Origin of the sequence: Delftia sp. UME58 (assembly GCF_014170385.1) — a bacterium.
GTDB lineage: Bacteria > Pseudomonadota > Gammaproteobacteria > Burkholderiales > Burkholderiaceae_C > Comamonas > Comamonas acidovorans.
Genome location: NZ_LZZV01000047.1, coordinates 1 through 53,836 on the forward strand (window position 1 = coordinate 1; position 53,836 = coordinate 53,836).

53 protein-coding genes and 1 pseudogene are annotated in these 53,836 nt (G+C 67.6%); 30 read left to right on the forward strand and 24 right to left on the reverse strand.

From position 1 onward, the window contains the following. The 3 genes and pseudogenes from A9976_RS12305 to A9976_RS12315 all read left to right on the forward strand — a co-directional run. Positions 1–160, forward strand: a pseudogene (locus A9976_RS12305) (NAD(P)(+) transhydrogenase (Re/Si-specific) subunit alpha); the annotation flags it as partial. A gap of 1 nt (position 161) precedes the next feature. Next, entirely contained in the window at positions 162–506 is a 345-nt protein-coding gene (locus A9976_RS12310) for an NAD(P) transhydrogenase subunit alpha (protein ID WP_183018330.1), read from the forward strand. Continuing rightward, complete coding sequence (locus A9976_RS12315) at positions 503–1,927, forward strand: NAD(P)(+) transhydrogenase (Re/Si-specific) subunit beta (RefSeq protein WP_183019252.1); 1,425 nt, start codon at positions 503–505, stop codon at positions 1,925–1,927. The genes A9976_RS12310 and A9976_RS12315 overlap by 4 nt, the downstream gene beginning before the upstream one ends. Positions 1,928–1,997: 70 nt before the next feature. Here the strand turns inward: A9976_RS12315 and A9976_RS12320 are convergent, their stop codons facing one another. The 3 genes from A9976_RS12320 to A9976_RS12330 form a co-directional block, all read right to left on the reverse strand. Further along, positions 1,998–2,327, reverse strand: a complete 330-nt coding sequence (locus tag A9976_RS12320) for a CcdB family protein (RefSeq protein WP_043791081.1) — start codon at positions 2,325–2,327, stop codon at positions 1,998–2,000. Continuing rightward, complete coding sequence (locus A9976_RS12325; RefSeq protein ID WP_043791083.1) at positions 2,327–2,575, reverse strand: type II toxin-antitoxin system CcdA family antitoxin; 249 nt, start codon at positions 2,573–2,575, stop codon at positions 2,327–2,329. The genes A9976_RS12320 and A9976_RS12325 overlap by 1 nt, the downstream gene beginning before the upstream one ends. Positions 2,576–2,667: 92 nt before the next feature. After that, positions 2,668–3,471 (reverse strand): exodeoxyribonuclease III, encoded by an 804-nt coding sequence (locus A9976_RS12330; protein WP_183019253.1) that lies wholly within the window; start codon positions 3,469–3,471, stop codon positions 2,668–2,670. A gap of 10 nt (positions 3,472–3,481) precedes the next feature. Here A9976_RS12330 and pyrE point away from each other — a divergent pair, with 10 nt between their 5' ends. The 3 genes from pyrE to A9976_RS12345 all read left to right on the forward strand — a co-directional run bounded on the left by pyrE (position 3,482) and on the right by A9976_RS12345 (position 7,683). Further along, complete coding sequence (gene pyrE / locus A9976_RS12335; RefSeq protein WP_183019254.1) at positions 3,482–4,183, forward strand: orotate phosphoribosyltransferase; 702 nt, start codon at positions 3,482–3,484, stop codon at positions 4,181–4,183. 7 nt (positions 4,184–4,190) lie between these two features. After that, on the forward strand, positions 4,191–4,859 hold the full coding sequence (locus A9976_RS12340) for a DUF4124 domain-containing protein (RefSeq protein WP_183019255.1): 669 nt from the start codon (positions 4,191–4,193) through the stop codon (positions 4,857–4,859). Positions 4,860–5,070: 211 nt separating this feature from the next. Continuing rightward, the gene (locus A9976_RS12345) at positions 5,071–7,683 is read left to right on the forward strand and encodes a membrane-bound PQQ-dependent dehydrogenase, glucose/quinate/shikimate family (protein WP_183019256.1); all 2,613 of its coding nucleotides are present in this window, start codon (positions 5,071–5,073) and stop codon (positions 7,681–7,683) included. A 30-nt stretch (positions 7,684–7,713) separates the two neighbouring features. Here A9976_RS12345 and A9976_RS12350 read toward each other — a convergent pair whose 3' ends face one another. The 4 genes from A9976_RS12350 to A9976_RS12365 form a co-directional block, all read right to left on the reverse strand. After that, positions 7,714–8,067, reverse strand: coding sequence for a hypothetical protein (locus A9976_RS12350; RefSeq protein ID WP_183019257.1), 354 nt, complete (start codon positions 8,065–8,067; stop codon positions 7,714–7,716). 76 nt (positions 8,068–8,143) lie between these two features. Beyond that, on the reverse strand, positions 8,144–8,380 hold the full coding sequence (locus tag A9976_RS12355; protein WP_013800215.1) for a hypothetical protein: 237 nt from the start codon (positions 8,378–8,380) through the stop codon (positions 8,144–8,146). Positions 8,381–8,503: 123 nt separating this feature from the next. Then, positions 8,504–9,067, reverse strand: a complete 564-nt coding sequence (locus tag A9976_RS12360; protein WP_183019258.1) for a nitroreductase family protein — start codon at positions 9,065–9,067, stop codon at positions 8,504–8,506. 49 nt (positions 9,068–9,116) lie between these two features. Further along, positions 9,117–10,079: a hypothetical protein gene (locus tag A9976_RS12365; RefSeq protein WP_183019259.1), complete on the reverse strand. Its 963-nt coding sequence runs from the start codon at positions 10,077–10,079 to the stop codon at positions 9,117–9,119. Positions 10,080–10,437: 358 nt separating this feature from the next. Between A9976_RS12365 and serA the strand changes: the two genes are divergently transcribed. After that, complete coding sequence (gene serA, locus A9976_RS12370; protein WP_012202286.1) at positions 10,438–11,667, forward strand: phosphoglycerate dehydrogenase; 1,230 nt, start codon at positions 10,438–10,440, stop codon at positions 11,665–11,667. A 64-nt stretch (positions 11,668–11,731) separates the two neighbouring features. Here the strand turns inward: serA and A9976_RS12375 are convergent, their stop codons facing one another. From A9976_RS12375 to gatC, 5 genes are all read right to left on the reverse strand, one after another. After that, positions 11,732–12,868 (reverse strand): HPP family protein, encoded by a 1,137-nt coding sequence (locus tag A9976_RS12375; protein ID WP_310889388.1) that lies wholly within the window; start codon positions 12,866–12,868, stop codon positions 11,732–11,734. A 161-nt stretch (positions 12,869–13,029) separates the two neighbouring features. Further along, positions 13,030–14,253, reverse strand: a complete 1,224-nt coding sequence (locus A9976_RS12380) for a serine hydrolase (RefSeq protein WP_183019261.1) — start codon at positions 14,251–14,253, stop codon at positions 13,030–13,032. A gap of 138 nt (positions 14,254–14,391) precedes the next feature. Then, positions 14,392–15,837 carry an Asp-tRNA(Asn)/Glu-tRNA(Gln) amidotransferase subunit GatB gene (gene gatB / locus A9976_RS12385; RefSeq protein WP_183019262.1) on the reverse strand — a complete coding sequence of 482 codons (1,446 nt, stop codon included), beginning with the start codon at positions 15,835–15,837 and terminating at the stop codon, positions 14,392–14,394. A gap of 6 nt (positions 15,838–15,843) precedes the next feature. Then, entirely contained in the window at positions 15,844–17,340 is a 1,497-nt protein-coding gene (gene gatA / locus A9976_RS12390) for an Asp-tRNA(Asn)/Glu-tRNA(Gln) amidotransferase subunit GatA (protein ID WP_183019263.1), read from the reverse strand. Positions 17,341–17,392: 52 nt separating this feature from the next. Further along, positions 17,393–17,692 carry an Asp-tRNA(Asn)/Glu-tRNA(Gln) amidotransferase subunit GatC gene (gene gatC / locus A9976_RS12395; protein WP_016448550.1) on the reverse strand — a complete coding sequence of 100 codons (300 nt, stop codon included), beginning with the start codon at positions 17,690–17,692 and terminating at the stop codon, positions 17,393–17,395. A 212-nt stretch (positions 17,693–17,904) separates the two neighbouring features. Between gatC and A9976_RS12400 the strand changes: the two genes are divergently transcribed. From A9976_RS12400 to mrdA, 4 genes are all read left to right on the forward strand, one after another. Then, positions 17,905–18,948 (forward strand): rod shape-determining protein, encoded by a 1,044-nt coding sequence (locus tag A9976_RS12400; protein ID WP_012202293.1) that lies wholly within the window; start codon positions 17,905–17,907, stop codon positions 18,946–18,948. Positions 18,949–19,132: 184 nt separating this feature from the next. After that, positions 19,133–20,188 carry a rod shape-determining protein MreC gene (gene mreC, locus A9976_RS12405; RefSeq protein ID WP_183019264.1) on the forward strand — a complete coding sequence of 352 codons (1,056 nt, stop codon included), beginning with the start codon at positions 19,133–19,135 and terminating at the stop codon, positions 20,186–20,188. Next, positions 20,185–20,703: a rod shape-determining protein MreD gene (mreD, locus tag A9976_RS12410; protein ID WP_183019265.1), complete on the forward strand. Its 519-nt coding sequence runs from the start codon at positions 20,185–20,187 to the stop codon at positions 20,701–20,703. Before mreC ends, mreD begins: the two co-directional genes overlap by 4 nt. A 13-nt stretch (positions 20,704–20,716) precedes the next feature. Next, positions 20,717–22,762 (forward strand): penicillin-binding protein 2, encoded by a 2,046-nt coding sequence (gene mrdA, locus A9976_RS12415; RefSeq protein ID WP_183019266.1) that lies wholly within the window; start codon positions 20,717–20,719, stop codon positions 22,760–22,762. 68 nt (positions 22,763–22,830) lie between these two features. Here the strand turns inward: mrdA and A9976_RS12420 are convergent, their stop codons facing one another. The 5 genes from A9976_RS12420 to A9976_RS12440 form a co-directional block, all read right to left on the reverse strand. Beyond that, the gene (locus A9976_RS12420; protein ID WP_012202297.1) at positions 22,831–23,589 is read right to left on the reverse strand and encodes an amino acid ABC transporter ATP-binding protein; all 759 of its coding nucleotides are present in this window, start codon (positions 23,587–23,589) and stop codon (positions 22,831–22,833) included. Then, the gene (locus tag A9976_RS12425; RefSeq protein WP_183019267.1) at positions 23,586–24,368 is read right to left on the reverse strand and encodes an amino acid ABC transporter permease; all 783 of its coding nucleotides are present in this window, start codon (positions 24,366–24,368) and stop codon (positions 23,586–23,588) included. Before A9976_RS12425 ends, A9976_RS12420 begins: the two co-directional genes overlap by 4 nt. 65 nt (positions 24,369–24,433) lie before the next feature. Next, on the reverse strand, positions 24,434–25,204 hold the full coding sequence (locus A9976_RS12430; RefSeq protein WP_183019268.1) for a transporter substrate-binding domain-containing protein: 771 nt from the start codon (positions 25,202–25,204) through the stop codon (positions 24,434–24,436). 255 nt (positions 25,205–25,459) lie between these two features. After that, the gene (locus A9976_RS12435) at positions 25,460–26,218 is read right to left on the reverse strand and encodes a TSUP family transporter (RefSeq protein WP_013800226.1); all 759 of its coding nucleotides are present in this window, start codon (positions 26,216–26,218) and stop codon (positions 25,460–25,462) included. A 371-nt stretch (positions 26,219–26,589) separates the two neighbouring features. After that, positions 26,590–28,329, reverse strand: a complete 1,740-nt coding sequence (locus tag A9976_RS12440) for a GMC family oxidoreductase (protein ID WP_197954576.1) — start codon at positions 28,327–28,329, stop codon at positions 26,590–26,592. Positions 28,330–28,650: 321 nt separating this feature from the next. On the opposite strand from A9976_RS12440, the gene A9976_RS12445 reads away from it, so the two are divergent. The 4 genes from A9976_RS12445 (at position 28,651) to A9976_RS12460 (ending at position 32,428) form a co-directional block, all read left to right on the forward strand. Beyond that, positions 28,651–29,781 carry an ABC transporter permease gene (locus tag A9976_RS12445; protein WP_183019269.1) on the forward strand — a complete coding sequence of 377 codons (1,131 nt, stop codon included), beginning with the start codon at positions 28,651–28,653 and terminating at the stop codon, positions 29,779–29,781. Continuing rightward, positions 29,781–30,584: an ABC transporter ATP-binding protein gene (locus tag A9976_RS12450; protein WP_063327701.1), complete on the forward strand. Its 804-nt coding sequence runs from the start codon at positions 29,781–29,783 to the stop codon at positions 30,582–30,584. The genes A9976_RS12445 and A9976_RS12450 overlap by 1 nt, the downstream gene beginning before the upstream one ends. A 198-nt stretch (positions 30,585–30,782) precedes the next feature. After that, positions 30,783–31,745: an MlaD family protein gene (locus tag A9976_RS12455; protein ID WP_183019270.1), complete on the forward strand. Its 963-nt coding sequence runs from the start codon at positions 30,783–30,785 to the stop codon at positions 31,743–31,745. 14 nt (positions 31,746–31,759) lie between these two features. Beyond that, positions 31,760–32,428, forward strand: coding sequence for an ABC-type transport auxiliary lipoprotein family protein (locus A9976_RS12460; RefSeq protein ID WP_183019271.1), 669 nt, complete (start codon positions 31,760–31,762; stop codon positions 32,426–32,428). Positions 32,429–32,720: 292 nt separating this feature from the next. Here the strand turns inward: A9976_RS12460 and A9976_RS12465 are convergent, their stop codons facing one another. Continuing rightward, positions 32,721–33,359 (reverse strand): hypothetical protein, encoded by a 639-nt coding sequence (locus A9976_RS12465; protein ID WP_183019272.1) that lies wholly within the window; start codon positions 33,357–33,359, stop codon positions 32,721–32,723. A 382-nt stretch (positions 33,360–33,741) separates the two neighbouring features. On the opposite strand from A9976_RS12465, the gene A9976_RS12470 reads away from it, so the two are divergent. The 3 genes from A9976_RS12470 to A9976_RS12480 all read left to right on the forward strand — a co-directional run bounded on the left by A9976_RS12470 (position 33,742) and on the right by A9976_RS12480 (position 35,449). After that, a complete protein-coding gene (locus tag A9976_RS12470; RefSeq protein ID WP_012202308.1) occupies positions 33,742–33,960 on the forward strand; it encodes a CsbD family protein in 219 nt (72 codons plus the stop codon). A gap of 146 nt (positions 33,961–34,106) precedes the next feature. Further along, entirely contained in the window at positions 34,107–34,694 is a 588-nt protein-coding gene (locus A9976_RS12475; RefSeq protein WP_183019273.1) for a hypothetical protein, read from the forward strand. 254 nt (positions 34,695–34,948) lie between these two features. Then, on the forward strand, positions 34,949–35,449 hold the full coding sequence (locus tag A9976_RS12480) for a hemerythrin domain-containing protein (protein ID WP_183019274.1): 501 nt from the start codon (positions 34,949–34,951) through the stop codon (positions 35,447–35,449). A gap of 45 nt (positions 35,450–35,494) precedes the next feature. Here the strand turns inward: A9976_RS12480 and A9976_RS12485 are convergent, their stop codons facing one another. Then, positions 35,495–36,142 carry a MarC family protein gene (locus A9976_RS12485; protein WP_183019275.1) on the reverse strand — a complete coding sequence of 216 codons (648 nt, stop codon included), beginning with the start codon at positions 36,140–36,142 and terminating at the stop codon, positions 35,495–35,497. A gap of 189 nt (positions 36,143–36,331) precedes the next feature. On the opposite strand from A9976_RS12485, the gene A9976_RS12490 reads away from it, so the two are divergent. Next, the gene (locus A9976_RS12490) at positions 36,332–37,024 is read left to right on the forward strand and encodes a dienelactone hydrolase family protein (protein WP_183019276.1); all 693 of its coding nucleotides are present in this window, start codon (positions 36,332–36,334) and stop codon (positions 37,022–37,024) included. On the opposite strand, the gene A9976_RS12495 is transcribed toward A9976_RS12490, so the two are convergent. The 3 genes from A9976_RS12495 to A9976_RS12505 form a co-directional block, all read right to left on the reverse strand. Next, a complete protein-coding gene (locus A9976_RS12495; RefSeq protein WP_259649195.1) occupies positions 37,025–37,282 on the reverse strand; it encodes a hypothetical protein in 258 nt (85 codons plus the stop codon). A 352-nt stretch (positions 37,283–37,634) separates the two neighbouring features. After that, a complete protein-coding gene (locus A9976_RS12500; protein WP_183019277.1) occupies positions 37,635–38,279 on the reverse strand; it encodes a molybdopterin-dependent oxidoreductase in 645 nt (214 codons plus the stop codon). Beyond that, positions 38,276–40,666 (reverse strand): choice-of-anchor Q domain-containing protein, encoded by a 2,391-nt coding sequence (locus A9976_RS12505; protein ID WP_183019278.1) that lies wholly within the window; start codon positions 40,664–40,666, stop codon positions 38,276–38,278. The genes A9976_RS12500 and A9976_RS12505 overlap by 4 nt, the downstream gene beginning before the upstream one ends. Before the next feature lie 164 nt (positions 40,667–40,830). On the opposite strand from A9976_RS12505, the gene A9976_RS12510 reads away from it, so the two are divergent. Together A9976_RS12510 and A9976_RS12515 are read left to right on the forward strand one after the other, a co-directional pair. Continuing rightward, complete coding sequence (locus tag A9976_RS12510; RefSeq protein ID WP_220808626.1) at positions 40,831–41,580, forward strand: response regulator transcription factor; 750 nt, start codon at positions 40,831–40,833, stop codon at positions 41,578–41,580. Next, positions 41,577–43,568 carry an ATP-binding protein gene (locus A9976_RS12515; RefSeq protein WP_220808629.1) on the forward strand — a complete coding sequence of 664 codons (1,992 nt, stop codon included), beginning with the start codon at positions 41,577–41,579 and terminating at the stop codon, positions 43,566–43,568. The genes A9976_RS12510 and A9976_RS12515 overlap by 4 nt, the downstream gene beginning before the upstream one ends. Positions 43,569–43,596: 28 nt before the next feature. On the opposite strand, the gene A9976_RS12520 is transcribed toward A9976_RS12515, so the two are convergent. Continuing rightward, positions 43,597–44,799: a magnesium transporter CorA family protein gene (locus tag A9976_RS12520; protein WP_183019279.1), complete on the reverse strand. Its 1,203-nt coding sequence runs from the start codon at positions 44,797–44,799 to the stop codon at positions 43,597–43,599. 4 nt (positions 44,800–44,803) lie between these two features. Next, positions 44,804–45,811 (reverse strand): porphobilinogen synthase, encoded by a 1,008-nt coding sequence (gene hemB / locus A9976_RS12525; RefSeq protein ID WP_183019280.1) that lies wholly within the window; start codon positions 45,809–45,811, stop codon positions 44,804–44,806. A gap of 123 nt (positions 45,812–45,934) precedes the next feature. On the opposite strand from hemB, the gene A9976_RS12530 reads away from it, so the two are divergent. The 9 genes from A9976_RS12530 to A9976_RS12570 all read left to right on the forward strand — a co-directional run. Next, positions 45,935–46,363, forward strand: coding sequence for a CopD family protein (locus tag A9976_RS12530; protein WP_183019281.1), 429 nt, complete (start codon positions 45,935–45,937; stop codon positions 46,361–46,363). 31 nt (positions 46,364–46,394) lie between these two features. Next, positions 46,395–47,549, forward strand: coding sequence for a VanZ family protein (locus A9976_RS12535; RefSeq protein ID WP_183019282.1), 1,155 nt, complete (start codon positions 46,395–46,397; stop codon positions 47,547–47,549). Between the two features lie 10 nt (positions 47,550–47,559). Then, the gene (locus A9976_RS12540; protein ID WP_013800245.1) at positions 47,560–47,934 is read left to right on the forward strand and encodes a ferredoxin; all 375 of its coding nucleotides are present in this window, start codon (positions 47,560–47,562) and stop codon (positions 47,932–47,934) included. Between the two features lie 80 nt (positions 47,935–48,014). Beyond that, complete coding sequence (locus tag A9976_RS12545) at positions 48,015–48,650, forward strand: alpha/beta hydrolase (RefSeq protein ID WP_183019283.1); 636 nt, start codon at positions 48,015–48,017, stop codon at positions 48,648–48,650. A gap of 92 nt (positions 48,651–48,742) precedes the next feature. Continuing rightward, positions 48,743–49,912 (forward strand): D-alanyl-D-alanine carboxypeptidase family protein, encoded by a 1,170-nt coding sequence (locus tag A9976_RS12550; RefSeq protein WP_013800247.1) that lies wholly within the window; start codon positions 48,743–48,745, stop codon positions 49,910–49,912. Positions 49,913–50,070: 158 nt separating this feature from the next. Continuing rightward, positions 50,071–50,448: a 30S ribosomal protein S12 gene (rpsL, locus tag A9976_RS12555; protein WP_012202325.1), complete on the forward strand. Its 378-nt coding sequence runs from the start codon at positions 50,071–50,073 to the stop codon at positions 50,446–50,448. 160 nt (positions 50,449–50,608) lie between these two features. Further along, positions 50,609–51,082: a 30S ribosomal protein S7 gene (gene rpsG, locus A9976_RS12560; protein ID WP_012202326.1), complete on the forward strand. Its 474-nt coding sequence runs from the start codon at positions 50,609–50,611 to the stop codon at positions 51,080–51,082. 148 nt (positions 51,083–51,230) lie between these two features. Next, on the forward strand, positions 51,231–53,339 hold the full coding sequence (gene fusA / locus A9976_RS12565) for an elongation factor G (protein ID WP_183019284.1): 2,109 nt from the start codon (positions 51,231–51,233) through the stop codon (positions 53,337–53,339). Between the two features lie 174 nt (positions 53,340–53,513). Then, the coding region (locus A9976_RS12570) for a GTP-binding protein (RefSeq protein ID WP_259649196.1) at positions 53,514–53,836 on the forward strand (323 nt) is incomplete at its 3' end.

The following is a 53,836-nucleotide window of genomic DNA, read 5'->3' on the forward strand; positions in this document are numbered from 1 at the left end:
CGCCCTGGTGGCGGCCGATGCCTCGGCCCTGTATGCACGCAACGTGCTCGATTTTCTCAAGCTCATCATCAACAAGGATGGCGCCCTGCATGTGGACATGGAGGACGACATCGTGGCCGCGTGCCTGATGGCCCATGAAGGCCAGCTGCGGAGGAAATGACATGGAAGCCGTATCCCCCACCATCATCCATCTCATCATCTTCGTGCTGGCCATCTACGTGGGCTACCACGTGGTGTGGACCGTCACGCCCGCGCTGCACACGCCGCTGATGGCAGTGACCAATGCCATCTCGGCCATCGTCATCGTCGGCGCCATGCTGGCGGCGGCGCTCACGGAAACGGGCCTGGGCAAGACCATGGGCGTGCTGGCCGTGGCGCTGGCCGCGGTCAACGTCTTCGGCGGCTTCCTGGTCACGCGGCGCATGCTGGAGATGTTCCGCAAGAAGGAGCGCAAGAGCGCTCCGGCCAAGGACGGCAAGGACGCCAAGGCGGAGGGCCGGTCATGAGCATGAACCTCGTCACATTGCTCTACCTGGTGGCCAGCGTCTGCTTCATCCAGGCGCTCAAGGGGCTGTCGCATCCCACCACCTCCATACGCGGCAACCTGTTCGGCATGGCCGGCATGGTGATCGCCGTGCTGACCACGGCGGCGCTCATCGTGCAGCTGGCCGGCGGCAACGCCCTGGGCCTGGGCTGGGTGCTGCTGGGCCTGCTGGTCGGCGGCACGGCCGGCGCCGTCATGGCCCAGCGCGTGGAGATGACCAAGATGCCCGAATTGGTCGCCTTCATGCACAGCATGATCGGCCTGGCGGCGGTGTTCATCGCCGTGGCCGCCGTGGCCGAGCCCTGGGCCTTTGCCATCACGGCCAAGGGCGGCGCCATCCCGGGCGGCAACCGCGTGGAGCTGGCGCTGGGCGCCTTCATCGGCGCCGTGACCTTCACGGGCTCGGTGATCGCCTTCGGCAAGCTCAGCGGCAAGTACAGGTTCCGCCTGTTCCAGGGCGCGCCCGTGCAGTTCAAGGGCCAGCATGCGCTCAACGCCGTGCTGGGGCTGGCAGCGGCCTTCTTCGTCTTCGGCTTCTGGCACAGCCAAAGCTGGATGGACATCGTGCTGGTCATCGCCCTGGGACTGCTGCTGGGCGTGCTGCTGATCATTCCCATCGGCGGCGCGGACATGCCGGTGGTCGTGTCCATGCTCAACAGCTACTCGGGCTGGGCGGCGGCGGGCATCGGCTTCTCGCTGAACAACAGCATGCTGATCATTGCGGGTTCGCTGGTGGGCAGCTCGGGCGCCATCCTGAGCTACATCATGTGCAAGGCCATGAACCGCTCGTTCTTCAGCGTGATCCTGGGCGGCTTCGGCGGCGAGGCCACCAGCGCGGCGGCAGGCTCCCAGCAGCAGCGCAACGTGAAAAGCGGCAGCGCCGACGATGCGGCCTTCGTCCTGGGCAATGCCGAGACCGTGGTCATCGTGCCCGGCTACGGCCTGGCCGTGGCGCGTGCCCAGCACGCGGTCAAGGAGCTGGCCGACAAGCTCACCGAACGCGGCGTGACGGTGAAGTACGCCATCCACCCGGTGGCGGGCCGCATGCCGGGCCACATGAACGTGCTGCTGGCCGAGGCCGAGGTGCCCTACGACCAGGTCTTCGAGATGGAGGACATCAACAGCGAGTTCGGCCAGGCCGACGTGGCCATCATCCTGGGCGCCAACGACGTGGTGAACCCTGCAGCCCACGTGAAGGGCAGCCCCATCTACGGCATGCCCATCCTGGAGGCCTACAAGGCCAAGACGGTGATCGTGAACAAGCGCTCCATGGCGGCCGGCTATGCGGGCCTGGACAACGAGCTGTTCTACATGGACAAGACCATGATGGTCTTCGGGGACGCCAAGAAGGTGGTGGAGGACATGGGCAAGGCGCTGGAGTGAGGCGTGCGCCCGGGCTGAAGTCCGAGGAGGGCAGGGCCCAAGCCCTGGCCTCCTTGAAAACGATCTTGGGTCAGCCCCCGGACCGGGTCAGCAATTCGTCCAGCGCATCGGCGATGGCTTGGCCTTCATGCTCCAGTGAGGCCACCACTTCACCCAATTGATCCAGGGCGACTGAAACCATGTCCAGGGCATGCAGGACGACCGGCACGCCTTCAATGACAAACACAGGATTCATCCTCGCACCCACGGTTGGAGTGCCGCGCGGCAGCAGATTCTGCCGAACCAGTGGAACCACGACGCGACGGCGGTAGCGGTCAAACAGCGAGGACTGGACCACGACGACGTAGGGAATCGAGTCGCGCAAGGCTCCCTTGTTGCGATGAACGTCGAATTGCGCCACTAGAGCGTCGAGTGCTCGTCTGCGAACGAACCCACCGCGATGTTGACCGCGTTCCAGTCGCTGGCGCAGGCGTCGGCAAGCCGTTGGCGCTCACGCTGTGCGCCCTCCTGCCTGGCAACGTATTCGGCCAGCAGGGATTCCATGGTGGCCGAGAGATTGTCGGTATAGGCCTTGGCCTGCGTCACCAGATCTGCATTGATCGTGAGATGGATTGGCCGCTTGGCGCTGGAGACAGCAATGGATTTCATCTCGGAACCCTCAGATAAAGATCATGCGCACAGTGTCTGTATGAGAGCGCGACGAGTCAAACCGCCGCGACCCAAGGCCCTGCTTGAACGTCTCACACCTTCATGTCATAGCCGATGGTGACCGGCGCATGGTCCGAGAACTTCACATCCTTGTAGATGTGCTCGGTGCGCGCCAGTGCGGCGGTGGCCGGGGTGGCCAGGTGGTAGTCCAGGCGCCATCCCACGTTGTTGGCATAGGCCTGGCCGCGGTTGCTCCACCATGTGTAGCAGGCATCCGTGGTGTCGGGCTGGAGCAGGCGATAAACGTCCACAAGACCGCCCGTGGGATCAGTTTTGTGTAACAACTTTGTCATCCACTCGCGCTCTTCGGGCGTGAAACCGCTGTTTTTCTGGTTGCTGCGCCAGTTCTTGAGGTCGATCTGCTGGTGGGCGATGTTGATGTCGCCGCACAGGATGAACTCGCGCTCGCCCTTCATGCGCATCAGGTGCTCGTGCATTTCGGCCAGGAAGCGGAACTTGGCCGTCTGGCGCAGTTCGCCCGAGCTGCCGCTGGGAAAGTAGGCGCTGATGATGGACAGCTTGCGCGCGGGCGTGTCGAAGCGCGCCTCCACGTAGCGGCCCTCGGCGTCGAACTCGTGCGAGCCGAAGCCGACCACGACATCGCTGGGCTCGTGGCGGCTGTAGACGCCCACGCCCGAGTAGCCCTTCTTCTCGGCGTAGTGGAAGTGGCCGCGCAGGCCGGCCAGCAGCTCGAAGCGTCCGGTCATGTCGGCGGCCTGGGCCTTGATTTCCTGCACGCAAATACAATCCGGCGCAGTGGCCTCGATCCAGGCTTCGACGCCCTTGGTCGAGGCCGAGCGGATGCCGTTGAGGTTGAGGCTGGTCAATTTGAACAAGGATGAATCCATGGTGGTGAGTAATCTGCAGGCCGATGACACAGGCCGTCTGGCGCAGGAATTTGTGCAATTCGCCGTTGACGCAGGGGTGCTGCGTTTCGGCGAGTTCAAGACCAAGGCCGGGCGCATGAGCCCGTACTTCTTCAATGCCGGCCTGTTCGATGACGGCGGCAAGATGGGCCGTCTCGCCGAATTCTATGCAAAAGCCATCGCAGCCAGCGGCATCGAGTTCGACATGATCTTCGGCCCCGCCTACAAGGGCATCCCGCTGGCCGCCACCGTGGCCGTGGAGCTGGCCCGCATGGGCCTGAACAAGCCCTTTGCGTACAACCGCAAGGAAGCCAAGGACCACGGCGAGGGCGGCACCCTGGTGGGCGCGCCCCTCAAGGGCCGCGTGCTGATCGTGGACGACGTGATGAGCGCCGGCACGGCAGCGCGCGAGTCCATCGCCATCATCCGCGCCGCAGGCGCCACGCCGCATGCCGTGGCGATCGCGCTGGACCGCCAGGAAATGGCCACCGAGAATGGACAGGACGTGCCCCACAGCGCCGTGCAGTACGTACGCAATCAGCTCGGCATGCAGGTCTGCACCATTGCGAAGCTGGCAGACTTATTGCTTTATCTTGAGATTCAAGGTGGCAGCGCGGGCAGCGGCCACCATGAGCGCGTGCTGGCCTACCGCCAGCGTTACGGAGTCAACGACAAGGAATAAGGGCTTGATGAACAAGGCGTTGCATGCACGGTTCCTGTGGTGCGCCCTGGCTGTTGCCACGGCTGGCCCTGCCTGCGCCCTGGATGCCGGCGTGCCGGCCGGCATCTATGCATGCACCGACGCCAAGGGCCGGCGCCTGACGGCAGACCGCCCGATTGCCGAATGCGTGGACCGCGACCAGCGTGTGCTAGGCAGCTCCGGAGTGGAGCTTCGCCGCGTCGGCCCCACGCTGACCGACAACGAGCGCGCCGAGCTCGATGCCCAGCGCCGCCGCGAGCAGGCCGAACAGCGCCGTGTGCGCGAGGAGCGCTCGCGCGAGCGCGCGCTGATTGCGCGCTATCCCAACCAGGCCACGCACGACGCCGAACGCGCCGAGGCCCTGTCGCAGACCGACCAGGTCGCCAACCTGGCGCGCCAGCGCATACAGGAGCTGCAGGCCCAGCGCGTCAAGATCGATGGCGAGATGGAGTTCTACCGCAAGGACCCGTCCAAGGCCCCCGCTTCCCTGCGCCGCCAGCTCGATGAAAACCGCAGCAGCCAGGAAGAGCAGCAGCGCTTCATCCAGCAGCAGGAGCAGGAAAAAAGCCGCATCAACCAGCGCTTCGATGCCGAGCTCGTGCCGCTGCGTGCGCTGTGGAGCGCGGCCGCCGCCGCTGCGGCTACCACGGGCCGCTGAGCGGCCCTTGCCCCCTGTCTTTACTGTCTGGCGCGAACGGCCTGCCGCAGGCCCGGTGCGCGTGAATCGGATTCGTCCTGCAAGCGCTGCCATTGCGGCGGTCTAGGCTGTCACTACATTCCCGGCCACGGATTTTCCCGGGCCCTCAGGGCCTGGCTGCTGGTGTGCGCTGCAGCCACAGGTGCCGGGCCGCCGCGAGAAGGGAGCATGCATGACGGCATGGCGATGGTTGACGGTGCTGTGGCTGTGGGCCGCCGGTGCCTGGCTGGCCTGGGGAGGCGCCCAGCTGCTGTGGGCCGGGGGCAGCGGCTACTACGTGGTGGCAGGTGTGCTGCTGTTGGCCGTGGGGCTGGGCGTGGCGCGCCGTTCGGCCATGGCGCTGTGGCTGTTTGCGCTGTGGCTGCTGGGCACCGCGCTGTGGGCGGTCTGGGAGATAGGGCTGGACTGGTGGCCGCTGGCGGGTCGCCTGGGCGTTCCCTGGTTGATGGGCCTGCTGCTGGTGCTGCCCTGGTCGGTGCGTGCGCTGCGCCATGAGCCCGACATGGGCCAGAACCGGGGCCTGGCACCGGCCCATGCGGCGCTGGCTCTGGTGGTGCTGGGCACGGCCATTCTTGCGGGCCTGTCATTCGGGCGGCAGCGCGATGCCCATGAAACCCAGGGCCAGTTTGCGGGCGCGGCCGCCGCCGCGTCGGACCTGCCGGCCGACGGCCAGGTCACGGCCGTGCAGAACATGTCCATGGTGGCCTCCGATGCGGGTGGCCTGCGCAGCCCGCCGGTGCTGCAGGGCGATGCCACCGATGCCGTGCCCGATGGCGAATGGCACGCCTATGGCCGCACCGGAGCGGGCCAGCGCTATTCGCCGCTGCGCCAGATCGGCCCGCACAACGTGAGGCTGCTGCAATTGGCCTGGGAGTTCCGCACGGGCGATGTGCGCGGCAAACCCGGCGATCCCGAAGAAACCACGTTCGAGGTCACGCCGCTGAAGATCGGCGAGCGCCTGTTCCTGTGCACGCCCCACCAGTCGGTGATTGCACTCGATGCCACCACGGGCAAGCAGCTGTGGCGGCGCGACCTGCCCATGCCCAAGGGGCTGGCGCTGCAGCATCTGACCTGCCGGGGCCTGTCCTACCAGTCGGCGCAGGCGGCCGCGCAGTTCGATGCGGCGGCAGGGCAGACGCATTCGGCGGTGGCGCCGGCTGCAAGGAAGTCCGGTGCGCAGGCCATGCCTGCACCCACCGCCGCATCCACGGCTTCGGCTTCTGCTTCTGCAGCCCCTGGCGATGACGGCCGCTGCACCGCCAAGCTGTTCATGGCCACGGCCGACGGCAAGGTGGTCGCGCTCAATCCCGCAGATGGCCAGACCTGCAGCAATGTGGCGGGCGGGCAGGGCCAGATCGACCTCTGGCAGGGCATGCCCGAGCGCAAGCCGGGCTCGTACTACTCGACCTCGCCGGTGGTGGTGGCGCGCGACCGCATCATCGTGGGCGGCACGGTGCTGGACAACCATTCCACGCGCGAGCCTTCGGGCGTGATCCGTGCGTTCGACATCCGCTCGGGTGCGCTGCTGTGGGCCTGGGACCCGGGGCGGCCGGGCAACAGCACGCCGCTGCCCCCGGGGCAGACCTATGTGCCCAGCTCGCCCAACAGCTGGTCCATCTCCAGCGTGGACGAGACGCTGGGCCTCGTCTTCGTGCCCATGGGCAATGCACCGCCCGACCAGTGGGGCGGGCGGCGCAGCGCCGAGGCCGAGCAGTATTCGTCCTCGGTGGTGGCGCTGGACATTGCCACGGGCGCCGTGCGCTGGGTGTTCCAGACCGTGCACCACGATCTCTGGGACTACGACGTGCCCTCGCAGCCCAGTCTGATCGACCTGGAGATCGGCGGCCACAGCGTTCCCGCCCTGGTGCAGCCCACCAAGCAGGGCGAGCTGTTCGTGCTGGACCGGCGCACGGGCCAGCCGCTGCTGCCCGTCACCGAGGTGGCTGCGCCGCAGGGCGCGGCACGCGGCGACCGCACGGCGCCCACGCAGCCGCATTCGCAGCTGAGCTTCAACCCCCCGGCCCTGACCGAGCGCGACATGTGGGGCGCCAGCCCCTTCGAGCAACTGTGGTGCCGGCTGGCCTTTCGCCGCCTGCGCTACGAGGGGCGCTTCACGCCGCCCTCGGAGCAGGGCTCGCTGATCTATCCGGGCAATTTCGGCGTCTTCAACTGGGGCGGCGTGGCCGTGGACCCGCGCCGGCAGGTGGTGTTTGCCACGCCCACGCGGCTGGCCTTCGTCTCCACCCTGGTGCCGCGCGCGGACGATACCTCGCTGCTGGTGCAGGACGGCGGCCCGCCCAAGGACGGCCTGCCCGCGCTCAACGAAAACTTCGGCGCACCGTTTGCGGTGCGGCTCAAGCCCTTTGTCTCGCCGCTGGGCATTCCCTGCCAGGCGCCGCCCTGGGGCTTTGTGGCGGGTGCCGACCTGCGCACGGGCCAGATCGTCTGGCAGCGCCGCAACGGCACGCCGCGCGACCTGAGCCCGCTGCCGCTGGGCTTTCGCATGGGCGTGCCCGGCATTGGCGGCCCGGTGGTGACCGCGGGCGGCGTGGCCTTCTACTCAGGGGCATTGGACAACTATGTGCGCGCCTATGACGTGGACAGCGGCCGCCAGCTCTGGCAGGACCGCCTGCCCGCTGGCGGCCAGGCCACGCCCATGACCTACCTGGGCACGGACCAGCGCCAGTACCTGGTGGTGGCGGCGGGTGGGCATGGTTCGACCGGAACCAAGGCCGGGGACAGCGTGCGCGCCTATGTGCTGCCCAAGGAGGTGGCGGCGCCCTGAGCGCTCAGCACCGTGGGGGTCTGCGCCGGCTCATGCCGATCCGGCCCGGCCCAGCATGCGCAGCACGCGCGTGACCAGCAGCGCGGCCACCCAGGCCAGTCCGCCGATCAGCAGCGGCAGGCGCAGCAGCGCGCCTTGCTGGGCGAACAGCATCAGCGCGTCTGCCTTCCACAGCACGGCATAGCCCGTGTACAGGCCGTAGGCCAGCCAGGCCAGCGCCCCCAGGGCGAACAGGGCCGCCATGCGCCGGGCGCTGCGGCCATCGCGCGAATCCGCGGGCAGGGCGCGCGTGCCGTGCCAGACCCAGCCGATGGAGGCGAGCACCAGCAAGGCACTGGCTGCCACGGACAGCTGCAGCCAGGTATGGGGAGAGAGTGAGGGCATCAAAAGGAAACTGCGCGCCGGCACCGTGCCGGCCGCAGCGAGTGTAGCGGCGCCATGCTTTGCGCCGCCTGCGCGCTCAGGCGGGCTGCCAGACGGTGGCGCCGTGGCCCTGGCCGCCGCTTCCGGGTACGGCATGGATGCCCAGCACGGCCGCGTGGCGCTGCAGCAGGGCGTCGAATTGCTCGGTGCTTTCCGCCGTGGCCGGGGCGTCGTCGTATTCGCTGGCCACCTGGTCCGTGGTGAAGGAGCTTGCGCCGAACTTCTGGACGATGTTGCGCAGCTTGTCGAGGTTGGGGCTGGTGGATGGGGTCATGGCAACTCCTTGGGGTCATGGACGCCTGCTGCGCCGCAGGCCTGTGGACCAGTGTAGCCCCGGGGCCTGGGCAGGCCATCCGGGGCATCCCCGCAAAGCGGCGTAGGACTTGGAACCCCGTCGTCAGCCGCCGGTGGCCACGGGGCCGGCGCTCAGCACTTCGGCCAGCGGCTTGCGGGGCGAGGGCACCTCGCGCTCGCGCAGGTCGTCGGGCAGGGTGGCCGCGTCGCCGCGCCAGCCCACGGCGATCACCACCTCGGGCTCCAGGTGCTCGGGCAGGCGCAGCACCTCGCGTGCGGCCTCGGCAGAGAAGCCGCCCATGGCGTGCGTGGCCAGGCCCATGGCGTGGGCTTCCAGCGCCAGGTAGCCCCAGGCGCAGCCCGCGTCGAAGCTGTGCTTGCCGGGCGAGGCCTGGCGGTCGGACATCAGCACGATCAGCGCGGCCGCCTCCAGGCACCAGCGGCGGTTGAATTCGTTGGGAATGGTGCTGAAGGCCTGCCAGTTCGCATCGCCGCGCAGCGCATAGGCAAAGTGCCAGGGCTGCTTGTTGCTGGCCGAAGGGGCCCAGCGCGCGGCGTCGGCCAGTTGCTCGATCTGGGCCTGGCTCAGTGCCTCGGGCCTGAAGGCGCGCGGCGACATGCGGCCCAGGAATTGCGGATGGATGGGAGTGGTGGTGTTGCGTGTCATGCGGATAGGCGGCAAGCAGAAAGGAAAGCGGCAACGATAGCGCAAGGCCTCAGGGCTGGCGCGGTGCCTGGCCATGCTGCTGGCTGATCACGCGCAGGTGGCGCTCCATGCGGATGAAGACCAGCACCATCACCACCAGCACGAGGAATGACATCAGCATGCTCCAGAAGGCCGTCTCCACGGCGCCGAAGCGCTCCTTCCATGAGCTGCTGCCGTGGCTGTCCTCGCCGCGCAGCGCGCGCGCCGCATTGTCCAGGGACAGCGTGTAGTTCAGCAGCACCGTGGACAGGATCTGCTGGGCGGTCTGCGCCTGCAGCCGCGGCTCCAGCGCGGCATTGCCGAAGACCTGCTCCAGCGCGGCGGGCAGGCCCTGCACATAGGCCGCATAGGCGCCCTTTCCGTGTTCCAGCTCGGCGGCCTGGGCACGCTCATGGATGGCGGCGGCGGTATCCACGGGCTCGACCATCCAGCCGTCTTCCTCGTCCGAGGAAGCAGCCGCGGCAGCCGCTGCGTCGGCCGCCGCATCCACGGCCCCGGCATCGCCTTCGCGCTGCCCGCGCTCCTGGATGCGGCGCTGCACATCGGCCTCGGACGGCAGGGCGTCGCCTTGCAGCAGCGGGTGCAGCGGTGCCAGGCCCCGGGCCTGGTTGTCCCGCTCGGTGCGCTCGCGCCGCGCAGGATCCTTGTTCACGTAGGCGCGCACCAGGGCGTCGGCCTTCTGGAAGGCGGGGCGCAGCGCCGGATCGGCCAGGCGCTTTTCCATGGCGGGTTCGCCGCCGCCCGCGCCCAGGTCGCGGCTGGTTTCGTCCACGACGAACTGCAGGTCGGGCCTGGCGTCCTTCCAGTTCAATTCCTGGGCCACGGCCTGGGGTACCTCGGCCTTGCCGGGCCTGAAGCTCTCCCAGGTCCACAGTGCCATGCCCACCAGCACGAGCAGGGAGAACACCAGCAGCACCACGCGCACCACCTGCACCAGCAGGTCCTCGATCCTGCGCAGCATGTTTGTAATCATCGGAATCCTCGGTTGGTTCGTAAAACAAGGGCGCGTCCGGCCCGCCTGCAGGCCTGTTCTGTTGCTATTGATTTGAAAGCGCCGGACACAGACGCGCGAATTCTAGGAAGGCTGCCGCGTACGAGCGCACCGGTTCTCAATGTTTTACATTTCGCACCAATCTCGAAGTGTGCATGTGCTCCCGTGGCATGCGCCGTCCTGCAATGAGCGTCTGCCGGATGGCGGGGCGTTCATGGCCGTGGGGCGCATGGTTCTCCCGCTTGCGGGCGCGCAGGCTTTGGGCCTACCGGCTGTAGCGGCTTCCCGAATCCGCTGTAATGCTCGCTCTGATTTCTGACTGACTAGAGAGGGCTCGCCCATGACCAAAACGTCGCTGGATAAATCGAAGATCAAGTTCCTGCTGCTCGAAGGCATCCATCCTTCCGCACTCGAAGTGTTGCGCAACGCGGGCTACACCAATGTGGAGACCGTGACGGGCGCGCTGGAAGGCGAGGAGCTCAAGCGCAAGATCGCCGATGTGCATTTCGTCGGCATCCGTTCGCGCACGCAGCTGACGGCCGACGTGTTCGCCGCCGCGCAAAAGCTCGTGGCCGTGGGCTGCTTTTGCATCGGCACCAACCAGGTGGACCTGGACGCGGCGCGCGAGCGTGGCGTGGTGGTCTTCAACGCGCCTTACTCCAACACGCGCTCGGTGGCCGAGCTGGTGCTGGCCGAGGCCATCCTGCTGCTGCGCGGCGTGCCTGCCAAGAACGCCTCCGCCCACCGCGGCGGCTGGCTCAAGAGCGCAGAGAACTCCTACGAAATCCGCGGCAAGACGCTGGGCATCGTGGGCTACGGCTCCATCGGCACCCAGCTGTCGGTGATGGCCGAGTCGGTGGGCATGCAAGTGCTCTTCCATGACGTGTCCACCAAGCTGCCCTTGGGCAACGCGCGCCAGGCCGCATCGCTGGCCGATCTGCTGGCCGGCAGCGACATCGTCACCCTGCACGTGCCCGAGCTGCCCTCCACGCAGTGGATGATCGGCGCCAAGGAAATCGCGGCCATGAAGCCCGGCGCCATCCTGATCAATGCCTCGCGCGGCACCGTGGTGGAGATCGAGCCGCTGGCCGAGGCCCTGAAGGCCGGCAAGCTGCTGGGCGCCGCCATCGACGTGTTCCCCACCGAGCCGCGCAGCAACAAGGATGAATTCGTCTCGCCCCTGCGCGGCCTGGACAACGTCATCCTGACCCCGCACGTGGGCGGCTCCACCATGGAGGCCCAGGCCAACATCGGCCTGGAAGTGGCCGAGAAGCTGGTCAAGTACAGCGACAACGGCACCACCACCTCGGCGGTGAACTTCCCCGAAGTGGCCCTGCCCGCCCACCCCGGCCAGAACCGCATCCTGCACGTGCACCACAACCAGCCCGGCGTGCTGTCGGCCATCAACCAGGTGTTTGCCGAGAACGGCATCAACATCGCCGGCCAGTACCTGCGCACCGACGAGAAGGTGGGCTATGTGGTGATCGACCTGGCGGCCCAGTCCTCGGGCCTGGCGGTCGAGAAACTGACCCAGGTTCCCGGCACCATCCGCTGCCGCGTGCTGTTCTGATGGCCAGGTTTCAGGATGCTGCGCTTGGGCGCACTTCCTGAAACTGGCGCATTGCCGGGTCGCCCTATCTGCCCGGCTGCAGCAGCAGCCGCATCAGATCCGTGCGCGTGATCAGGCCGGTCAGCCGGCCTTCGCGCATCACGGGAATGCAGGGCACGCTGTGCCGGGCCAGGGCATCCAGCAACTGGCCCACGGGCGTTTCCTCGTCCACGCTGAGTTCAGGCGCATGAACCAGCTGGGGCAGCTCCGACAGGCGGGGCGCGGCCCGGGTCTTGCCGGGCAGGCGCTGGCCCAGCCAGTTCAACAAGGAAGGTTTTGCCGCAGATTCGGCCGGTCGCACGGGGCTCATCCACAGCCACTCGTACAGCTCGGCGCGGGAGACCGTGCCGGCCAGGCCGCCATCGGCGTCCAGCACCGGCAGGCTCTTGGCCGGGTGCGCGCGAAAGCGTGCGGCCACGGCGTGCACGTCGTCGTCCATGGAGCAGCTCACGGGATCGCGCGTCATCAGCTGGGCGCAGCGCACGCCGCCCAGCCGGTGCTCGATGGCGGTTTCCTCGGCGGCGGCCAGCAGCTCGGCCAGGTCGTCGGCTTCCAGGTTGTTTTCCTGGCCGAAGCGCAGCAGCAGCGCCTCCAGATCGGCATGGGACAGTCCCAGGCGCGAGGCATGGCGGTGGGCCGCATCGGCGGGCGCGGCCTTGGGCGCCGTGTCGGCATGGTGCGGGTAGCGCCGGCCCGTGAGGCGGTGCAGCACGGTGGCTGCCAGCACCAGGGCCATCGTCAGTGCACCCACGGGCAGGAAGGGCAGCATCCAGCCGGCGGCCAGCGAGGCCTTGGCGTTGAGCACCGTCAGCAGGGCCATGGCGCCACCTGGCGGGTGCAGCGAGCGCGTCAGCAGCATGCAGCCTATGGCGCCACCTACGGCCAGCGCAGGGGCCAGCTGGGGCGGGCACCACTGCAGCACGAACAGGGCCCAGAGCGCCGACACCGTATTGCCCACCACGCAGGACCAGGGCTGGGCCAGCGGGCTGGTGGGCACGGCGAACAGCAGGACGGCCGTGGCACCCAGCGGCGCGAACAGGCGCAGGGGAAGATCCCAGGTGCCCGCATGCGCCAGCCAGACCAGGGCCGTGGCCATTCCCATGCCCACGATGGAGCCCATGGCCACGCGCCACATGTCCGCAGGCGCGGGGCGTGGCACCACCGGCCCCCATGCTTTTCTGTTCCAGCCCATTGCCTTGTTGTCTTTTTGTCTTTGCCTGCGCAGCCCCGGGGGAGGGCTGCAAAAGCGCGTCATTTTAGGAAGGGACGCCGCTCTTGCTGGCAGCATGGGCTTTGCACTGCCTTGGTGCAAACCTGGAAGATTCAGTCCACCACGGACTGGTACACGCCCTCGCGCATCACCCAGCGGTAGGGAATGCGCTGGGCCATGGACTGCATCATGAGGATGGCGAACAAATCCTCCTTCGGATCCACCCAGAAGAAGGTGCCGTAGATGCCGCTCCATGAAAAGTCGCCCACGCTGCCCGGCAGCGGGTTGAGGCCGGGCGCCGTGCGCACCGCAAAGCCCAGGCCGAAGCCCTGGCCCACCTCGGGCGAGGGCAGCTGGGCGCCGAAATACGCCATGTCCGGTCCCATGCGCACGCTGGCGGGCAGGTGGTTGGTGGTCATCAGCTCCACGGTCTTGCGCGAGACCAGGCGCACGCCGTCCAGCGTGCCGCCGTTGCACCAGAACAGGCACAGCCGCGCATAGTCGGCCATGGTCGAGACCATGCCGCCGCCGCCCGACTCGAACATCATGGCGCGCGTGACCGGGGGGATGGGCGGCATCTGCTTCTGCGGCCCTTCGGGCTGGGGCCGGGCGGCGCGTGCGATCTCGCTGTCGGGTGCATGGAAGCCCGTGTCGGCCATGCCCAGCGGCCCGGTGATGTGCTCGCGCACGAAGGCGGCCAGCGTCTGGCCGCTGACCACCTCGACCACGCGGCCCAGCACATCGGTGGACATGCCGTATTCCCAGGTCTCGCCGGGCTGGGCCACCAGCGGCAGCTGCGCGAGCCTGGTGATGAACTGCGCATTGGTGAACTTGCCGCTGAACAGGCCCGCATCCAGGTACATCTTCTTGACGGGGTGCTCGGTGCCGGCGAATCCGTAGGGAATGCCGGAGGTGTGGCGCAGCAGGTCCTGCAGCGTGATGGGCCGTGCCAGCGGCGCGCGCTCCAGGCCCACGCGCAGCGCGGCCAGCTCGGGCAGGTACTGCTCCACAGGCTCGATGATGGACAGCCGCCCCTGCTCGGCCAGCATCATGATGGCCAGCGAGGTGATGGGCTTGCTCATGGAGGCGATGCGGAAGATGGCATCGGGCCGCATGGCCGTGCCGGCCTCGGGGTCCAGCAGGCCGAAGCTCTCCAGGTAGGCCAGCTTGCCGCGCCGCGCCACCAGGGCCACGGCGCCCGGGATCTCGCCGGTGTCCACGCCGCGCTGCAGCCGGGCCGACAGGCGCGCCAGGCGTTCGCTGCCCAGGCCCACGGCTTCAGGGGAGTCGGCCCAGGGCAGGCCGGGGATGTGCAGGCGGTCGGTGTTGGCGGTCATGCTGTCTCCTCAGGTGCGATGGCAGGGATTCTGGAGACATGCTGGCGCAGGCGCTGTTCGGTGCGGGACAGCCGGCGCGGAGCGTGCACACGAAAAAAAGCCCGCCACGGTGGGCGGGCCTGGTGGACCGGGGCGCGGTCAGGCCAGCCTGGCCTTGAGCAGATCGTTGACCTGGCCAGGGTTGGCCTTGCCCTTGGAGGCCTTCATGACCTGGCCGACCAGGGCGTTGAAGGCCTTGTCCTTGCCGGCGCGGTACTGCTCCACGTTGGCGGGGTTGGCGGCGATCACCTCGTCGATGATCTTCTCCAGCGCGCCCGTGTCGTTCATCTGCTTGAGGCCCTTGGCCTCGATGATGGCGTCCACGTCCTGGCCCTCACCCGTCCACAGCGCCTCGAACACCTGCCTGGCGGCATTGTTGGAGATGGTGCCGTCCTGGATGCGCGCGATCAGCGCGGCCAGCTGGGCGCTGGAGACCTTGGCGGCCTCCATGCCGATTTCCTCGGTGTTCAGGCGGCGCGAGATCTCGCCCATGATCCAGTTGCTGGCCAGCTTGGGCGCATTGCAGGCCCGGGCCGTGTCCTCGAAGTAGGCGGCCATGGCCTGGCTTTGCGTCAGCGTGGTGGCGTCGTACTCGGGCAGGGCGTACTGCTCGACAAAGCGCGCGGCCATGGCGCGCGGCAGCTCGGGCATGTCCGCCCTGACCTGCTCCACCCATTCGGGCGCGACCACCAGCGGCGGCAGGTCCGGGTCGGGGAAGTAGCGGTAGTCGGCCGCATCTTCCTTGGTGCGCATGGAGCGCGTCTCGCCCGTGTCGGGATCGAACAGCACGGTGGCCTGCTGGATGCGGCGGCCGTCCTCGATTTCCTCGATCTGCCAGCGGATCTCGTAGTCGATGGCCAGCTGCATGTTCTTGAAGCTGTTCAGGTTCTTGATCTCGCGGCGCGTGCCCAGCGGCTGGCCGGGCTTGCGCACGGAGACGTTGGCGTCGCAGCGAAAGCTCCCTTCCTGCATGTTGCCGTCGCAGATGCCGATCCAGGTCACGATCTGGTGCAGCGTCTTGGCGTAGGCCACGGCTTCTTCCGTGCTGCGGATGTCGGGCTCGGTCACGATCTCCAGCAGCGGCGTGCCGGCGCGGTTCAGATCGATGCCCGACTGGCCGATGAAGTCCTCGTGCAGCGACTTGCCGGCATCTTCCTCCAGGTGGGCGCGCACCAGGCGGATGGTCTTCTTCTCGTCGCCGAGGAAGAAGGACACCTCGCCGCCCTGGACCACGGGAATCTCGAACTGCGAGATCTGGTAGCCCTTGGGCAGGTCGGGGTAGAAGTAGTTCTTGCGCGCGAAGATGCTGCGCGGCGCAATGTGCGAGCCCAGCGCCAGGCCGAGCCGGATGGCGCACTCGACGGCCTTTTTGTTCATCACCGGCAGCGTGCCGGGCAGCGCCATGTCCACGGCGCAGGCCTGGGTGTTGGGCTCGGCGCCGAAGGCGGTGCTGGCGCGGCTGAAGATCTTGGACTGGGTGGCCAGCTGGGCGTGGGTCTCGAAGCCGATGACGACTTCATAGCCCTGGATGAGTTTCGCGGTCATGGGGGATCAGATGCCCTTCGGAGCTTGAAGGTGGAAGTCGGTGGCCTGCTGGAAGCGGTGGGCGGCGTTGAGCAACCGGCCTTCCTTGAAGTAGTTGCCGATCAGCTGCAGGCCCACGGGCATGCCGGCCTCGCCAAAGCCTGCGGGCACGCTCATGCCGGGCAGGCCGGCCAGCGATGCGGGCAGCGTGAAGATGTCGGCCAGGTAGTTGGCCAGGGGATCGCTCTTGCCGCCCAGTTGCCAGGCCACGGTGGGCGCGGCGGGGCCGGCGATCACGTCGCACTGCTGGAAGGCGGCCTGGAAATCGTCGGCGATCATGCGGCGGATCTTCTGCGCCTGCAGGTAGTAGGCGTCGTAGTAGCCCTCGGACAGCACATAGGCGCCGATCATGATGCGGCGCTTGACCTCGTCGCCGAAGCCCTCGGCGCGTGTCTTCTTGTACATGTCCACCAGGTCCGTGTAGTCCTTGGCGCGGTGGCCGAACTTCACGCCGTCGAAGCGCGACAGGTTGGACGATGCCTCGGCCGGGGCCAGGATGTAGTACACGGGAATCGACAGCTCGGTGCGGGGCAGCGAGATGGGCACCAGGCGGGCGCCCAGCTTCTCGTATTCCTTGAGGGCGCCATCCACGGCGGCGCGCACGTCGGCCGACAGGCCCTCGCCGAAGAACTCGGCGGGGATGCCGATGCGCAGGCCTTCGATGCCGTCGTTCAGGTGGGCCGTGAAGTCCTCGGCCGGCACGTCCAGGCTGGTGGAGTCGCGGTCCAGGTCGGGGCCGCACATCTCGGACAGCAGCAGGGCGCAGTCCTCGGCGCTCTTGCCCATGGGACCGGCCTGGTCCAGGCTGGAGGCGAAGGCGATCATGCCGTAGCGGCTGGCGCGGCCATAGGTGGGCTTGATGCCCGTGATGCCGCAAAACGATGCGGGCTGGCGGATGGAGCCGCCCGTGTCGGTGCCGGTGACGGCGGGCGCCAGGCCTGCGGCCACGGCCACGGCCGAGCCGCCAGAGGAGCCGCCAGGCACGCGGTCCGTGTTCCAGGGGTTGCGCACGGGCGCAGGGGCGTCGAAGCCCACGGGCGCGATGGCCGAGTTCTCGTTGGCCGAGCCCATGGCGAATTCATCGCAGTTGAGCTTGCCCAGCGTCACGGCGCCGGCCTCGGCCAGGCGCGTCACCACGGTGGCGTCGAAGGGCGAGCGGTAGCCGGCCAGCATCTTGCTGGAGGCCGTGGTCGGGAAGTCGCGCGTGACGAAGATGTCCTTGTGCGCAATGGGCACGCCAGCCAGGCGGCCGCCCTTGCCCTGGGCCATCAGGGCGTCGGCAGCGCGGGCCTGGGCCAGGGTGGCCTCTTCGTCGATGCTGACGAAGGCGCCCAGGTTCTGGTGCGCCTGGGCGCGGGCCAGGAAATGCTGGGCGGCTTCGACGGCGCCGAGCTTGCGCTCGCGCAGCAGGGCCGACAGGGCCGACACGCCGAGCGTGTGCAGATCAGTGGTTTGCTGGGTCATGTATGGGGTGAGGAAAACGGGGACGGATGCCAGTGACGAGGACGCGCGGCGCTTACTCGATCACCTTGGGGACCAGGAACAGGCCGCGCTCGACGGCCGGGGCGCTGCGCTGGTTGGCGTCGCGCTGGTCGGGCTCGCTGGCAATGTCCTCGCGCAGACGCAGGGCAATGTCCTGGATGGCGGCGACCGGATGTGACAGCGGGCTGACGCCCGAAGTATCCACAGCCTGCATCTTCTCCACGATGCCGAAAAAATCATTGAGCTGGCCTAGCATGCGCTCACTCTCTGCGGAAGAGAGCTCGAGCCGTGCGAGGTTCGCGATGCGTGCGATGTCTTGTGCGTTCAGTGCCATAGGAATTTTGAAGGGGGCAACGGGATGTAAACCCGTATTTCAAGCCCCGGCAGTACAAGTTATTCACAGGGGATACGGTATTATCTCGGCTTTGCCGCAAGACCCTCTCCGAGCCGGTCATTGTGCGAAAAGCCAACCCCATCCAGACTCCCTAACTTTCATCCCGGCGATGGCAGGCCGACGAGCATGCCGTGCCTGAGAGGACTCTCGTAATGTTCGGAGCTTTCCGTCGGTATTTCTCCACCGACCTTGCCATTGATCTTGGCACAGCCAACACCCTGATTTTCGCCCGCGACAAGGGCATTGTTCTGGACGAACCCTCCGTTGTCGCCATCCGCCACGAAGGCGGGCCGCACGGCAAGAAGGTGATTCAGGCGGTGGGTCGCGAGGCCAAGGCCATGCTGGGCAAGGTGCCCGGCAACATCGAGGCCATCCGCCCGATGAAGGACGGCGTGATTGCCGACTTCGTCATCACCGAGCAGATGATCAAGCAGTTCATCAAGATGGTGCACCCGCGCTCGGTGCTCACGCCCAGCCCGCGCATCATCATCTGCGTGCCCTGCGGCTCCACCCAGGTCGAGCGCCGCGCCATCAAGGACGCGGCCGAGGCGGCAGGCGCCACCTCCGTCTACCTGATCGAGGAACCCATGGCTGCCGGCATCGGCGCCGGCCTGCCGGTGTCCGAGGCTTCGGGCTCCATGGTGGTGGACATCGGTGGCGGCACCACCGAAGTCGGCGTGATCTCGCTGGGCGGCATGGTCTACAAGGGCTCCGTGCGCGTTGGCGGCGACAAGTTCGACGAAGCCATCATCAGCTACATCCGCCGCAACTACGGCATGCTGATCGGCGAGCCCACGGCCGAGTCCATCAAGAAGAACATCGGCTCGGCCTTCCCCGGCTCCGAAGTCAAGGAGATGGAAGTCAAGGGCCGCAACCTCTCCGAAGGCGTGCCGCGCAGCTTCACCATCTCGTCCAACGAGGTGCTGGAAGCCCTGACCGATCCGCTCAACCAGATCGTCAGCGCCGTCAAGAACGCGCTGGAGCAGACACCGCCCGAGCTGGGCGCCGACATTGCCGAGCGCGGCATGATGCTCACCGGCGGCGGCGCGCTGCTGCGTGACCTGGACCGCCTGCTGGCCGAGGAAACCGGCCTGCCCGTGCTGGTGGCCGAAGAGCCGCTGACCTGCGTGGTGCGCGGCTGCGGCATGGCGCTGGAGACCATGGACCGCCAGGGCAGCATCTTCACCAGCGACTGATGCGGCGCAGGCCGGGGCCCGTTGTCGCGGGCCCGGGGCCGCAGCCGCCTGACTGCAACGATTTTCCTCTCCCTTCCGTGGTGACCTGCATGCTTGCCCTGCCTTCCTTCGCACCGGGACCGGCCCGTGCTCTCCAGGCTGCAGCAAGTGCGGCAGGGCAGGCCCTGCCACGCGGGAGGGCCGCATGAATCCCAATACCCTGGACCACTCGGCGCCCTCGCTGTTCAAGCGGCGGCCCTCGCGGGTCTCGCAACTGGCCCTGTACAGCGCCCTGGCGCTGTTTCTGATGGTGGCCGATGCGCGCTTCAGGATCACCGATCCCGTGCGCGTGGCCGTGGCCACCGTGCTGTACCCCGTGCAATGGGTGATGCTCAAGCCGGTGCAGGCCGTGCACGACGCCAGCCGCTACCTGGGCTCGCTGGACGATGCCCAGGCCCGCGAACAGGCCGCGCGCAAGGAACTGGTGGCCATGGCCCAGCGTGCATCGCTGGCCGACGAGCTGATCCAGGAAAACGACCACCTGCGCGAGCTGCTGCAGCTGCGCGATCGCCTCACCACGCCCGGCACCGCTGCCGAGGTGGTCTACGACAGCCCCGACCTCTATACGCGCCGCGTGGTCATCGACCGCGGCCAGGTGGATGGCATCGACCAGGGCTCGCCCGTGCTCGATGAAAAGGGCGTGGTCGGCCAGGTCACGCGCGTGTATCCGCTGCGTGCCGAGGTCACCCTGCTCATCGACCGCGACCAGGCCATTCCCGTCTTCAACCCGCGCACCGGCGCGCGCAGCGTGGCCTATGGCGATCCGTCGCCGCTGCGCACCGGCGGCATCGAGCTGCGCTTCATGCCCAGCAATGCCGATGTCCAGGAAGGCGACCTGCTGACCACCAGCGGTGTCGATGGCCTGTACCCGCCGGGCCTGCCCGTGGCCAAGGTGGTCTCGGTGGAGCGCCGCGCCGACTCGGCCTTCTCGCGCATCTACTGCGAGCCCGTGGGCCGTGTCCAGGGCGTGCGCCACGTGGTGGTGCTCAAGCCGCTGGACCGCGCCACCCATCCCGAGGCGGAAGGCGCCGCCGAACCCCTGCGCGCCGGCAAGGGCAAGGAAAAAGACAAGGGCAAGGAAAAAGACAAGGCCAAGGACGGCAAGGGCAAGGAAGCCTCCAGGGACGGCGGCAAGGCCGGCAAGACAGATGCACCCGCTGCTCCCGCCGCACCCGCCTCCGCCAGGAAGGAGCCCGCATGATCATGCCGCGCGGCCAGCAGCTGCTGCTGCCGGTCAACCCCCTGTTCATCGTCGTCAGCCTGCTGGCGGCGCTGGCACTCAACATGCTGCCGCTGGGCCGCCAGGCCTGGCAGCCCGACCTGCTGATGGTGCTGCTGGCCTTCTGGGCGCTGAACCAGCCCCAGCGCGTGGGCATGGGCGTGGCCTTTTTGCTGGGCCTGTGCATGGATGTGGACCGCTCCTCCCTGCTGGGCCAGCATGCGCTGGCCTATGCGCTGCTGGTGTTCGCGGCCGGCGCCATGGGCCGGCGCCTGTCCTGGTTCTCCACGCCCGTGCAGGCGCTGCACCTGCTGCCGCTGTTCGCCGTGGTGCATGGCCTGCAGGTGCTGCTGCGCATGGTGGCCGGCGGCATCGTGCCCGGCCTGCTGGTGGTGGTGGCCCCCCTGATCGAGGCCCTGCTGTGGCCCCTGGTCAGCGGCCTGCTGCTGGCGCCGCAGCGCCGACCGCCGGACAGTGACGAGAACCGTCCCCTGTGAGGCTTGACGCGTGATGGAAATCCGCAATACAGAAGCCGAGCTGCAGCGATTCAGGCTGCGCGCATGGGTGATGAGCGTGGTGGTGCTGCTGGCCTTCGGGCTGGTGGTGGCGCGGCTGCTGGTGCTGCAGGTGCAGCGCCATGAGGAGCTGGCCGAGCGCGCCGAAAGCAACCGCACGGCCGTGGTGCCGATCGTGCCCAACCGGGGCCAGATCCTGGACCGCAACGGCGTGGTGCTGGCCACCAACTACTCGGCCTACACGCTGGAGATCATGCCCTCGCGCGCGGGCAACCTTGAAGAGACCATCGACGGCCTGGCCGAGATCGTCGAGATCACGCCGCGCGACCGGCGCAAGTTCAAGCGCCTGGTGGATGATTCCCGCAGCTTCGACTCCCTGCCCATCCGCACGCGCCTGACCGATGACGAGGTCGCGCGCTTCGCCGCGCAGCGCTACCGCTTCCCGGGCGTGGACATCAAGGCACGGCTGTTCCGCACCTACCCCATGCAGGACACGGCCAGCCACGTCATCGGCTACATCGGCCGCATCAACCAGCGCGAGAAGGAAGCACTGGAAGACTCCGACGACGCCGCCAACTACCGGGGCACCGACGTCATCGGCAAGCTGGGCGTGGAGCAGAGCTACGAAACCGACCTGCACGGCCAGACCGGCTGGGAAGAAATGGAAACCTCGGCCGGCGGCCATGCCGTGCGCAAGCTCGGCAGCCGCCCCGCCACGCCGGGCGACAGCCTGGTGCTGTCGCTGGACATCAAGCTGCAGCGCATGGTGGAGGAGCTGTACGGCGACCGCCGTGGCGCCCTGGTGGCCATCGATCCGCGCAGCGGCGAGCTGCTGGCCATGGTCAGCCGCCCGACCTTCGACCTGAATCTCTTCGTCGATGGCATCGACCAGGAAAGCTGGGCCGCGCTCAACGAATCCATCAACCGCCCGCTGCTCAACCGCGCGCTGCGGGGCACCTATCCGCCGGGCTCCACCTACAAGCCCTTCATGGCGATTGCCGCGCTGGAGTCGGGCAAGCGCCGTCCCGACACCACCATCATGGACAACGGCAGCTGGACCTTCGGCGGCCATACCTTCCGCTCGGGCCACCCCAACGGGCCGACCAATCTGCGCCGCTCCATCATCAAGTCGTCCAACGTGTACTACTACATGCTGGCCAACGACATGGGCGTGGACATGATCCACGACTACATGAAGCCGCTGGGCTTCGGCCAGATCACCGGCATCGACGTGCGCGGCGAGGCGCGCGGCGTGCTGCCCAGCACCGAGTGGAAGCGCAACACCTACAAGCGGCCCGAGCAGAAGAAGTGGTACGCGGGCGAGACCATCTCGCTGGGCATCGGCCAGGGCTACAACAACTTCACCATCCTGCAGCTGGCCAACGCCATGTCCACGCTGGCGGCAAAGGGCGTCAAGCACCGGCCCCACCTGGCCGTGGGCCGTGTCGATGCCGTGACGCAGCAGTTCTCGGCCATCAACAAGGACCCCGGCACCAGCATGGGCTACAAGCCCGAGAACGTGGAAGCCGTGCGCGCCGCCGTGGCCGCCGTGACGGTGGAGGGCACCTCGCGCGGCATCTTCGGCAACGCACCCTACACCTCCACCGGCAAGACCGGCACGGCCCAGGCCGTGGGCGTGCGCCAGAACGAGAAGTACAACGCCTCGCGCCTGTCCGAGTTCCAGCGCGACCACTCGCTGTACATCGCCTACGCGCCGGCCGACAACCCCACCATCGCCGTCGCCGTCATCGTGGAGAACGCCGGCTTCGGCGCCGCCGCCGCCGCGCCGCTGGCACGCCGCGTGTTCGACTACTGGCTGCTGGGCCGCTACCCCAGCCTGGAGGACATGGCCGCCATGCGCAAGGGCCAGGCCGGCGTGCCCATAGGCGCCCCGCGCCGCGTCTCCGAAATCACGCTGGACGCAGAAACCGTGAACCTGCCCGGCCTGCCGCGCTACGAGCCGCCCGAGGCATCGGCACCCGTGGCATCCAACCGCCCCGCCGCGCTGCCGCCGCCGTCTGCTGGCGAGCTGGAGGATTGAGAAAGCAAAAGAGCCGGCATTGCCGGCTCTTTGTTTTCTTGAGCAGCCTGCGTGCGCTGGCCCCGGCCTCAATGCCCCATGCGGCCGATGAACGCCGCGATCCGCTCGCTGGCCGGGTTGCCGAAGAACTCGGCCGGCGGGGCCTCGTGGGCGATGCAGCCCTGGTCGAAGAACATCACGCGGTCGGCGACCTCGCGGGCGAAGCCCATTTCGTGGGTGACCACGATCATGGTCATGCCGCCGCGTGCCAGCTCGCGCATCACGTCCAGCACTTCCTGGACCATCTCCGGGTCCAGCGCGCTGGTGGGCTCGTCGAACAGCATCACCTGCGGCTCCATGGCCAGGGCGCGGGCAATGGCCACGCGCTGCTGCTGGCCGCCCGACAGCTGCCACGGGTACTTGTGGGCATGGGCCTGCATGCCCACGCGCTCCAGCAGGGCCATGGCCTTGGCATTGGCCTGGGCGCGCGGCGTTTTGTGGATGCGGCGCGGCGCCAGGGTCACGTTGTCCAGCACCGTCATGTGGCCGAACAGGTTGAACTGCTGGAACACCATGCCCACTTCGCAGCGCTGCTTTTGCAGCGTGGCTTCGTTGTCGGTGACTTCGACGCCGTCGATGGTGATGCGCCCGCCGTCGTGCGGCTCCAGCCGGTTGATGGCGCGCAGCAGCGTGGACTTGCCCGAGCCCGAGGCGCCGATGATCACCGTCACCTCGCCTGTGCAGAACTGCGTGGAAACGCCCTTGAGCACCTGGTGGCTGCCGAAGGACTTGGTGACCTTCTCGGCCACGATGTAGGGCATGCCCCGTGCCAGCTTGTCGGCGCTCATTTGTGGCGGCCCTCCACGTCGAAGCGGTACTCCACGGCAGCCGTGACCTGGGTCACCAGCGTGGTCAGCACCAGGTAGGTCACGCCCACGGTGACCAGGGTCTCCACGGGCTGGAAGGTGGCCGACTGGATGCGGTTGCCCACATTGGTCAGCTCCACCACGCCGATGGCGTACGCCAGCGACGAATCCTTGAGCAGGGCCACGAAGTTGCTCACCAGCGGCGGCAGCGAGATCTTGAAGGCCTGCGGGAACACCACGTCCATGAAGACGCGGCTGCGCGGCAGGCCCAGTGCGCGTGCGGCCTCGGCCTGGCCGCGCGGCACCGCCTGCAGGCCGGCGCGCACGGCTTCGGCGTTGTAGGCGCCCACGTTCAGCGCCAGCGCAATGCAGGCGGCGGCGAAGTCGGGCAGGTTCAGGCCCGGGATCAGCACCGGCAGCGCGAAGTAGATGAACAGGATCTGCACCAGCAGCGGCGTGCCGCGGATCGCCCAGACATAAAAGCCCGCAGCCCAGCGCAGGGCGGCCGTGCGCGAGGTGCGCGCCAGCGCGGCGGCGATGCCCAGCACCAGGCCGGCGGCGCCGCTGGCCAGCGTCAGATACAGCGTGGTGCGCGCGCCTTCGGCGAAGGTGTCGGCGTTGGAGCCTATGGGCTCGGGCAGCAGGGACAGCAACTGCCCCAGCAGCGAAACCACGAGCACCATCAGCAGCAGGGCCGTGACCAGGGTGGCGTTGCTGCGCTGCGAGCGGCTCCAGTGGGCGGGCCAGAGGACGGTAAGCATAGGTGGGCTAGAAACAAAAAGGCGCCCTGCAAGTGGGCGCCGGTCGGGCAGATCTGCCCGGGGCCTCAGTCAGGGCAGCGGATGTCTTCGTGGAAGTATTTCTGCGACAGCTTGGCGTAGCTGCCGTCGGCCAGGGCTTCCTTGAAGGCCTTGTTCCAGGCGTCGGCCAGCGACTTGTTGTCCTTGGCCACGGCGGCGGCGATGCGCTCGACCAGCAGCAACTCGCCCTGCTTGAGCTGGGCATTGGGGTTCTTCTGCTGCAGTTCCTTGGCAATGAAGCGTTCGGTCACCCAGGCGTCCACGCGCTTGGACAGCAGCGCATTGCGCGCGGCCTCGTTGGTGGGGAAGTTGACCAGGCGCTTGATGCCGGGCATGGTCTTCTCCATGTACTGCATATAGGTGGAGCCGGTCTGCACCGACACCGTCCTGCCCGCCAGGTCCTTGGCCGAGCGGATGGCCGGGTCCAGCGACACCACGATGGCGCCAGAGCAGTAGTGGGGCTGTGTGAAGGTCACGGCCTTCTCGCGCTCGGGCGTGATGCCGTGCGAGGAGATCACCAGATCCCAGCGGTCCTGCTGCAGGCCGGTGAGCAGGGCGTCGAAGCTGATGGTCTTCCACTCGTACTTCACGCCCATCTTGGCGGCCATCATCTGGGCCAGCTCGACCTCGAAGCCGGTCAGCTGCTTTCCCTCGAAATGGGCGAAGGGCGCGTAGTAGCCCTCGGTGGCCAGGCGCAGCGTGCCTTCCTTCTGGATGGCGTCGAAGGGGCGGGCCTGAACGCCTGCGGCGGTCCACAGGGCCAGCGCGGCGGCGACGATGACGGTAATGCGTTTCATGGAAGCTCCAGGAGGGCTGTCGCTCAGGACCTGACCCCGGCGCCGCAGGTTGAAGAAAGCGCCAAGGCACGGATCGGTGCATGGGCCATGGACGGCGGGGCCGGTTTTTTGCGGCTGGTCGGCTGGTCGGGTACGGCCGCTGGCAGGGGTGCGACATGCACCAGCCGCCGCAGCTCAAGGCGAAAAGTCGGCAATTATAGAAGGTTGCCGTCGCCAATGCCGATGGCAGGTGTTGCCAATGCCGCTGGCCTGTGCTCAGGCGATGAAGGCGTCGTAGCCGGTCTTGAGGATCAGCAGGCTCACCACGCCGATGAAAATGCCGCGCACAAAGCCCGTTCCATGGCGCAGGGCCATGTGCGTGCCCAGCATGGCGCCCAGCACATTGGCCACCGCCATGGGCACGGCCAGGTGCCACCAGATATGGCCCTTGAGCGCGAACAGCGCCAGCGCCGCCAGGTTGGTGGCCATGTTCAGCAGCTTGGCCGAGGCCGATGCGTTCAGGAAGTCATAGCCCATCAGCCGCACGAACAGGAACACGAAGAAGCTGCCCGTGCCGGGGCCGAAGAAGCCGTCATAGAAGCCGATCACCAGGCCGATGGCGCAGGCGATCAGCGTCTCGGCGCGGCCCGAATAGTGCGGCGTGTGGTGGCGGCCCATGTCCTTGCGCGCCAGCGTGTAGACCAGCACGCCCAGCAGCACCAGCGGCAGCAGCCGGCGCAGGAAATCGGGGGAGATCTGCGTGACGGCCCAGGCGCCCGCAAAAGAGCCCGCCATGCCCACGCAGGCCGCCGGCATCATTGCGCGCCAGGGCAACTGCACCTTGCGGCCGTACTGCCAGGTGGACATGGCCGTGCCCCAGACCGAGGCGCTCTTGTTGGTGCCCAGCAGCGTGGCGGGCGGTGCGGTGGGGAAGGTGGCGAACAGCGCGGGCAGCAAGATGAGGCCCCCGCCGCCCACGATGGCGTCCACGAAGCCGGCCAGCATCGAGGCCAGCGAGACGATGATCCATTCCATAGGGCGGCGATTGTCGCACCGCCCAGGTGCCGCAGCCGGCTGGCCGCGGGCATAAAAAAAGCGCCGGACTTGCCGGCGCTTTGGGAAATGCATCTTGGGATGCTATTTATGAATGTTGATCTGGTTGTGTACGAGTTGTCTCCTCGGCCCCTCTTGTGCAGCACTGTGGTGCCGCGAGAGTGGGTGGACTTTAATGGTCGCACCTGGGTGGTGCATCGGGGATTTCCCGCAGTTACCGCAAAAGTGCGGGATTGCACCAGCAAAGGGCCGTGAGCATCGGGCGCCGGGGCTTTGACGCCAGGGCGACCATTCATTCCTCGCCTATCCGCTTTGGCCCACGACAACCCTGGCCCGCCCAGGCTTGCAGCTCCTCAGGCCGTCATCGCCACCGCTGCGTCGGCTGGTGCCGCCGCAGCGGTCGTTGTCCCTGTCCCGGTCTGCCCCTGCCGGTCCGCAAGAATCCAGCCGGCGGCCTTCTCCGCCATCATCAGCGTCGGGCTGTTGGTATTGCCGCTGGTGATGCGCGGCATGGCGCCTGCGTCGATCACGCGCAGGCCCTGCACGCCGCGTACGCGCAGGCGGCTGTCCAGCACGGCCATGGGGTCGTCGGCGCGGCCCATCTTCGTCGTGCCCACGGGGTGGAAGATGGTGGTGGCGATGTCGCCTGCCAGGCGTGCCAGATCCTCGTCGCTCTGGTACTGCACGCCGGGCTTCCATTCCTCGGGGGCGAAGCGCGCCAGTGCGCTCTGGCCGACGATGCGGCGCGTCACGCGCAGGCTGTCGGCGGCCACCTGCCGGTCCTCGGGTGTGGACAGGTAGTGCGGCGCAATGGCCGGCGCCTGGCGGAAGTCCCCGCTGTGGATGCGCACCGTGCCCCGGCTCGTGGGATTGAGGTTGCAGACGCTGGCCGTGAAGGCAGGAAAACCGTGCAGCGGCTCACCGAAGGCGTCCAGCGACAGCGGCTGCACGTGGTACTGGATATTGGGGTGCGCCTGCTGCGGGCTGCTGCGCGTGAAGGCCCCCAGCTGGGAGGGTGCCATGCTCATCGGCCCGCTGCGGCGCAGCAGGTATTCCAGGCCGATGCCGGCCTTGCCCCACAGCGAATTGGCCATGGTGTTCAGCGTGCGCGCGCCCTTGATCTTGTAGACCGAGCGGATCTGCAGATGGTCCTGCAGGTTCTCGCCCACGCCGGGCAGGTCGTGGCGCACGGCAATGCCGTGGTTCTGCAGCAGCGCGCCCGGGCCGATGCCCGACAGCTGCAGGATCTGCGGGGAGTTGACGGCGCCCGCGCACAGCAGCACCTCCTGGCTTGCCTGCACGTTGACCATTTCCGAGCCGGTCCAGACCTGGGCGCCGCTGCAGCGCAGGCCGCCGGCGGGCAATGGCTCGAACAGCAGCTGGCTGACCTGGGCATGGGTCCACAGCTCGAAATTGGGGCGGCCATAGCAGGTGGGCCGCAGGAAGGCCTTGGCGGTGTTCCAGCGCAGGCCGCCCTTCTGGTTGACCTCGAAGTAGCCCACCCCCTCGTTGCTGCCGCCGTTGAAGTCCTCGGTGGCCGGAATGCCGGCCTGCTGCGCGGCTTGGGCAAAGGCGTCCAGGATGTCCCAGCGCAGGCGCTGCCGCTCCACGCGCCATTCGGCGCTGCCGCCTGTGCCCGTGCCGCCGTGCAGGGCACGAAAGCCCGCATCGGCGTTGCCGCCGGCGTCCAGCCGCCAATGGCTTTCATGCTGGCGGAAGGCCTGCAGCACCTGGTCCCAGCGCCAGGCGTCGTCGCCGGTCAGCTCGGCCCAGCCGTCGTAGTCGCGGGCCTGGCCGCGCATGTAGATCATGCCGTTGATGCTGGAGCAGCCGCCCAGCGTCTTGCCGCGCGGATAGCGCAGGCTGCGGCCGTTGAGCCCTGCGTCGGGCTCGGTCTGGTAGAGCCAGTCGGTGCGCGGATTGCCGATGCAGTACAGGTAGCCCACGGGGATGTGGATCCAGTGGTAGTCGTCCTTGGCGCCCGCCTCGATCAGCAGCACGCGGCTGCGGCCATCGCGCGAAAGCCGATTGGCCAGGAGGGCGCCCGCCGTGCCGGCGCCGATGACGATGTAGTCGAAGGTGGTGTTGCTCATGGAGATGGGCGGGCGTCCGCTGCGGGCCGGAACGTCCTTGGGAGCCGGGGTTGGTGCTTCGACCCATTGTGCGGACGGCATGCGCACTGTCGAGAGGGAAAGCGCGCTGGACTCCTTTTTTTGCAGCATCGCATGCAGCAGCAATGGCAGTTCCGCTGGTTTTTTGATAAAAATTGCATGCGTAGGGCAAAGCTGTCGCGCGCACGGCGTTGCCAGGCAATCTGCGGCCCGTGCCGCTCGGTTATCCTGCGGTCTTGGCTGCAATGCCGCCCGGCCCTGCCTGCGCGCCCCGCCTTCGCAACCCCCAAGGACTTTCCGCACTTGTCTGCCCTCAACAATCCCCCCCAATGCAGCCTGCGCCGCGACACTGACGGCCAGTGGGCGTTGCTGACCGGCTCCTGGGGCGCGGCCGAGCTGGGCCGGCGGGCGCAATGGCGCAGGCTGCGTGCGCAGCTGGCCGATGCCAAGGGCGATGACCTGGGCTGGAACCTCGAAGGGCTGGACTGGCTGGACCACGTGGGTGCGCAACTGCTGTGGAACCACTGGGGCCGTCGCCTGCCCGCGCGTCTCGCGGCCAGCGATGCGCAGCGCGCCATGCTCGAGCGCGTGGGCCGCTTCTCCAAGGAGCCTGCGCCGCCGCCCCCGCGCCCGAACCTGCTGGAGCGCATCGACAGCCTGGGCTGCCTGGTGATCAACGCCTGCGGCCATTTCGCGCAGATGACGCGGCTCATCGGCCAGTTGCTGATCGACCTGCTGCGCTTTGCGCGTGCCCCGCACCGGGGGCCCTGGCGCGACATCTCCGGCCATCTTTACTCCATGGGCGCCACGGCCCTGCCCATCACGGCCCTGGTGGGCTTTCTGATCGGCGTGGTGCTGGCCTACCTGATGGCGCTGCAGCTGCGCCAGTTCGGGGCTGAATCCTTTATCGTCAACATCCTGGGCATCTCGCTGATCCGCGAGCTGGGTCCGCTGCTGGCGGCCATTTTGGTGGCCGGCCGCACGGGCTCGGCCATCACCGCCCAGATCGGCGTCATGCGCGTGACCGAGGAATTGGATGCCATGCAGGTCATGGGCATACCGCACGGCTTTCGCCTGGTGCTGCCGCGCGCGCTGGCGCTGGCCATCGCCATGCCCCTGGTCTCGCTGTGGACCACGCTGGCCGCGCTGGCCGGCGGCATGCTCGCGGCCGACCTGACCATGGGCGTCACGGGCGCCTACTTCGCCGAGGCCCTGCCTGCCGCCGTGAAGATCGGCAACCTCTGGATCGCCATGGGCAAATCCGTGGTCTTCGGCGCCCTCATCGCCCTGATCGGCTGCCACTGGGGCCTGCGCGTGGAGCCCAATACGCAGAGCCTGGGCAAGGGCACGACGGCCTCGGTGGTGACGGCCATCACCATGGTCATCGTGGTGGATGCGATCTTCGCCATCTTGTTCAAGGACGTAGGCATCTGATGGCCATGGACACCGAAACCTCCCCCACGCCCGCAGCCGACGAGCCCATCGTGCGCATTGCCGGGCTGTGGAGCGTGTTCGGCGAAGGCGAGAACGCCTTTGCCGTGCACCAGGACCTGGACCTGGATGTGCAGCGTGGCGAGATGCTGTCCATCGTCGGCGGCTCGGGCACGGGCAAGACCGTGCTGCTGCGCCAGATGCTGGGGCTGCTGGAGCCCACCAAGGGCCGTGTCGAAGTGCTGGGCCGCCCGGCCAGCGAAATGGGCCGCGAGGGCGCCGCCAGCCGCGTGGGCATGCTGTTCCAGCATGGGGCGCTGTACTCGGCCTTCAGCGTGCTGGACAACGTGGCCTTCGCGCTGCGCGAGCAGGGCACGCTGCCCGACGACCTGGTGCGCGACGCGGCCCTGGTCAAGCTGCAGATGGTGGGCCTCAAGCCCGAGCATGCCTCGCGCATGCCGGCCGATCTCTCGGGCGGCATGATCAAGCGCGTGGCGCTGGCGCGGGCGCTGATCATGGACCCGCCCCTGCTGCTGCTGGACGAGCCCACGGCCGGGCTGGACCCCACCAGCTCCGACGAATTCTGCGAACTGCTGCGCGAGCTGCGTGCCGAGCTGGGCCTGACCGTCATCATGGTCACGCACGACCTGGACACGCTGTTCGCCCTGTCCTCGCGCGTGGCCGTGCTGGCCGAGAAGAAGGTGCTGGTCAGCGGCCCGCCGCGCGAGGTGGCCGAGTTCAAGCATCCGTTCATCGAGCATTTCTTCCAGGGGGAGCGCGGCAGGCGCGCGATGAGCACGGTATGAGAAGCCCCCCTGAGTCGCTTCGCGCCTTCCCCCCTCTCGCTTTGCGGGGGGGGACGACACCCTCGCGGCGGGGCGGCCCTTGCTCGGTGTCCCTTGCCTTGGGGCGCGCCGGTTTTGAAGGCTGCGCTCTGAGTGCTGGCCCTTGGGGCTGTGGCCCCATGCCTTGCTTTGCTGGGCTCAACGTTATGGACCATTGATATGGAAAACAAATCACATGCCATGGCGGCCGGCATTTTCGTGCTGGTCGTGGCGGCCCTGCTGGCGGGGCTGGCGATCTGGCTGACGCGCGATACGCGGCAGTACAACGAGTACGAGCTGTCCACCAAGGACGGCATCAGCGGCCTGCAGGCCCAGGCGGCCGTGCGCTACAAGGGCGTGGCGGTGGGCAAGGTCACGCGCATCGGGTTCGATCCGCAGACCAATGGCAATGTGCTGATCCGCATCGCCATCGGCGTGAACACGCCCATCACGCCCACCACGTTCGCCGTGCTGGGCTACCAGGGCGTCACGGGCCTGGCCCATGTGCAGCTCGATGATGCGGACCAGCCGCAGCCCCAGCTGCCGCCGGGCCCCAGCGGGCTGCCGCGCCTGCCGCTGCGCTCGTCGCCGCTGAGCATGCTGGCCGACCAGGGGCAGGTGCTGCTGGAGCGCGCCGATGAAATCTCGCGCCGCCTCAGCGACATGCTGGACACCGACAACCAAAAGCGCGTGAGCCAGGCGCTGGAGAACATTGCGGCCGCCGCCGCAGGCGTGCAGCAGCTCACGCAGAACCTGGACCGCACGCTGTCCACCCAGGTGCCGCAGCTCGCCGCCGACGCCCACAACACCCTGCAGTCGCTGGAGAAGGCCAGCAACGGAGCCGCCGCCGTGGCCTCCGAGCTGCAGCAGACCGTGCGCCGGGTGAACGCGCAGGACGGACCGCTGGAGCAGATCGCCCAGAGCACGCGCGCACTGACCCGCATGGCCGATTCGCTGGGGCGCAGCACGGTGCCGCACGCCAACCGCGCGGCCGACGATGTCTCGCGCGCCGCGCGCCAGATGGGTACGGCGGCCAGCCGCTTCAGCGACAACCCGCAGGCCGTGATCTACGGGCCGGGCCAGGCCCGCCCGGGGCCGGGCGAGCCCGGCTTCGTCGTCCCGTCCGCAGCCACCCAGCCCTGACCCAAGGAATCCGCATGCCCCTATCTCGCAAGACCGCCGTGGCCAGCGCTGGACTGGCCGCCGCCCTGATCGTGCTGGCCGGCTGCTCGGCCCTGCCGCAGCCCCCTGCCCAGCCTGCGCGCTATGACTTCGGCCTGGCGCCGCTGTCCGCGCCCGGGCAGTCCGCAACATCCGCCGCCCCGCAGGCACGCACGCCGCTGGCGCTGGCCGATGTGGAGGCCCCCGCCCTGTCCGACGGCAGCACCGCCATGTTCTACCGCCTGGCCTATGCCAACGGCCAGGAACTGCGCCCCTACCAGCTGGCGCGCTGGAGCCAGCCTCCGGCCCTGCTGCTGCAGCAGCGCCTGCGCAGCCAGCTGGGCCTGCAGCGCCCCGTGCTGGCCAGCAGCGAAAGCGTGGCCCAGCCGCGCCTGCAGGGTGCCGTGCCCACGCTGCTGCGCGTGGACATCGAAGAGTTCAGCCAGGTCTTCGACGCGCCCGGCTCCAGTGCCGGCGTGGTGCGCCTGCGCGCCACCCTGGTCGAGCAAAGCGGTGCCGTGGACCGCCTGCTGGGTCAGAAGCTGTTCGAGGTGCGCAGCCCTGCCGCCTCCGGCGATGCCGCAGGCGGCGCGAAGGCGCTGGCGACGGCGGCCGATGCCGCCATTGCGCAGATCGATGAGTGGCTGGGGCAGCAGGGGCACTGAGCGGTAGCTTTGGCCGCCAGCCCGCCGTTTTTCCTTTCTTCCCCTCTCAACAACAGCCGATTGGTGCACTGCACTGTTCGGCTGTTTCTTCGTGGAGTGGACTCAGGTTCGAGCCGCTTCGGCGAGGCCACGTCGGGGCGATTGCAGCGCTTGTGAGCCTGACCGCGCTCCTTCAAGCAAAAAGCCCAGCAGAGCTGGGCTTTGGCAGGGCGAAGGCCTTACGCCTGAGTTACGCCTGAATCAGGAGGATTTGACCCTTAACTCCCTTGTGTAGGCCACCTTGCTGGAGCTGCTACGCGTGCGGAGCAGGCCGGTGTTCACTGCCTTGCGGGCAGCCATCAGCGCACGCGACATGCTGGCCTGTTTCAGGCTGAGCACTTCGGTGTTGATGTCGGCACGTTCTTTGGTAAGCATGGCAGGCTCCTGTCGAATGAAGTATAGCAACGAGGCTTCCATCGAGCCTTTGCGATAGCGCTTTGAAGGTCCTGTTGTACAGGCGCTCCAGCCGAGGAGATGCCGGGAAATAAAAGAACTGTTCGATCTCCTGCATCTCATCGAGATAGAACACCATCACGCTGCAAAGCGTTTGCACGAACTGGAAGATCTGGAAAGCTTCCGGCAGACACCAGCCATCAGGTTTGAAGTGGTCCGCTTCTGCGTCGGCGCGGCAAAACTTGACCAGCCGAGAGAACTCTGCAGGAGCGAAGTCCTTTGCGTCCAGGTTGTCCAGCATCGTGAGCAGGAGCTCGGGATCGTTGCCAGTCTCCGCATGGGGCGAAAGGAACAGAAACCAGAAGTCCAGCCCTGCGAATCGCACAAGGATGATCTCCCGGTCTGAATCAATCTCAGCCAAGTCTCCAATCCAGATGCCATTTGCGGGCGCTGCTGCAAACAGCTGCTTGCGCAAATCATCTTCAATCCACGCAGTCAATAATTTTCCCTCTCTGGAGAAAAATTAGACCTTGCACCGTCTTTGGCTGCTTGCCTCATACCGTCTATCTGGGCGGTGAATTTCTCTGCACTTTCCTTTTGCGCAAGGACCCCAGCGAGCCGTACGCGCCGATATGCGGGGTGGACCACAGAGGCGCCTGGGCGGGCGCCTGACCCAGCGCTTCCCGCGCGTCCGTCAGGGGCTGTAGTCCCGATCCCACCGTCTCGGCTGCCCCTGGGACGACCGTCAACACTAGGTCCAGACTACGGCGCGCAGCCCCCAGGTTTTTTACAGTGGAACCGTCGCTGATGCAGATCGCGGCTTTGAAAAAACAAGGCCTGATTGCACGGCACGACTTCAACATCACTGAAAGGACCAAGCCATGAATGAAGACCGCATCAAGGGCAACTGGAAGCAATTCACCGGCAAGATCCGTGAGCAATGGGGCAAGCTCACCGATGACGATCTGGACGTGATCGCCGGCAAGCGCGAGCAATTCCTGGGCAAGCTGCAGGAGCGCCAGGGCCTGGCCCGCGACGCTGCCGAAAAGCAGCTGACCGACTGGCAAAAGCGCAACCCCGACTTCCGCTTCGAAGACTGACGAGGGTGGACCCCGCGGGTGGCACGGACGCCCTGGCCGGCGCCACCACCCGCTCCCCGACAGCCAGCGTGCCTGAGGGCACGCACCAATGGCCCGCCGCCGCAGGCACCAAGGGCCGCTTCAGTACAAATACAAGGAGTTCCATCATGCAAACACCGCAACGCTTTCGCCACATGCTGTCCGCCGTCGCCCTGGGCCTGATGGCCTCCGGCGCCATGGCCATGACCAATGCCGAGCACACGGCCGCCAAGAACCAGATCGAGGCCGAGTACAAGGCTGCCAAGGAACAGTGCAAGCCGCTGAAGGACAACGCCAAGGACGTCTGCGAGAAGCAGGCCAAGGGCCAGGAAAACGTGGCCAAGGCCGAACTGGAATCGCGCCGCAATCCTTCGCCCAAGAACAGCGAAAAGGCCCTCAAGGCCAAGGCTGATGCGGACTACGACATCGCCAAGGAAAAGTGCGACGACCTCAAGGGCGACGCCAAGGATGTCTGCGTGAAGGATGCCAAGGCTGCCCATGTACGCGCCGTCGAAGCCGCCAAGGTGAACAAGGCGCAGGCCGAGCCCGCTGCCAACTCCGCAGCCAAGGCTGCCAACGTGGCCGAAACCCGCAAGGACGCTGCCGAGGAAACCCGCGAAGCCGACTACAAGGCTGCCAAGGCCCGCTGCGACACCATGAGCGGTGACGCCAAGGACACCTGCGTGGCTGATGCCAAGCGGAAGTTTGGACAGTAAGCTGGTAGGCACCCCCTGAGGCGCTGCGCGCCTTCCCCCTCTCTACTTGCTTCGCAAGGGAGGGGGACGGCACCTTCGCCGCGAGGCGGCTCTTGCTCGGTGCCCCTGGCCTTTTGGCCGCGCCAGTTTTATCCGCCTTGACCAAGCCCCGCTCGCGGGGCTTTGCTGTTTTCGGGTTGGCTGATGTGGGTCAAACGGGTTGGGCGGTGCTGTTCCTAAGCTGCAGGCTTTCATGATGAAGGCAGGAGAAGCGTATGGCCGTACTGGAATGGAGCGGGGCGCTGGCATTGGAGTTGCCCGCCATGGACGAGGTGCACCAGGAGTTCGTGCTGCTGCTGGCCGAGGTGGAGGCGGCCGATGATGCGCAGCTGTGCACGCGCTGGGATGAGTTGATCGCGCATACGCAGGTGCATTTCGACCAGGAAGACCGCTGGATGCAGTCCACGCGCTTTACCAGCACCAACTGCCACAGCCTGCAGCACAAGGTGGTGCTGCAGGTGATGCGCGAGGGGGCGAACAAGGCGGCGGCCGGGGACCTGGCCGTGATCCGCAGCATGGCGGGCGAGCTGGCGGCCTGGTTCGTGCACCATGCGCAGACCATGGATGCGGCGCTGGCCCTGCATTTGCGCAGTGCGGGCTTCGATCCCGCCACGGGCTCCCTGGCACACCCTGAGGCCTTGCCCGAGCAGCCCATCACGGGCTGCGGCGGTGCCTGCGACGGCAGCGCCGACCGCGCGCGGGCCGTGCCGGCCTGAGCCGGCAGGCCCGCAATCAGCCAGCTCGTCAATCAGCCAGCCCGCTCAGGGCATGATCGCGGGCGAGGCCAGGATGGGGAAGATCTTCACCAGTCCACCCGCCATCACCTCCACGGCCAGGGCAGCGAGGATCAGGCCCATGAGCCGCGTCATCACGTTGATGCCGGTCTTGCCCAGCACGCGGGCGATCGGGTCGGCCAGCGAAAAACAGACCATCACCACCAGCGCCACCACCACGCCATAGCCCACCAGGGCCAGGTGCTGCCAGATGGTGCGTGCCTGGTCGGCGTAGATCACCACGGTGGACATGGAGGCCGGCCCCGTCAGCAGCGGAATCGTCAGCGGCACCACGGCAATGCTGTTGCCCATGGCGGCCTTTTCCGCGCCAGCGACAAGCGTGGGCGCGTTGGGCCGTTCCTCGGCCGGGCGGGCGTTGAGCATGTTCATGGCGCTGATCAGCAGCAGCAGGCCGCCGCCCACCTGGAAGCTCTGCAGCGAGATGTTGAAGAAGTCCAGCACCTGCAGTCCGATGATGGCGCAGGCCGCGATCACGCAGAACGAGGCCAGCGCCGCCGTGCGAATGGTCTGCTGGCGCTGCTGGGCGCTGAATCCCTCGGTGTAGTGGATGAAGAAGGGGACGATGGCCAGCGGGTTGATGATGGCCACCAGCGTGATCAGCGGTTTGAGGTCCATCGCATTCCCTGTAGGTTGCCGCCGCCCACCTGTGCCCGGCCCTTGCCGGTACGCACGACTTTTCGTTCCATCGAATGTCTCCTGTGAAAGAATTGCCGCACGGGCCGGCCCGCCGCCATTACAGCATTGCGGGGCGCGTCCGCCCACCGGGAAATCACAACAGGTTCTCAGACAGAAAGGAACGCGGACATGGGCAGTTTTGTGCAGTTGACTTCATTGGATGGCACGTCTTCGCCGGCCTGGGTGGCGCGGCCCGATGTGCCCGCGCGCGGCGCCGTCGTGGTGCTGCAGGAGATCTTCGGCGTCAACGCCCATATCCGCGCCGTGGCCGACCGCCTGGCTGCCCGCGGCTATGTGGCCGTGGCGCCGTCACTGTTCACGCGTGTCGAGGCCGGTGTGGACCTGGGCTACGGCGACGCCGACCGTGCCAAGGGCATGGCGCTGAAATCCGCCGCCGAGGCGCTGCCCCAGCCCGGCGTGCTGCCCGAGATCGAGGCCGCCATCGCCCATGCCGCCACGCTGGTGCCCGGCGGCAAGGTGGGCATCGTGGGCTTTTGCTGGGGCGGCCTGTGGGCCTGGCGCGCGGCCTGCAACCTGCCCAGCCTGTCGGCTGCGGCCTGCTACTACGGCGGCGGCATGACCACGCCGCTGGAGATGGGCCGCGAGCCGCTGTGCCCCGTCATCGCCCACTTCGGCCGGCGCGATACGCACATTCCCGTGGACGCCGTGCAGGCCTTCGCCCAGGCGCAAAAGCATGTGCAGGTGCACCTGTACGACGCCGACCACGGCTTCAACTGCGACCAGCGCAGCGCCTACGACGAGGCCAGCGCCCTGCAGGCGCGCGACCGCACGCTGGCCTTCTTCGACCAGCACCTGGCCTGATCAACCCCCGGGGTCCGGGTCACATGCCGGCCCCGGCGTCGCCTGGCGCGCCTGCACGGTCTGCAGCGTGCCCCGCAGCGCGCGCTGCTGCGCGATCAGGAAACTCAGCAGGCCGCCCAGGTCGCTCAACTGCTGGCCAGGTGCACTCATGCAGCACAGGTCTACTACCAGCCCGATCTGCCGCATGCAGTCCTGCACTCGGTAGACCTCGTATTCGGAAATGAGGTAGTACAGACTGGCCTCTTCCCTGGGGGGCATAGGGTGGAAGTGGGAGGGGCAGCGATTGTTTCGCCGGATGGAGTGATGTCAGCCATGGCAGCTCCTACGTGACATAAAGAGCCTGCCGCCACTCCGCCAAGAGAGGTGGCAGGACTGTGCAGGTTGGCGGACCGGACGTAGGACCGGCACCCCCTTGCGGAGGTCCCGCACAGCCCCGCCAAAACGGAACCGTGCCCCGGCGCAGCACCGGGAAGATGAAAAAAGCCGCTGCCTCATGGAAAGGCGTGCGGCTGCTGCGCCTAAGTTGTTTCGGGCCGCCAAGCCCGTATCCCCCGAGACGATCGCGAAATGGTACTCCAAATGCGCGTCCTGCCGCGCTCTGAAGCCAGGTTCAGCCCTGGGGTTGCTGCGCGTGCAGCCCCATGTGGTACAGCCCCCAGGGCGCCTGCGCAAAGCGTTCCTTGAGCGGCTTGCCTGCCAGATCGGCAATGCGGTCGGCGTCGTACATGGCCCATTGCGGGCCCAGGCCGCCCAGGCCCAGGCGCCGGCCGTCCATGTGCGTGGCCAGCAGCATGCGCCATTGCAGGGCCTGGGCCAGCGGCAGCTGGGCGCGGTAGCCGTCGATGGCCTGCAGGGTGATCCACTGGCCCCTGGCCGCTGTGGCGGCGCTGTCCACGCCGGCCGCCTGCAGCACGGTGGCCAGCAGCGGGCCGCGCAGCCGGTGGGGCTGGCCGTCGTATTCGATATGGGGCGTGATCTCCACCGTGGGCAGGCGCTCCAGCGCACCGGCCCCTGTGGTCCAGGCCGAGTCGAAGGCCAGGCCATGGTTTTTCAGCAGCAGGTCGGCCACCGGGTCCAGCGGCCCCCGGTTGCCGCGCACGCCGGGGCCGCTGATGGTGAGCACGGCGGCTTCGGTGCTTTTTCCGGGGGCGGCGGGAGCGGCCAGGGCGCTTTCGCAAAGGGCCAGGCCGGTGGCTGCGCTGGCGGCCAGCAGGCTGCGGCGTGAAAGCGGGCTCCGGCTTGCGGATGCGGTCATGAGGAACTCCTGGGGGTGCGTGGCGATGTGCCAGCGCCGATTTTCCGTGAACTCCTCTCCCTTCGCGACAGCGCCGCGCCTGCAGCGGTCAAGAGGCCCAGCAGCGCCAGGGCGGGCAGGCCCAGGCCCGGCACGGGCGTGGCCGTGGGGCCGGCAGGACCCGCCAGCGGCACGGCCAGCAGCACGGGGTCGCTGATGGCACCCGGCGCGGGATTGCTGTCGCCCGTGGCGGTGGCGGTGGCGCTGCCGTTGTTGTCGGTGACGGAAAAGCGCAGCGTGCGGCCCTGCAGGCTGTCGATGGGCCAGGGCACCCATTGCTGGTCCAGGTACTTGAACAGCCGGGCATTGGCGGGAATGGCCTCGGGCAGCGTGAGCGTGACGCCCAGCTTCTCGCCTGGCATGCAGTACATGGCCTGGAAGCTGGCCTGTCCCCAGGGATAGCGGTGCCCCGCGGGCAGGCTGCCGGTGGCTGCCGTGAAGGCGGGCGCGCCGTCGAGCACGCAGCCGCCGCTGGGGCTGTCCAGGGCCAGGGTGACGGCGCCGCCGGGGCCGGAGCCCGTGTACGTGGTGTCGGGCACGAACATGGCCAGCACGTTGCGCGCCCGGTCCATGGTCACGGTGCAGGAGGTGGCGTTGCCGCTGCAGTCATTGCCCCAGCCTGCGAACCTGTAGGCCGGCGCGGGCGTGGCCGTCAGCGTGACCAGGGTCTGGGCGCCGGAGGGGTAGCTGGCGCTGCACTGTGCCGGTGTGCCGCCGCCGGAAGGCTGCGTGCATTGCACGATGCCGCCGTCCAGGGGCACGGGCAGGTCGCCGGCCGTCACGCTGCCGCCTGGCGTGCTGACCTGCACGATCAAGGCTGCGGCACCCTGCAGTTCCACCGCGCCCATGTCGCAGCCCGCGCCCTGGGGGCGCACCTGGCCGCGCTGGTCGATGAGGCCGTTGCAGTAGTAGGACGGTACGGCGTCCACGGCCGGCGAGCCTGCGGCCGGCAGCAGGCTCGGCGTGGCGCCGCCGTTGTTGTGCAGGCTTGCCAGCAGGGGGTCCTGGTCGAAAAGATTGGTGCCCCTGTCGTCGATGTCGATGGCGCCAGGCGGCAGGCCGGCGGTGCTGACGGTCCTGAGAATGCTGTAGTCCAGGCTCACCAGCGGGTTGTTGCCGTCCTTGTTGTAGATCTCCGGGCCCGTCGTGCCAGTCGCGTTCCACAGAATGCTGGAGACCAGGGCGACAGGGTTGGCATACCCGGTGGGCCATGCGGCATCGTTGTACAGAGCGTGGCCTGCGCCGTCCGCCTGGCTGGTGCCCGCCTGGTTGCCGACGAAGGTGGTGAAGCGGACCAGCGAACTGCCCGTGAACGTGGAGCCCTCCGTCCGGTAGTACAGGGCGCCGCCATGGCGGCCTGCGCGGTTGCCGGTGAAGGTGACGTCCTCGATGCGCAGGGCATTGGCCGTGTCGTGTACCAGGTGGTAGAGGGCGCCTGCGTCCGCGCTGGCCGAATTGCCGGCGAACAGGGACTGGCGTATCTCCATGGCATTGGCGCCGTTGCCCCAGCCTTCGCTATAGATGGCACCGCCCATGGCTGCGCTGTTGCCGCTGAAGCTGGCCTGGCGGATCAGGGGGCTGGCGGTGCCGGCGTTGTCGGAAAGGTTGTAGAGGGCGCCGCCCTGGCCGGCATTGGACTCGGCCTTGTTGCCGCTGAACACCACGTTGAGCAGCGTGGGGCTGCAGGCGCTGCCCGCTCCCGCGCCGTTGCAGTACAGGCCGGCGCCGTGGTAGCTGGTGCCGCCGGACTGGCCCGCCGTGATGGTGAGGGTGTCCAGCCGCGTGTTGTCCCGTGTGTAGGGGCCGCCGCTGCTGCTGTTGCCCCGCCCGCCGATCACCACCACGTTGAAGCTGTTGCCGCCCTGGATGTCCGTGGCGGCGGGCGTGATGCCGCCCGTGCGGTTGTTGTCATTGCCATCGATGTCGCCGGACAGCACGGTCAGGCGCGGGTCGGTGGCGCGTTCCTCGGGCGCGGTGCTGTTGCCGGTGTAGCCGCCCAGCAAGTGCACCGGGGCGTTGATGGCAAAGCTGGCGCTGCGGTCCGTGCCCGCCGTGGGCCGGTAGATGCCCTGCTTGAGCCGGATGCTGCTGCAGGCCCCGCTGCCCAGCGCGGCCTGCAGCGTGGTGGCGCTGCTCCAGTCCAGGCCGCTGGCGGCGGCGCTGCCGTCGCTGGCCGCATGGCAGGTGAGTTGGCTGCCGGCGGGCGCGGCCTGTGCGCCCGGGGTGGCGCCCAGCAGGGCGGCCAGGGCCAGGGCGTGGGGCACGGCGCGGGACATGGCGCGGGACATGGCGCGGGTTAGGGCGGTAATGCCGGCCTGCGCGGTGCGGGGCATGGGCAGGAGGGCCATCGTCTATCTCCTTGAACCTTGAAGTCGGTGCCGGGTGGCCTGGGCGACCATAGCCACTGGCGCCTTTCCTGTATGTCCCCCTTTCGGGCGACAAGACGAGGCACCCCTATCCATGTGAACATGCAGCTCTTGCCGCCATGGCAGGTCCGCAGAACTTTTGGCCCATGCACGCAGACCCTCCAGAAAGTCCAGCCAGCCCCGCCGGAGCCGGCAATGCTGCACCCGCCCCCATCCGCGTGGCCGTGGTGGAGGACGACGCCGCCTGCCGCCACGCCCTGGTGGGCGTGATCAATGCCGCGAAGGACATGGTCCTGTGCTGGGCGGCAGCCAGCCGCGCGGAGGCCCTGCACCAGCTCGGTCGGGCCGATGGGGCGGGCGCCATGGACGTGATGCTGGTGGACCTGGGCCTGCCCGATGGCAGCGGCCTGGAGGTGATTGCTGCCGTGCGCACCCGCCATCCCGGGGCAGCGGTGATGGTCAGCACCATCTTCGGCGACGAGCAGCATGTGCTGGCCGCCATCGAGGCCGGCGCCATGGGCTATCTGCTCAAGGACCTGGCCGCCGACGCGGTGCTGGAAGAAGTGCGCAGCCTGCACGCGGGCGGCAGCCCCATCAATCCCATGGTGGCGCGCAAGCTGCTGCTGCGCCAGCAGCGGGCCGGGGCGGTGGCCGGGCTGCAGCCGCCTCCCGAGCCCCAGGCCGCCGCGCAGGCGCTGTCTGCGCGCGAGCTGGAGGTGCTGCGCCTGGTGGCGCGCGGCCATACGCTGGACGAGGTGGCGCGCCAGCTGGGCGTGTCGCGCCACACGGTGCGCACCTTCGTGCGGCGCATCTACGGCAAGCTGCAGGTGTCCAGCCGCACGCAGATGATGCATGTGGCGTTGCAGCACGGCTGGCTGGCCGAGGGACGGCGATGAGCGCAGATGAGCGCCGCCTCAGCAGGGGGGTGACCGGGCAGCCGCTCCAGCGGCGGGCCCTGCTGGTGTCCGCGGGGCTGGCGGCGCTGGCGATGCTGCTGGCGGGGGCGTTCGGGCTGCGAGGCGATGCCGCAGGCGTTCCGGTGCAGTTGCGCCAGGCGCAGTTGTGGGCGTCGCCCAGCCAGCGCTGGGAGCCGCCCGTGGCGCTGGAGGCGGCGGACGATCCGGTGCTGGGCGCGGCCACGCCCTGGCGCGAGGTGGATCTGCCCTATGCGGGAGACAGGGCCGTGTCGGGCAGCGGCGACCTGGCCCTGGCGCCGCCCGAGGTGCGCTGGTTCCGCGCCGTGGTGCCGCCCGGGGCGCTGGCGCCCACGCCCCAGGGCGCGCGCCTGTATATCCCGCGCTGGCAGACGGTGGGCACGGTGGCGGTGTATGTGGACGGGAAGCTGGCCTGGCAGACGCGCGGCAGCCGGGTGTGGAACAGTTTCAACCGGCCGGTGTGGCTGGACCTGGGCGGGCTGGCGCAGCCCGGGCGCCCCCTGCAGGTGCATGTGCGCATGGCCAGCCAGCAGGGCGTGGGCGGGGCGCTGTCCAGCCTGTGGGCGGGGCCGGCCGAGTCGCTGCGCCTGTCCTGGCGGCTGCGCAGCCTGCTCCAGGCCGATCTGGTGGTCTACACGGCGGGCTCCTACCTGGTGCTGGGCCTGTTCGCGCTGGCGCTGTGGACGCTGCAGCGGCGGCGCGGGGATGTGGTGTTCCTGCTGTTCTTCCTGATGTCGCTGTGCCAGTTGCTGGGCTCGCTGCAGTTCATGGTGGACGGCGAGGGGCTGGCCCTGTCGGACGGCTGGTTCTCCTGGCTGACGCTGGCCGGCCTCATGGGCGCCACGGTGGCGGCCTTCCATTTCCTGTGCCTGATGCAGCGCAGGCGCCGGCCATGGCTGGGCCGGGTGCTGCAGGGCTATGTGGGCACGGTGCTGCTGGTGGCGGTGCCGCTGTGGGGGCCGGCGCACGAGACCATCCTGCCGCTGCTGCGGCTGCTGATGGTGCCGCCGGAGATCCTGGTGCTGTGCATGGCCGTGGCGGGCGCCTGGCGCATGCGCGATGGCGGCAGCACCATGCTGGCCGTGTGGATGCTGCTGTCGTTTCCCATCGGCTTCCATGACCTGGCGCTGCAAAGCTACCTGATCAGCATAGAGAGCATCTACCTCACGCCCTATGTGTACCTGGGGCTGTTCACGCTGTTCCTGCTGGTGGCCTACCGGCGCTACAACGGCGCGCTGGCCGTGGCAGAGAACGCCAACCTGCATCTGGCGGAACGGCTCAAGGCCCAGGAGGCGGAGCTGGCCCAGGCCCATGAGCGCCTGCTGGCCGTGGAGCGCGAGCAGACGCTGATGCAGGAGCGCCAGCGCCTGATGCGCGAGATGCACGACGGCGTGGGCTCTTCGCTGATGAGCGCGCTGCGCGTGGTGGAGTTCAACCAGGCCGGCACGGTGGACCTGGTGCAGCTGCTGCAGGAGTGCATCGATGACCTGAAGCTGTCCATCGATTCGCTGGAGCCGCTGGACTGCGACCTGCTGGCGCTGCTGGCCGGGCTGCGCTACCGCCTGGGGCCACGCCTGGAAGGGGCGGGGCTGCGGCTGCACTGGGAGGTGAGCGACCTGCCCGCGCTGCCGTGGCTGGACGCGCAGGCCGCCCTGCATGTGCTGCGCATCCTGCAGGAGGTGCTGACCAACATCATCAAGCACAGCGGCGCGCGCGAGATCAGGGTGCGCACGGCCCAGGCCCTGCTGGACGGCCGGGCCGGCGTGCAGGTGCTGGTGGGGGACGACGGCCACCCCTTCGACCGCGCCCAGGCACCCACCGAAGGCCGCAAGGGACTGGCGAACATGCGCACGCGCGCGCTGGCGCTGCAGGCCCGGCTGGACTGGGAGCCCCTGGCCGGCGGCAATCGCTTCACGCTGTGGATGCCGCTGGAGCGGGCGGGCGCCTGACAGGGGCGGAGGCCTCGCCCCGGTGGCGCTAGTCCTGCGCCGTGCGCGCCATGTAGCGCTTGCGCCAGAAGAACATGGTCAGGCCCACGGCAATCGCCATCATCGAGCCCATGGCCCACCAGAAGCCGTCCTGCTTGTGCACCAGGGGGATGAACTCGAAGTTCATGCCGAAGATGCCGGCAATCAGGTTCAGCGGCAGGAAGACGGCAGTCAGTGCGGTGAGCGTGCGCATGATGTCGTTGGTGCGGTTGCTCTGCACGGAAAAATGCATCTGAACCACGGTCTCGGTGCTTTGCTCCAGCCGCCGCACGTGGTGGACCACGCGCTCTATGTGTTCCAGCACGTCGCGGCTGCGCACCTTGAGCAGGTCCAGCTCGCGCAGCGCCGCCGCGCCCTCGGGAGGCGCCCAGGTCTCCAGCGCGTCCGTCCAGTCCTGCACGGCGGTGCGCTGGTCTTCGCAGACCTCGTCCAGCTCGTGCAGGGCCAGGCGTGCGTCCAGCAGGGCGCTCCAGTTGGCAAAGCGCGTGCGTGGGCGCAGCAGCTCGGTCTGCCAGTGGTCCAGCTGGCGCGACAGTTCGCGGCGCAGGTCCAGGAAGCCGTCCACGATGAGGTTGACCACGCGCAGCATGAGGTCGGGCGGGCTGGCAGGCAGCCGCGTGCCGGAGGTGGGGTTCAGCCGTCCCTCGCGGGGATCATTGGGCACGGCGGCCAGCAGCCGCGCGGCATAGGCGTCGCGCACGGTGCAGTCTTCGGGGTGCACGGACAGCAGCACCTGGTCGAACATGGCAAAGCCCACGGGGCTGGTGTCGATGTTGCGCAGCACGGGCGGGCCTGTGCGGCGCACGGGAGGTGAGGGGGGCAGCGCCTGCGCCGCAGGCGAAGAGGCCGTGCCGGCTTGCGGGGCGGTACGTGCCTGCCCGCTGGCCAGGCGGCGAAACACCAGCAGGTCGTACTGCGAGGTGTAGTCGTAGCGCGAGGGCAACTGGGCGTTGAGCAGGTCCGAGACATGCAGGTCCACCAGCTGCTGGCCCGACAGCAGCTGCAGCGTGCGCTGCACCTCGGCCAGCCGCTCCTGCAAGGTGGCACGGGTGCAGGAGATCCAGACGAATCCCTGCGCGGGCGCCTGGTCGGGCAGGGCGGCCAGTTCGGTGGCGCCGCCCGGCTGCAGGTGGAAGATGCGCATGTTCCTGGCGGCGGGAGCGGCTCCCGCGGGCGGCGTCACCGGCTGCATGCGCTCAGCCGCGCAGCTTGCGCGCGGCGTCGATGGCGAAGTAGGTCAGGATGCCGTCGGCACCCGCGCGCTTGAAGGCCAGCAGCGATTCCATCATCACCTGGTCATGGTCCAGCCAGCCGTTGGCGGCGGCGGCCTTGAGCATGGCGTACTCGCCGCTGACCTGGTAGGCAAAGGTGGGCACGCCGAACTCGTCCTTGACGCGGCGCACCACGTCCAGGTACGGCATGCCGGGCTTGACCATGACCATGTCGGCACCTTCGGCCAGGTCCTGGGCGACTTCGCGCAGGGCCTCGTCGGTGTTGGCGGGGTCCATCTGGTAGACGTTCTTGTCGGCCTTGCCCAGCGCGCCGCGCGTGCCCACGGCGTCGCGGAACGGGCCGTAGAAGGCGCTGGCGTACTTGGCGCTGTAGGCCATGATGCGTGTGTGGATGTGGCCGTGGGCCTCCAGCGCCTCGCGGATGGCGCCGATGCGGCCGTCCATCATGTCGCTGGGCGCCACCATGTCCACGCCGGCCTCGGCATGGGTGAGGGCCTGGCCCACCAGCACCTGCACGGTCTCGTCATTGATGATGTAGCCGGACTCGTCGAGGATGCCGTCCTGGCCGTGGCTGGTGTAGGGATCCAGGGCCACGTCGGTCATCACGCCCAGTTGCGGGAACTCCTTCTTGAGCGCACGCACCACGCGCGGGATCAGGCCGTCGGGGTTGAGCGCCTCCTTGCCGTCGGGCGTCTTCAGCGAGGACTCGATGGCGGGGAACAGCGCCAGGAACGGGATCTCCAGCTGCACGCACTGCTCGGCCACGGGCAGCAGCAGGTCCAGGCTCAGGCGGTCCACGCCGGGCATGGAGGGCACGGCCTCGCGCTGGTTCGTGCCTTCGTGCACGAACACGGGGTAGATGAAGTCGTGGGCCGTGAGCACGTTCTCGCGCACCAGATTGCGCGTGAAGGCGTCGCGGCGCAGGCGGCGGGGGCGGTTGTGCGGGAAGGGGGTGGGGCTGGACAGATGCATGCCGAAAATTGTGCCCCATTCCCGCCGCAGGCCCCGCAACCCTGGCGACGACGCCGGCACGCGGGACTCGGCTTTTGCGCCTGCGCAGCCTGGCGCACCCCTGTACGCACGTACACTGCCCGCATGCTGTGGGTCAAAGCCTTTCATATCGTTTTCGTGGCAAGCTGGTTCGCGGGCCTGTTCTATCTGCCTCGCATCTTCGTCAACGTGGCCATGGTCACGCCCGGCTCGGTGGCCGAGCGCGAGCGCCTGCTGCTCATGGCGCGCAAGCTGCTGCGCTTCACCACGCTGCTGGCCGTGCCCGCATTGGGCCTGGGCCTGTGGCTGTACCTGGGCTACGGCATCGGCAAGGGGCCGGGCAACGGCTGGATGCATGCCAAGCTGGCCGGCGTGCTGCTGGTCATCGGCTACCACCATGCCTGCGGGCGCCTGCTGCGCCAGCTGATCGACAACCGGGACCAGCACAGCCACCGCTGGTTCCGCATCTTCAACGAGGTGCCGGTGCTGTTGCTGGTGGCCATCGTCATCCTGGTGGTCGTCAAACCTTTCTGAGAAACCGTTCCAACGAAGAGGGAGGCAGGGCGTGGTGCAAAGGACTTCGGCCTGGCCGCTGGCACTGGTCTATGCGGTGCTCATCGTTTTCGCCAGCCTGTTTCCCTTTGACGGCTGGCGTGCCCAGGGCATAGACCCGCTGGTGTTCCTGACGGCAAAGATCCCGCCGCCGTACTGGACCTGGTTCGACGTCAACACCAACATCGTCGGCTACGCGCCGTTGGGTTTTTTCCTGGCGCTGGCCCTGGTGCGCAGCGGCAGCCCGCGCGCGGCCGTGCCGCTGGCGGCGCTGGCCGGCACCCTGCTGTCGCTGTCCATGGAATTCCTGCAGATCTATCTGCCGCGGCGCGTTCCCTCCAATCTGGATCTGGTGCTCAATGCGGGCGGCACCTTGCTGGGCGCGCTGGTGGCGCTGCTGCTGGAGCGGCTGGGCGCCCTGGCGCGCTGGAGCGCCTTTCGCACCCATTGGCTGGGTGAGGACGGCGGCGGTGCCATGGTGCTGCTGGCACTGTGGCCCTGGGCGCTGCTCTTTCCCGCCGCCGTGCCCTTTGGCCTGGGCCAGGTGCTGGAGCGGCTGGAGCAGGGGCTGCTGGACATGCTCGAAGGCACGCCCTTCCTCATGTGGCTGCCGCTGCGCGAGTCCGCGCTGACGCCGCTGTCGCCCGTGACCGAGATGCTGTGCGTGATGCTGGGCCTGTGGGTGCCCTGTCTGCTGGCCTACTGCGTGATGCGCCACATGGGCCGGCGTGCCGTGCTGGCGGGCTCGGCCATCGTGATCGGCATCGGGGTCTCGGCGCTGTCGGCCGCGCTGAGCTGGGGGCCTGCCCATGCCTGGGAATGGGTGGATCTGCCCGTGCGCATGGGCGTATGGGGCGGCCTGGGCCTGGCCATGGTGGCCCTGCCGCTGTCGCGCCGCGCCTGTGCAGCCCTGCTGATGCTGGTGCTGGTGCTGCAATTGAGCATCCTGAACCAGGCGCCCACCAGCGCCTATTTCTCCGAGACGCTGCAGGCCTGGGAGCAGGGGCGTTTCATCCGCTTCTACGGGCTGGGCCAGTGGCTGGGATGGCTGTGGCCCTATGCCACCCTGGTCTATGTGCTGCTCAGGGTGGCGCGCCGCGATGCAGGGCCGCTGCCGCCCGCACCTTCAGCGCCCCCGGCGCCTTCGGGGCAGCAGACGCAGGCCTAGAATCCGCTCCATGAGCGAACACCCACGTCCCGGGGCCGACAGCGGCCAGCAAGGCGCAGGCAACTACTATGCGCGCCACATCTTCTTTTGCCTCAACGAGAGGCCCAACGGCGAGGACTGCTGTGCGCTGCACGGCGCCAAGGCGGGCTTTGACCACTGCAAGAAGCAGGTCAAGCAGCTGGGCCTGGCCGGCAAGGGCCAGGTGCGCGTGAACAAGGCCGGTTGCCTGGACCGCTGCGCGGGCGCGCCCGTGGCCGTGGTCTACCCTGAAGGCACCTGGTACACCTTCGTGGACGAGTCCGACATCGACGAGATCGTCGAGTCCCACCTCAAGAACGGCCAGCCCGTGGAGCGCCTGCTGCTGCCGCCCGACGTGGGCCGCTGAGCACCGGCTGGAACTTTGGGCCTTTCCGGGCATCAGTGCTTTGTCAGCTTGGATTGGCTGCTACTACTAGGATAGCGATTGTGAATGCGCAGACCGAACGTTTGACCTTGACCGGCCTTGCCGGGGCCGTGGAGGCCCTGCGCGATGCGCCGGCCGCCGATGCACCGCCGCGCGGCGTGGCCATCATCGCCCACCCCCATCCGCTGTTCGGCGGCACCATGGACAACAAGGTGGTGCAGACCCTGGCGCGTGCCTTCGTGCAGTGCGGCTACACGGCCGTGCGATTCAACTTCCGCGGCGTGGGCGCCAGTGCCGGCGAGCACGATGCGGGCGTCGGCGAGGCCCAGGACATGCTGTCCGTGGTCCGCCAGGTCGCCCCCGAAGGACCGATCGCGCTGGCCGGCTTCTCCTTCGGAGCCTTCGTCACCAGCCATGTGCTGGCGGGGCTCTGGAGCGAGGGCAGGGTGGAGAAGGCGGTGCTGGTGGGCACGGCGGCCAGCCGCTTCACCGTGGCCCCTGTCCCGCCCGAGGCCCATGACCGGACCCTGGTGGTGCACGGCGAGGCCGACGACACGGTGCCGCTGTCTGCCGTCATGGACTGGGCGCGCCCGCAGATACTGCCTGTTACCGTCGTGCCCGGGGGCGGTCATTTCTTTCACGGACAATTGCCGCTGCTCAAAAGCCTCGTGGTCCGCCATTTGCGCTCACTCCCCTAGCGGCCCGCGCCGCTGCTCAACAGGCCTGCCCCATCGGGCGGGCATGTTTTCGCCTTTCCTGCATTCCCTGCCCTTTAGCGAGAGTTTTCCTCATGAAGCCACTTTCCTCCACGCTGCGAGTCCTGGCACTGGCGGCCGCCATGGCGCCGGCCCTGGCGCTGGCGCAGATCACCCCGCCCCAGCCGCCCGAGATCGCGGCGCGCAACTATCTGCTGGTCGATGTCACCGCCAACCAGGTGCTGGGCGCCAAGGACATCGACGCGCCCATCGAGCAGGCCTCGCTGACCAAGCTGATGACCGGCTACCTGGTCTTCGACGCGCTGCGCGCCAAGAAGATCACGCTGGAGCAGCGCCTGCCCGTGAGCGAGCGCGCCTGGAAGATGCCCGGCTCGCGCATGTTCATCGACCCCAAGATGCAGGTGCCGGTCGATGACCTGGTCAAGGGCATGATCGTGCAGTCCGGCAACGACGCCACCATGGCCCTGGCCGAAGGCGTGGGCGGCTCGGCCGAGAACTTCGTGCGGCTCATGAACGAGCAGGCCAAGGCGCTGGGCATGAAGAACACCAGCTACAAGAATCCCGAGGGCCTGACCGAGCCCGGCCACCTGACCACGGCGCGCGACCTGTCCATCCTCGCCCAGCGCCTGATGCAGGACTTCCCCGAGTACATGCACTACTACTCGACCAAGAAGTACTTCTATCCTGGCACGCCGGCCTCCAACGGCACCAACCGCAACTCGCTGCTGTTCCGCGACCCGACCGTCGATGGCCTCAAGACCGGCCACACGGCCGCCGCCGGCTACTGCCTGGTGGCCACCGCCAAGCGCGACCTGCCCAACGTGGGCAGCCGCCGCCTGATCTCCATCGTGCTGGGCGCGGCCAGCGAGAACGCGCGTGCCAATGAAAGCCAGAAGCTGCTGAACTGGGGCTATGCGGCCTTCGATTCGGTCAAGCTGTTCGATGCCGAGCAGGCCGTGGCCACGCCCGAAGTCTGGAAGGGCAAGGCGAACACCGTCAAGATCGGCCGCACCACGCCCATCGTGGTCACCGTGCCGGCCGGCAGCGGCGGCAAGCTGAGCACCGAAGTCGTGCGCCAGGACCCGCTGATCGCCCCGTTCACCAAGGGCCAGGCCATGGGCACGCTCAAGGTCAAGATGGGTGCCGACACCGTGGCCGAAGTGCCGCTGGTGGCGCTGGAAGGCGTGGAGCAGGCGGGCTTCTTCGGCCGTGCCTGGGATGCGATCCGCCTCTGGATCAAGTAAGCCCTGGGGCCTGTCGCCCAGGCCCTCGCGTGCTGGCTTGAAGGGGGTGCAGTTGTGCGATCTCCCGCAAGCTGGTACAGTCGAGGGCTTTTCGGAATTTCCGAAGGGATTCACGTTTTCGCTTTTCGCAAGCAATTCACGTTTAGGGACGTTTATTAATGCCAACCATTAACCAACTCGTGCGTCAGGGCCGCACGGTCGAAGTTGTCAAATCCAAGAGCCCTGCTATGGAAAACTGCCCTCAGCGCCGCGGCGTGTGCACCCGTGTGTACACCACGACGCCCAAGAAGCCTAACTCCGCTCTGCGTAAGGTTGCCAAGGTGCGCCTGACCAACGGCTTCGAGGTCATCTCCTACATCGGTGGTGAAGGCCACAACCTGCAAGAGCACAGCGTTGTGCTGGTGCGCGGCGGCCGTGTGAAGGACTTGCCCGGTGTGCGTTACCACATCGTGCGTGGCTCCCTTGACCTGCAAGGCGTCAAGGACCGCAAGCAATCCCGTTCCAAGTACGGCGCGAAGAAGCCCAAGGCCAAGTAAGCCCTGCGTTTTTTCGAGGAAGGTGCTGTATCCCGCGTGGCGCGAGATTCAGCGTAGTGACCCCAAACGCAAGTGTTTTGCGCGGGTCGAGTAAGTGGGAGTCCTGTTGACTCTCGCGGTGTCTGAAAAGATGCCAACTGAAGCAAGATAGAGGTAAAAAATGCCACGTCGTCGCGAAGTCCCCAAACGTGAAATCCTGCCGGATCCCAAGTTCGGCAATGTCGAGCTGTCCAAGTTCATGAACGTGATCATGGAAGGCGGCAAGAAGGCGGTCGCAGAACGCATCATCTACGGTGCCCTGGACCTGATTCAAAAGAAGCACCCTGACAAAGACCCGCTGGAAGCCTTCGTTGTTGCCATCAACAACGTCAAGCCCATGGTCGAAGTGAAGTCCCGCCGTGTTGGCGGTGCCAACTACCAAGTGCCCGTCGAAGTGCGCCCCGTGCGTCGCCTGGCCCTGTCCATGCGTTGGCTGAAGGAAGCCGCCCGCAAGCGCGGCGAGAAGTCCATGGCCCAGCGCCTGGCCAACGAACTGCTCGAGGCCACCGAAGGCCGTGGCGGCGCCATGAAGCGCCGTGACGAAGTGCACCGCATGGCCGAAGCCAACAAGGCGTTCAGCCACTTCCGCTTCTAAGAGCACTTCGCTCCCGATCAGACAGGCCGCATGCATTTTTGCCTGCGGCCTTGTCTCGATTAGGAGCATCCCCAGATAAGACTGCTGTCCGTCTGCACCATGAGGCTGGAACGGGCAGAGACTCACTCCATACGATCAAGGATCCATCATGGCTCGCAAGACCCCCATCGAGCGCTACCGCAACATCGGTATCTCCGCCCACATCGACGCAGGCAAAACCACCACCACGGAACGTATCCTGTTCTATACCGGTGTGACCCACAAGCTGGGCGAAGTGCACGACGGCGCTGCTACGACCGACTGGATGGAGCAAGAGCAAGAGCGCGGCATCACCATCACTTCCGCTGCAGTGACCTGCTTCTGGAAGGGCATGGACCTGTCCTACCCCGAGCACCGTTTCAACATCATCGACACCCCCGGCCACGTGGACTTCACCATTGAGGTGGAGCGTTCCATGCGCGTGCTGGACGGCGCCTGCATGGTGTACTGCGCCGTGGGCGGCGTGCAGCCCCAGTCGGAAACCGTGTGGCGCCAGGCCAACAAGTACAAGGTGCCCCGTCTGGCCTTCGTGAACAAGATGGACCGTACCGGCGCCAACTTCTTCAAGGTCGTCGAGCAGATGAAGCTGCGCCTGAAGGCCAACCCCGTGCCCGTCGTGATCCCGATCGGTGCCGAAGACAACTTCAAGGGCGTGGTCGACCTCGTCAAGATGAAGGCCATCATCTGGGACGAAGCCTCGCAAGGCATGAAGTTCGAATACCACGACATCCCCGCCGAGCTGGTGGAGACCGCCAACAAGTGGCGTGAAAACCTCGTGGAAGCCGCCGCTGAAGCCAGCGAAGAGCTGATGAACAAGTACCTGGAAGAAGGTACCCTGTCCGAGGCAGAAGTGAAGGCCGGCCTGCGCGCCCGTACGCTGGCTACCGAAATCCAGCCCATGCTGTGCGGTACCGCTTTCAAGAACAAGGGTGTGCAGCGCATGCTGGACGCCGTGATCGACTACCTGCCGGCGCCTGTGGACATCCCTGACGTCACCGGTACCGATCCCGAAAACGAAGAAACCAAGCTCAGCCGCAAGGCCGACGACGGTGAAAAGTTCGCGGCACTGGCCTTCAAGCTGATGACCGACCCGTTCGTCGGTCAGCTGACCTTCGTGCGCGTGTACTCGGGCGTTCTGACCAAGGGCGACACCGTGTTCAACTCGGTCAAGGGCAAGAAGGAGCGCATCGGCCGTATCGTGCAGATGATGGCCAACGAGCGCGTGGAAGTCGAAGAAATCCGCGCCGGCGACATCGCTGCCTGCGTGGGCCTGAAGGACGTGACGACCGGCGAAACGCTGTGCGCCGTTGAAGCTCCCATCGTGCTGGAACGCATGGTCTTCCCCGAGCCCGTGATTGCTCAGGCCGTGGAACCCAAGTCCAAGACCGACCAGGAAAAGATGGGCATCGCCCTGTCGCGCCTGGCCGCCGAAGATCCGTCGTTCCGCGTGCGTACCGACGAAGAATCGGGCCAGACCATCATCGCCGGCATGGGCGAGCTGCACCTGGAAATCATCGTTGACCGCATGAAGCGCGAATTCAACGTGGAAGCCAACGTGGGCAAGCCCCAGGTTGCCTACCGCGAAACCATTCGCCAGAAGGTCGTGGACGTGGATGGCAAGTTCGTTCGCCAGTCCGGCGGCAAGGGCCAGTACGGTCACGTGGTGTTCACGGTCGAGCCGCAGGAAGCCGGCAAGGGCTTCGAGTTCGTCGACGCCATCAAGGGCGGTGTGGTTCCTCGCGAATACATCCCCGCAGTCGAGAAGGGCGTGATCGAAGCGCTGACTTCCGGCGTGCTGGCCGGCTACCCCGTCGTGGACGTGAAGGTCACGCTGACCTTCGGTTCGTACCACGATGTGGACTCGAACGAAATGGCGTTCAAGATGGCCGCCATCTTCGGTTTCAAGGAAGCTGCCCGCAAGGCCAGCCCCGTCATCCTGGAGCCCATGATGGCTGTGGAAGTCGAGACGCCTGAAGACTACGCCGGTACCGTGATGGGCGATCTGTCCTCGCGTCGCGGCATGGTGCAGGGCATGGACGACATGGCCGGCGGTGGCAAGTCCATCAAGGCCGAAGTGCCGCTGTCCGAAATGTTCGGCTACGCCACGTCGCTGCGTTCGCAGACGCAAGGCCGCGCTACGTACACGATGGAGTTCAAGCACTACGCCGAAGCTCCCCGTAACGTGGCTGAAGCCATCGTTGCTGCTCGCTCGAAGTAAGCTTTTTTGTATAATTGAAGGCTTTTGAATCGCAGCACCCAGGCGTTTTGGCGCCGGGGTGCTGCGGTTTTTGCCGGTCTGCGATCCCATGCCGCCCTGTCACCTGTGCGGGACGACCAAGCAATGGGGTGCAGACCTTAAACATCACACAGGTTTTGCTCTTTCGGAGAAATCATGGCAAAAGAAAAATTCCAGCGGAACAAGCCGCACGTCAACGTTGGCACCATCGGTCACGTGGACCACGGCAAGACGACCCTGACGGCTGCTATCGCTACCGTTCTGTCCAAGAAGTTCGGCGGCGAAGCCAAGGCTTACGACCAGATCGACGCAGCACCTGAAGAAAAGGCGCGCGGCATCACGATCAACACCGCCCACGTCGAGTACGAAACGGCCGGTCGCCACTACGCTCACGTTGACTGCCCCGGCCACGCCGACTACGTCAAGAACATGATCACCGGCGCTGCTCAAATGGACGGCGCCATCCTGGTGTGCTCGGC

Excerpts from the sequence above, each read along its gene's own strand:
- A9976_RS12310 (WP_183018330.1), top strand. The coding sequence starts at position 162 with ATGGAAGCCGTATCCCCCACCATCATCCATCTCATCATCTTCGTGCTG.
- A9976_RS12315 (WP_183019252.1), top strand. The coding sequence starts at position 503 with ATGAGCATGAACCTCGTCACATTGCTCTACCTGGTGGCCAGCGTCTGC.
- A9976_RS12325 (WP_043791083.1), bottom strand. The coding sequence starts at position 2,575 with ATGAAATCCATTGCTGTCTCCAGCGCCAAGCGGCCAATCCATCTCACG.
- pyrE (WP_183019254.1), top strand. The coding sequence starts at position 3,482 with ATGGTGGTGAGTAATCTGCAGGCCGATGACACAGGCCGTCTGGCGCAG.
- A9976_RS12340 (WP_183019255.1), top strand. The coding sequence starts at position 4,191 with ATGAACAAGGCGTTGCATGCACGGTTCCTGTGGTGCGCCCTGGCTGTT.
- A9976_RS12345 (WP_183019256.1), top strand. The coding sequence starts at position 5,071 with ATGACGGCATGGCGATGGTTGACGGTGCTGTGGCTGTGGGCCGCCGGT.
- A9976_RS12350 (WP_183019257.1), bottom strand. The coding sequence starts at position 8,067 with ATGCCCTCACTCTCTCCCCATACCTGGCTGCAGCTGTCCGTGGCAGCC.
- A9976_RS12355 (WP_013800215.1), bottom strand. The coding sequence starts at position 8,380 with ATGACCCCATCCACCAGCCCCAACCTCGACAAGCTGCGCAACATCGTC.
- A9976_RS12360 (WP_183019258.1), bottom strand. The coding sequence starts at position 9,067 with ATGACACGCAACACCACCACTCCCATCCATCCGCAATTCCTGGGCCGC.
- A9976_RS12365 (WP_183019259.1), bottom strand. The coding sequence starts at position 10,079 with ATGATTACAAACATGCTGCGCAGGATCGAGGACCTGCTGGTGCAGGTG.
- serA (WP_012202286.1), top strand. The coding sequence starts at position 10,438 with ATGACCAAAACGTCGCTGGATAAATCGAAGATCAAGTTCCTGCTGCTC.
- A9976_RS12380 (WP_183019261.1), bottom strand. The coding sequence starts at position 14,253 with ATGACCGCCAACACCGACCGCCTGCACATCCCCGGCCTGCCCTGGGCC.
- gatB (WP_183019262.1), bottom strand. The coding sequence starts at position 15,837 with ATGACCGCGAAACTCATCCAGGGCTATGAAGTCGTCATCGGCTTCGAG.
- gatA (WP_183019263.1), bottom strand. The coding sequence starts at position 17,340 with ATGACCCAGCAAACCACTGATCTGCACACGCTCGGCGTGTCGGCCCTG.
- gatC (WP_016448550.1), bottom strand. The coding sequence starts at position 17,692 with ATGGCACTGAACGCACAAGACATCGCACGCATCGCGAACCTCGCACGG.
- A9976_RS12400 (WP_012202293.1), top strand. The coding sequence starts at position 17,905 with ATGTTCGGAGCTTTCCGTCGGTATTTCTCCACCGACCTTGCCATTGAT.
- mreC (WP_183019264.1), top strand. The coding sequence starts at position 19,133 with ATGAATCCCAATACCCTGGACCACTCGGCGCCCTCGCTGTTCAAGCGG.
- mreD (WP_183019265.1), top strand. The coding sequence starts at position 20,185 with ATGATCATGCCGCGCGGCCAGCAGCTGCTGCTGCCGGTCAACCCCCTG.
- mrdA (WP_183019266.1), top strand. The coding sequence starts at position 20,717 with ATGGAAATCCGCAATACAGAAGCCGAGCTGCAGCGATTCAGGCTGCGC.
- A9976_RS12420 (WP_012202297.1), bottom strand. The coding sequence starts at position 23,589 with ATGAGCGCCGACAAGCTGGCACGGGGCATGCCCTACATCGTGGCCGAG.
- A9976_RS12425 (WP_183019267.1), bottom strand. The coding sequence starts at position 24,368 with ATGCTTACCGTCCTCTGGCCCGCCCACTGGAGCCGCTCGCAGCGCAGC.
- A9976_RS12430 (WP_183019268.1), bottom strand. The coding sequence starts at position 25,204 with ATGAAACGCATTACCGTCATCGTCGCCGCCGCGCTGGCCCTGTGGACC.
- A9976_RS12435 (WP_013800226.1), bottom strand. The coding sequence starts at position 26,218 with ATGGAATGGATCATCGTCTCGCTGGCCTCGATGCTGGCCGGCTTCGTG.
- A9976_RS12440 (WP_197954576.1), bottom strand. The coding sequence starts at position 28,329 with ATGAGCAACACCACCTTCGACTACATCGTCATCGGCGCCGGCACGGCG.
- A9976_RS12450 (WP_063327701.1), top strand. The coding sequence starts at position 29,781 with ATGGCCATGGACACCGAAACCTCCCCCACGCCCGCAGCCGACGAGCCC.
- A9976_RS12455 (WP_183019270.1), top strand. The coding sequence starts at position 30,783 with ATGGAAAACAAATCACATGCCATGGCGGCCGGCATTTTCGTGCTGGTC.
- A9976_RS12460 (WP_183019271.1), top strand. The coding sequence starts at position 31,760 with ATGCCCCTATCTCGCAAGACCGCCGTGGCCAGCGCTGGACTGGCCGCC.
- A9976_RS12470 (WP_012202308.1), top strand. The coding sequence starts at position 33,742 with ATGAATGAAGACCGCATCAAGGGCAACTGGAAGCAATTCACCGGCAAG.
- A9976_RS12475 (WP_183019273.1), top strand. The coding sequence starts at position 34,107 with ATGCAAACACCGCAACGCTTTCGCCACATGCTGTCCGCCGTCGCCCTG.
- A9976_RS12480 (WP_183019274.1), top strand. The coding sequence starts at position 34,949 with ATGGCCGTACTGGAATGGAGCGGGGCGCTGGCATTGGAGTTGCCCGCC.
- A9976_RS12485 (WP_183019275.1), bottom strand. The coding sequence starts at position 36,142 with ATGGACCTCAAACCGCTGATCACGCTGGTGGCCATCATCAACCCGCTG.
- A9976_RS12490 (WP_183019276.1), top strand. The coding sequence starts at position 36,332 with ATGGGCAGTTTTGTGCAGTTGACTTCATTGGATGGCACGTCTTCGCCG.
- A9976_RS12495 (WP_259649195.1), bottom strand. The coding sequence starts at position 37,282 with ATGCCCCCCAGGGAAGAGGCCAGTCTGTACTACCTCATTTCCGAATAC.
- A9976_RS12500 (WP_183019277.1), bottom strand. The coding sequence starts at position 38,279 with ATGACCGCATCCGCAAGCCGGAGCCCGCTTTCACGCCGCAGCCTGCTG.
- A9976_RS12505 (WP_183019278.1), bottom strand. The coding sequence starts at position 40,666 with ATGGCCCTCCTGCCCATGCCCCGCACCGCGCAGGCCGGCATTACCGCC.
- A9976_RS12510 (WP_220808626.1), top strand. The coding sequence starts at position 40,831 with ATGCACGCAGACCCTCCAGAAAGTCCAGCCAGCCCCGCCGGAGCCGGC.
- A9976_RS12515 (WP_220808629.1), top strand. The coding sequence starts at position 41,577 with ATGAGCGCAGATGAGCGCCGCCTCAGCAGGGGGGTGACCGGGCAGCCG.
- A9976_RS12520 (WP_183019279.1), bottom strand. The coding sequence starts at position 44,799 with ATGCAGCCGGTGACGCCGCCCGCGGGAGCCGCTCCCGCCGCCAGGAAC.
- hemB (WP_183019280.1), bottom strand. The coding sequence starts at position 45,811 with ATGCATCTGTCCAGCCCCACCCCCTTCCCGCACAACCGCCCCCGCCGC.
- A9976_RS12530 (WP_183019281.1), top strand. The coding sequence starts at position 45,935 with ATGCTGTGGGTCAAAGCCTTTCATATCGTTTTCGTGGCAAGCTGGTTC.
- A9976_RS12540 (WP_013800245.1), top strand. The coding sequence starts at position 47,560 with ATGAGCGAACACCCACGTCCCGGGGCCGACAGCGGCCAGCAAGGCGCA.
- A9976_RS12550 (WP_013800247.1), top strand. The coding sequence starts at position 48,743 with ATGAAGCCACTTTCCTCCACGCTGCGAGTCCTGGCACTGGCGGCCGCC.
- rpsL (WP_012202325.1), top strand. The coding sequence starts at position 50,071 with ATGCCAACCATTAACCAACTCGTGCGTCAGGGCCGCACGGTCGAAGTT.
- rpsG (WP_012202326.1), top strand. The coding sequence starts at position 50,609 with ATGCCACGTCGTCGCGAAGTCCCCAAACGTGAAATCCTGCCGGATCCC.
- fusA (WP_183019284.1), top strand. The coding sequence starts at position 51,231 with ATGGCTCGCAAGACCCCCATCGAGCGCTACCGCAACATCGGTATCTCC.